This window comes from Pseudoalteromonas sp. Z9A6 (genome assembly GCF_011378805.1).
GTDB classification, from domain to species: domain Bacteria; phylum Pseudomonadota; class Gammaproteobacteria; order Enterobacterales; family Alteromonadaceae; genus Pseudoalteromonas; species Pseudoalteromonas distincta.
This window is the reverse complement of record NZ_WTKZ01000025.1, coordinates 1-57571: the sequence shown is the minus strand read 5'-3', so window position 1 is coordinate 57571 and position 57571 is coordinate 1. Positions and strand designations below refer to the sequence as shown.

At 39.5% G+C, this 57571-nt stretch carries 53 protein-coding genes; 24 read left to right on the top strand and 29 right to left on the bottom strand.

What is annotated here, in order from left to right; translation table 11 throughout:
• Positions 1-428: 428 nt before the first annotated feature.
• Both GQR53_RS11165 and GQR53_RS11160 read right to left on the bottom strand, forming a co-directional pair.
• The gene (locus GQR53_RS11165) at positions 429-2222 is read right to left on the bottom strand and encodes a choice-of-anchor I family protein (protein WP_165743953.1); all 1794 of its coding nucleotides are present in this window, start codon (positions 2220-2222) and stop codon (positions 429-431) included.
• A gap of 83 nt (positions 2223-2305) precedes the next feature.
• Complete coding sequence (locus tag GQR53_RS11160) at positions 2306-3490, bottom strand: hypothetical protein (RefSeq protein ID WP_165743952.1); 1185 nt, start codon at positions 3488-3490, stop codon at positions 2306-2308.
• A gap of 144 nt (positions 3491-3634) precedes the next feature.
• On the opposite strand from GQR53_RS11160, the gene GQR53_RS11155 reads away from it, so the two are divergent.
• Positions 3635-4477, top strand: coding sequence for a LytTR family DNA-binding domain-containing protein (locus tag GQR53_RS11155; protein WP_165743951.1), 843 nt, complete (start codon positions 3635-3637; stop codon positions 4475-4477).
• 28 nt (positions 4478-4505) lie between these two features.
• Here GQR53_RS11155 and glmU read toward each other — a convergent pair whose 3' ends face one another.
• The 20 genes from glmU to rpmH all read right to left on the bottom strand — a co-directional run bounded on the left by glmU (position 4506) and on the right by rpmH (position 23836).
• Positions 4506-5864, bottom strand: coding sequence for a bifunctional UDP-N-acetylglucosamine diphosphorylase/glucosamine-1-phosphate N-acetyltransferase GlmU (gene glmU / locus GQR53_RS11150; protein WP_165743950.1), 1359 nt, complete (start codon positions 5862-5864; stop codon positions 4506-4508).
• A 304-nt stretch (positions 5865-6168) separates the two neighbouring features.
• Complete coding sequence (locus GQR53_RS11145) at positions 6169-6591, bottom strand: F0F1 ATP synthase subunit epsilon (RefSeq protein WP_004335277.1); 423 nt, start codon at positions 6589-6591, stop codon at positions 6169-6171.
• Between the two features lie 13 nt (positions 6592-6604).
• Entirely contained in the window at positions 6605-7990 is a 1386-nt protein-coding gene (gene atpD, locus GQR53_RS11140; protein WP_004335274.1) for a F0F1 ATP synthase subunit beta, read from the bottom strand.
• A 33-nt stretch (positions 7991-8023) separates the two neighbouring features.
• Positions 8024-8884: a F0F1 ATP synthase subunit gamma gene (gene atpG / locus GQR53_RS11135; protein ID WP_024597176.1), complete on the bottom strand. Its 861-nt coding sequence runs from the start codon at positions 8882-8884 to the stop codon at positions 8024-8026.
• 60 nt (positions 8885-8944) lie between these two features.
• Entirely contained in the window at positions 8945-10486 is a 1542-nt protein-coding gene (gene atpA / locus GQR53_RS11130) for a F0F1 ATP synthase subunit alpha (RefSeq protein WP_004335270.1), read from the bottom strand.
• A gap of 14 nt (positions 10487-10500) precedes the next feature.
• Positions 10501-11034 carry a F0F1 ATP synthase subunit delta gene (gene atpH, locus GQR53_RS11125; protein ID WP_008134949.1) on the bottom strand — a complete coding sequence of 178 codons (534 nt, stop codon included), beginning with the start codon at positions 11032-11034 and terminating at the stop codon, positions 10501-10503.
• A 16-nt stretch (positions 11035-11050) separates the two neighbouring features.
• Complete coding sequence (atpF, locus tag GQR53_RS11120) at positions 11051-11521, bottom strand: F0F1 ATP synthase subunit B (RefSeq protein WP_004335264.1); 471 nt, start codon at positions 11519-11521, stop codon at positions 11051-11053.
• A gap of 41 nt (positions 11522-11562) precedes the next feature.
• On the bottom strand, positions 11563-11796 hold the full coding sequence (gene atpE / locus GQR53_RS11115) for a F0F1 ATP synthase subunit C (RefSeq protein ID WP_004335261.1): 234 nt from the start codon (positions 11794-11796) through the stop codon (positions 11563-11565).
• A 56-nt stretch (positions 11797-11852) separates the two neighbouring features.
• Complete coding sequence (gene atpB / locus GQR53_RS11110; RefSeq protein WP_024597178.1) at positions 11853-12710, bottom strand: F0F1 ATP synthase subunit A; 858 nt, start codon at positions 12708-12710, stop codon at positions 11853-11855.
• A 14-nt stretch (positions 12711-12724) separates the two neighbouring features.
• Positions 12725-13105: an ATP synthase subunit I gene (locus GQR53_RS11105; RefSeq protein WP_165743949.1), complete on the bottom strand. Its 381-nt coding sequence runs from the start codon at positions 13103-13105 to the stop codon at positions 12725-12727.
• A gap of 142 nt (positions 13106-13247) precedes the next feature.
• Positions 13248-14174 carry a ParB/RepB/Spo0J family partition protein gene (locus GQR53_RS11100; RefSeq protein ID WP_039488567.1) on the bottom strand — a complete coding sequence of 309 codons (927 nt, stop codon included), beginning with the start codon at positions 14172-14174 and terminating at the stop codon, positions 13248-13250.
• A 20-nt stretch (positions 14175-14194) separates the two neighbouring features.
• Positions 14195-14980: a ParA family protein gene (locus tag GQR53_RS11095; protein ID WP_004335235.1), complete on the bottom strand. Its 786-nt coding sequence runs from the start codon at positions 14978-14980 to the stop codon at positions 14195-14197.
• 14 nt (positions 14981-14994) lie between these two features.
• A complete protein-coding gene (gene rsmG / locus GQR53_RS11090; RefSeq protein WP_039488568.1) occupies positions 14995-15615 on the bottom strand; it encodes a 16S rRNA (guanine(527)-N(7))-methyltransferase RsmG in 621 nt (206 codons plus the stop codon).
• Positions 15616-15630: 15 nt separating this feature from the next.
• A complete protein-coding gene (mnmG, locus tag GQR53_RS11085) occupies positions 15631-17520 on the bottom strand; it encodes a tRNA uridine-5-carboxymethylaminomethyl(34) synthesis enzyme MnmG (RefSeq protein ID WP_004335230.1) in 1890 nt (629 codons plus the stop codon).
• Between the two features lie 428 nt (positions 17521-17948).
• Positions 17949-18398, bottom strand: a complete 450-nt coding sequence (mioC, locus tag GQR53_RS11080) for an FMN-binding protein MioC (RefSeq protein ID WP_024604761.1) — start codon at positions 18396-18398, stop codon at positions 17949-17951.
• 1062 nt (positions 18399-19460) lie between these two features.
• Complete coding sequence (mnmE, locus tag GQR53_RS11075; protein WP_007584209.1) at positions 19461-20825, bottom strand: tRNA uridine-5-carboxymethylaminomethyl(34) synthesis GTPase MnmE; 1365 nt, start codon at positions 20823-20825, stop codon at positions 19461-19463.
• Positions 20826-21220: 395 nt separating this feature from the next.
• Positions 21221-22858 carry a membrane protein insertase YidC gene (gene yidC, locus GQR53_RS11070; RefSeq protein WP_165743948.1) on the bottom strand — a complete coding sequence of 546 codons (1638 nt, stop codon included), beginning with the start codon at positions 22856-22858 and terminating at the stop codon, positions 21221-21223.
• A gap of 8 nt (positions 22859-22866) precedes the next feature.
• Positions 22867-23142: a membrane protein insertion efficiency factor YidD gene (yidD, locus tag GQR53_RS11065; protein ID WP_004335219.1), complete on the bottom strand. Its 276-nt coding sequence runs from the start codon at positions 23140-23142 to the stop codon at positions 22867-22869.
• Between the two features lie 129 nt (positions 23143-23271).
• Positions 23272-23694 carry a ribonuclease P protein component gene (rnpA, locus tag GQR53_RS11060; RefSeq protein WP_004335217.1) on the bottom strand — a complete coding sequence of 141 codons (423 nt, stop codon included), beginning with the start codon at positions 23692-23694 and terminating at the stop codon, positions 23272-23274.
• A 7-nt stretch (positions 23695-23701) separates the two neighbouring features.
• Entirely contained in the window at positions 23702-23836 is a 135-nt protein-coding gene (rpmH, locus tag GQR53_RS11055) for a 50S ribosomal protein L34 (RefSeq protein ID WP_004335215.1), read from the bottom strand.
• Between the two features lie 518 nt (positions 23837-24354).
• On the opposite strand from rpmH, the gene dnaA reads away from it, so the two are divergent.
• From dnaA to GQR53_RS11015, 8 genes are all read left to right on the top strand, one after another.
• On the top strand, positions 24355-25737 hold the full coding sequence (dnaA, locus tag GQR53_RS11050) for a chromosomal replication initiator protein DnaA (protein ID WP_004335207.1): 1383 nt from the start codon (positions 24355-24357) through the stop codon (positions 25735-25737).
• A 13-nt stretch (positions 25738-25750) separates the two neighbouring features.
• Positions 25751-26854: a DNA polymerase III subunit beta gene (gene dnaN / locus GQR53_RS11045; protein WP_004335206.1), complete on the top strand. Its 1104-nt coding sequence runs from the start codon at positions 25751-25753 to the stop codon at positions 26852-26854.
• Positions 26855-26869: 15 nt separating this feature from the next.
• Complete coding sequence (recF, locus tag GQR53_RS11040) at positions 26870-27964, top strand: DNA replication/repair protein RecF (protein WP_024597182.1); 1095 nt, start codon at positions 26870-26872, stop codon at positions 27962-27964.
• A 12-nt stretch (positions 27965-27976) separates the two neighbouring features.
• On the top strand, positions 27977-30403 hold the full coding sequence (gyrB, locus tag GQR53_RS11035; protein WP_024597183.1) for a DNA topoisomerase (ATP-hydrolyzing) subunit B: 2427 nt from the start codon (positions 27977-27979) through the stop codon (positions 30401-30403).
• A gap of 140 nt (positions 30404-30543) precedes the next feature.
• A complete protein-coding gene (gene glyQ, locus GQR53_RS11030; RefSeq protein ID WP_004335201.1) occupies positions 30544-31446 on the top strand; it encodes a glycine--tRNA ligase subunit alpha in 903 nt (300 codons plus the stop codon).
• A 1-nt stretch (position 31447) separates the two neighbouring features.
• Positions 31448-33517: a glycine--tRNA ligase subunit beta gene (glyS, locus tag GQR53_RS11025; protein ID WP_165743947.1), complete on the top strand. Its 2070-nt coding sequence runs from the start codon at positions 31448-31450 to the stop codon at positions 33515-33517.
• A 74-nt stretch (positions 33518-33591) separates the two neighbouring features.
• Positions 33592-34041, top strand: a complete 450-nt coding sequence (locus tag GQR53_RS11020) for a hypothetical protein (RefSeq protein ID WP_165743946.1) — start codon at positions 33592-33594, stop codon at positions 34039-34041.
• 57 nt (positions 34042-34098) lie between these two features.
• Complete coding sequence (locus GQR53_RS11015; protein ID WP_165743945.1) at positions 34099-35802, top strand: hypothetical protein; 1704 nt, start codon at positions 34099-34101, stop codon at positions 35800-35802.
• Here the strand turns inward: GQR53_RS11015 and tusA are convergent.
• From tusA to fadB, 3 genes are all read right to left on the bottom strand, one after another.
• Positions 35799-36041 carry a sulfurtransferase TusA gene (tusA, locus tag GQR53_RS11010; protein WP_165743944.1) on the bottom strand — a complete coding sequence of 81 codons (243 nt, stop codon included), beginning with the start codon at positions 36039-36041 and terminating at the stop codon, positions 35799-35801. The genes GQR53_RS11015 and tusA overlap by 4 nt on opposite strands.
• A gap of 292 nt (positions 36042-36333) precedes the next feature.
• A complete protein-coding gene (gene fadA / locus GQR53_RS11005) occupies positions 36334-37503 on the bottom strand; it encodes an acetyl-CoA C-acyltransferase FadA (protein WP_024597185.1) in 1170 nt (389 codons plus the stop codon).
• Between the two features lie 4 nt (positions 37504-37507).
• Positions 37508-39667 carry a fatty acid oxidation complex subunit alpha FadB gene (gene fadB, locus GQR53_RS11000; protein ID WP_165743943.1) on the bottom strand — a complete coding sequence of 720 codons (2160 nt, stop codon included), beginning with the start codon at positions 39665-39667 and terminating at the stop codon, positions 37508-37510.
• A gap of 192 nt (positions 39668-39859) precedes the next feature.
• Between fadB and GQR53_RS10995 the strand changes: the two genes are divergently transcribed.
• From GQR53_RS10995 to GQR53_RS10955, 9 genes are all read left to right on the top strand, one after another.
• Positions 39860-41746: a transglycosylase SLT domain-containing protein gene (locus GQR53_RS10995; protein ID WP_149601906.1), complete on the top strand. Its 1887-nt coding sequence runs from the start codon at positions 39860-39862 to the stop codon at positions 41744-41746.
• A 310-nt stretch (positions 41747-42056) separates the two neighbouring features.
• A complete protein-coding gene (gene pepQ, locus GQR53_RS10990) occupies positions 42057-43379 on the top strand; it encodes a Xaa-Pro dipeptidase (protein WP_024597188.1) in 1323 nt (440 codons plus the stop codon).
• Positions 43380-43465: 86 nt separating this feature from the next.
• On the top strand, positions 43466-44080 hold the full coding sequence (locus GQR53_RS10985; protein ID WP_165743942.1) for a YigZ family protein: 615 nt from the start codon (positions 43466-43468) through the stop codon (positions 44078-44080).
• Between the two features lie 96 nt (positions 44081-44176).
• A complete protein-coding gene (locus GQR53_RS10980) occupies positions 44177-45628 on the top strand; it encodes a TrkH family potassium uptake protein (RefSeq protein ID WP_004335179.1) in 1452 nt (483 codons plus the stop codon).
• Between the two features lie 44 nt (positions 45629-45672).
• Complete coding sequence (locus GQR53_RS10975; protein WP_024604774.1) at positions 45673-46335, top strand: flagellar brake protein; 663 nt, start codon at positions 45673-45675, stop codon at positions 46333-46335.
• A 464-nt stretch (positions 46336-46799) separates the two neighbouring features.
• Positions 46800-47012, top strand: coding sequence for an EF-hand domain-containing protein (locus GQR53_RS10970; RefSeq protein ID WP_024604775.1), 213 nt, complete (start codon positions 46800-46802; stop codon positions 47010-47012).
• A 63-nt stretch (positions 47013-47075) separates the two neighbouring features.
• Positions 47076-47288 carry an EF-hand domain-containing protein gene (locus tag GQR53_RS10965; protein ID WP_024604776.1) on the top strand — a complete coding sequence of 71 codons (213 nt, stop codon included), beginning with the start codon at positions 47076-47078 and terminating at the stop codon, positions 47286-47288.
• Between the two features lie 139 nt (positions 47289-47427).
• On the top strand, positions 47428-47640 hold the full coding sequence (locus GQR53_RS10960) for a calmodulin (RefSeq protein WP_024604777.1): 213 nt from the start codon (positions 47428-47430) through the stop codon (positions 47638-47640).
• Positions 47641-47917: 277 nt separating this feature from the next.
• Positions 47918-48133, top strand: coding sequence for an EF-hand domain-containing protein (locus GQR53_RS10955; RefSeq protein ID WP_024597191.1), 216 nt, complete (start codon positions 47918-47920; stop codon positions 48131-48133).
• A 67-nt stretch (positions 48134-48200) separates the two neighbouring features.
• Here GQR53_RS10955 and trkA read toward each other — a convergent pair whose 3' ends face one another.
• The 4 genes from trkA to def all read right to left on the bottom strand — a co-directional run bounded on the left by trkA (position 48201) and on the right by def (position 52433).
• Entirely contained in the window at positions 48201-49577 is a 1377-nt protein-coding gene (trkA, locus tag GQR53_RS10950; protein WP_004335170.1) for a Trk system potassium transporter TrkA, read from the bottom strand.
• Positions 49578-49663: 86 nt separating this feature from the next.
• Entirely contained in the window at positions 49664-50959 is a 1296-nt protein-coding gene (gene rsmB, locus GQR53_RS10945; protein ID WP_004335167.1) for a 16S rRNA (cytosine(967)-C(5))-methyltransferase RsmB, read from the bottom strand.
• Positions 50952-51905 carry a methionyl-tRNA formyltransferase gene (gene fmt / locus GQR53_RS10940; RefSeq protein ID WP_165743941.1) on the bottom strand — a complete coding sequence of 318 codons (954 nt, stop codon included), beginning with the start codon at positions 51903-51905 and terminating at the stop codon, positions 50952-50954. The genes rsmB and fmt overlap by 8 nt, the downstream gene beginning before the upstream one ends.
• A 21-nt stretch (positions 51906-51926) precedes the next feature.
• Positions 51927-52433 (bottom strand): peptide deformylase, encoded by a 507-nt coding sequence (gene def, locus GQR53_RS10935; RefSeq protein WP_004335162.1) that lies wholly within the window; start codon positions 52431-52433, stop codon positions 51927-51929.
• Positions 52434-52551: 118 nt separating this feature from the next.
• Between def and GQR53_RS10930 the strand changes: the two genes are divergently transcribed.
• From GQR53_RS10930 to hemF, 6 genes are all read left to right on the top strand, one after another.
• On the top strand, positions 52552-53670 hold the full coding sequence (locus GQR53_RS10930; RefSeq protein WP_165743940.1) for a LysM peptidoglycan-binding domain-containing protein: 1119 nt from the start codon (positions 52552-52554) through the stop codon (positions 53668-53670).
• Positions 53671-53701: 31 nt separating this feature from the next.
• Positions 53702-54793 (top strand): DNA-processing protein DprA, encoded by a 1092-nt coding sequence (gene dprA, locus GQR53_RS10925; RefSeq protein WP_165743939.1) that lies wholly within the window; start codon positions 53702-53704, stop codon positions 54791-54793.
• A 1-nt stretch (position 54794) separates the two neighbouring features.
• On the top strand, positions 54795-55268 hold the full coding sequence (locus tag GQR53_RS10920) for a DUF494 family protein (protein WP_004335158.1): 474 nt from the start codon (positions 54795-54797) through the stop codon (positions 55266-55268).
• Between the two features lie 114 nt (positions 55269-55382).
• Positions 55383-55958, top strand: coding sequence for a topoisomerase DNA-binding C4 zinc finger domain-containing protein (locus GQR53_RS10915; protein ID WP_004335155.1), 576 nt, complete (start codon positions 55383-55385; stop codon positions 55956-55958).
• A gap of 25 nt (positions 55959-55983) precedes the next feature.
• On the top strand, positions 55984-56547 hold the full coding sequence (locus tag GQR53_RS10910) for an L-threonylcarbamoyladenylate synthase (protein WP_004335153.1): 564 nt from the start codon (positions 55984-55986) through the stop codon (positions 56545-56547).
• Position 56548: 1 nt separating this feature from the next.
• Positions 56549-57499, top strand: a complete 951-nt coding sequence (hemF, locus tag GQR53_RS10905) for an oxygen-dependent coproporphyrinogen oxidase (protein ID WP_024604781.1) — start codon at positions 56549-56551, stop codon at positions 57497-57499.
• The last annotated feature ends 72 nt before the right edge of the window (positions 57500-57571 follow it).

The following is a 57571-nucleotide window of genomic DNA, read 5'->3' as shown; positions in this document are numbered from 1 at the left end:
TGTACGAGTGCCCACACAGATGATTGCTTTATATTGTTAAAGAACGTTTGAGTCGCCTTAGCGCCTCAAGGGATGCGAATAATACACCCTTTATTTTTCGAGTCAACACTTTGTTTTAAACTTTCTTTCGACAATTTAAAACCGAAGTTTTATTTAACTCTCTGAGTAGTTCGTGCCTCGCTATGCGTTGGCGTTTCCCGTCTCAGTGGGGTCGCATTATAGGGAGATTCGAGCGGGGGTCAATGTTTTATTTCAGCTTTTTGACAATTAAATGAATTTAGTATGAAAGCTATACAAATAAAGGGCTACAGGATACTTTTAGTTTAAAAAACACGCACAACATATGTATCTATTGATGATGTATAGTAAGGTTTAAACTAAGCTGTATGTTAAACAAACAACACACAGCTTTATTTTAAATTAAAGGTTTATTTAGATGCTATTTCCCATACGGCAATGGAGCCTGATATTTCATTTCCAACGATTAAGAGTGGGTTTCCTGTCGCACTCTGCTCTGCTGGAACGAATTCCATTCCTTCAGGCGCTAAATCGCCTGTAATATTAGCGTCTTTAATTAAGCCTCTATTATAGAAGTAGTCTTCAAACTGCACATTATATGGATTGGTAATATCATAAACCATAATCCCACCCATACGCTCGAGCCCTATAAAAGCAAATGTACGATCGTCAATTTTACCAATAGTCAGCGCTTCTGGCTCTGCACCTTTATCATCTGAACGTGAGTCACCTTTGTTTTCATCTTCATTGTTGTTAAACGCTTCACCATGAACCGATGCAGTAATACGACCTATATCATCGCCTGAATCAAACACCACCAGCCCATTGCTGTCCCAAATGGTAAACGAACGTGCACCATAAGCATAAAGCGATTCGTATTGGCCATCGTTATTAGTATCGCCTTTTATTGTTGTTACTTTTAAGCGACCAATATCATCATCGTCATTATTTAAGTAATCAAAATTAGCTGCAAGCGTTAAATCTTCAACGCGGCTCTCATCTATATAAGCTAAGCAGCCGTCGTCTTTATCGTAATCAAGTCCGCCCTTTGCTATACAGTCTGCTTCATCCGCTGTATCAAAAAAGTATTCTCTTGCGTCACCTTCGTTGGCAGTAACTATAAAGTTAGCGCCTTTCCAACTAAAGCTTGAGATAGTATCGGGCTGGTACATACCATAAAGCCCTGGGTATGATTTAAAATTCACGCCGCCGTCTTTATCTGAGGCATCAAGTTGTAAGCTTGACCAATCTTTAAAGCCTAAGCCTTTTAGCTCAAGGCTGTTGTCTTGTAGGTTAACTATTGCAAGTGCATTGTTTTCTTGAATAGATACATAAGCATATTTGTTATCTTTAGAAATGCTAACGTACTCGGGCTCTAAATCCATAGCTACTGTGGTATTTATCAGATTACCGTTTATAGTACGACCATTTGGGTTTGCAAAAACTACCCCTTGTGCTTCTAGTTCGGTTTGTTTGTTGTTATAGGCTTTAAAATCAATATTTATTGCTGTATCGGCTATTACATTATTTGTTATATCGATAATACTAATAGAACCTTCAGGATCTACGCTGTAGTCGCCACTTGGTTCACCTTCGTTAGCAACCACTGCCTTTGCGCCATCATGGGTGAACGTCACCATGTCTGGTAAAAATCCGACCGTTATATTTTTAATAAATACAGGTGAGTCGCCGCTTATATCGTAAAAAGCAATTTGACCTGCATCACCCGTGCTTTTAGCAGCCATTGCGACCGCTAGTAAATTATTATTTTCATCAATAGCAATGCTGTTTGCATCGCCTTGGGTATGCTCGTTTAAAGACAACGTAATAACGGACGTTAAATTTGTGGCGCTGATAACCCCTTCGTTATCTTTAACGAGTGCTGCAGTATCAAAGGTGTCGGCGGGTAAAATATTAATAACTGCGTCATCGCCTGAACTGTTAATAGCGTAAATCCATTTTTTAGATGCTTGGTAAGCAACTATTTCAGCGGCACCTTCTGGACTTTGTGCATTTAATACTCCTCTTCCTACGAGGCTAATATTTAATACTGAATTAGCATTTACACCATTTATCCCATTAGTTCCAGTTGTGCCTTGTTCTCCCTGTAATCCTTGAAAGCCGTTTTGGCCATCGTCACCATCAAGTGAGCAACCAGTAAGAACAGATATAAGTGACAGCGCAATAATTGATTTTTTAAACATGTGATTTTCCTTAGTATTGTATTTTCTAAATATCAACACACAGGCATGACAAGATTATGGCAATTTTAATACAGCCCCTTAGCCTAAGTAATTAGCTTATACGCTAGCGGAGTTATTAAAATTAAAGCGGCCGTATAGCCAAGTATTTTTACAGTCGGGGAATAATCTCGTTTAATTGCAACCCCTAGCAAAGGTCTAAGTACATCAATACGTGTAATACCCCATGTAATAACACCGCAAAAAGACCAAGTCCCTGTAATAATGATGAATGGTTCAGCAACAGGCCCTAAACTTAAAGGCTGTAGTAAAAAACACAAAATAATCAAAATGCTTTGATGCAATAAATAAAAGGGAAACACCCATACATTGAGCTGTTTTAAATAGTAAGTATTAAAATTTAAAAATCGGTGAGCGAGCGCAAGTACAAAAAATACACCTACAACACGTTGAATATTGTAGCTAGCGCTTAAAATAAAATGAGGAAGAGTAAACACCTTCTGATAACTCAATATTATAAGTACAAACAAAACCGCAAAACTCAAAGCTAGTAATACTAATTTTTTATTTAAGCAGTTCCAAAAGTAAGTGTTTTTAGCAAATATGTATCCTCCGAGTAGCAGTATTAAGCCGTTAGTCTCTCTAATTGAATCGCCAGTTAAGTAATAGCTTGTAAATAGTATGGCAATAGTGAGCAAGGTAATTAAAAACCCAAATGACACACCCCCCTTAACAAATGTTTTTAAAGGCGCAATAAAGGGCAAGCGTGCAAAAAGAGTTAAAACAATAATGATCAGCATAAATTGCCACACTCCAGACTGATAATTAATAAAAAGCGTATTGTTAGTCTCTATAAAAGCTAAATAAAATTGCCAATAGCTAATATCAATAACATCGTGCTGCGACATTTCTGCAAACAGCTGTAAAGGCACTATTAACCATAACCCCACCAGCAAGGGTAATAGTAAAAAAATAGAGCGGTATAAGGTGAAATGTAACCAAGACTTAAAGCTGCGTACTTTATCAATCATAAAACGCAGTGCTACGCCCGATATAAACCAAATGAGCAACATGCGCCAAGGTGAAAACACCAACATTAAATATTCAACATACTGTGATGTATAATTACTTTTAAAATGAAATCCCCAGTTTTCACTATACAACATGCCAATGTGATAAAAAATTAGCGACGCAAATGCGATTATCCTAAGCCAATCAAGGTAATATTTACGCGAATTAACTAATGAAGGTTGTTGTACTTGAGTGCTCATGCTTTTACTACTTTATGTATGTTATGCGTTATTCATACCTAAAGCTCTCGCTAAAACTATCTATAAGTGCTTATATTACAAGCAATAGTGATAAAAGGTGGTATACAGGGATAAGCGTGCCACGTCAGCAATAAGCATATATTTATGAACCTACAGCACTTTCAACGTTTTCAAAGCATTTACGCATCAGTATTACTGTGTGCTTACGTATTAATTAATAATACAGTAAACGCTACAACCCAAATAATCGAAGCCCAAAGAGAAGGAGCTTTAACTTTTTTAATGTGGGAGCCATTTGTTTGGGAGTATTCAAGTGCCTTGAGTACTTTGCTTATATTCCCTATTTTAATTTGGTTTTTAAGACACTTATCTTTTAATTGGCAAAATATTACGGCCTCATTAGGTATGTACTTTGCTGCCTCTATTATATTTAGCGTGTTACACGTTGGTATTATGGTAGGGGTTCGTAAATTCATATATTTGTTGAATGATGGGTCTTACAACTTTGGACTTAGCTGGTTTGAGCTTATTTATGAATACCAGAAAGACGCTATAAGCTTTGTGTTTTTCATCGTACTTATCAAAGTATATCAATATGTGGTGCAGCAGTTACTAGGTGAAGCCTCTTCAATTGAAGAAAGTGAGCAGCAAACAACATCGACCATAAACCGCCTATTAGTTAAAAAGCTCGGAAAAGAATTCATTATAAAAATAGAGGATGTTGATTGGCTTGAATCGTCGGGTAATTATGTAAACCTACATATAGGCTCACGTATATATCAGTTAAGGGCAACGCTTACAGCATTAAGTAAACAACTTGAAGTGCAGGGGTTTTGTAGAATTCACCGCAGCCATGGCGTAAAACTCGATAAAGTGGAGTCTATTACACCACTATCCAGTGGCGACAGTGAAATAAAATTAACTACAGGTAAAGTACTAAACCTATCTAGACGCTATAAAGAGCAATTTAAACTTCAACTAAAATAAAAAAGGCTACCTAAGTAGCCTCTAATTGTTATTTTTTAACTGGGCGTTTCCAACCCGTTAAATTACGCTGTTTAGAGCGTGCTATTGCTAATTGGTCATCTTCAACGGTACTGGTGATCACAGAGCCTGCACCAATTGTTGCAGTTGCGCCTATATTTACTGGGGCAACGAGTGATGAATTAGAGCCAATAAAAGCATTATCGCCAATAATAGTTTTTGATTTATTAACACCATCGTAGTTGCAGGTAATAGTGCCAGCGCCAATATTCACTTTTTCGCCAATTTCAGCATCACCTAAATAACTTAAGTGGTTGGCTTTTGAGCCTTTGCCTAAACGGGTTTTTTTCATCTCAACAAAGTTACCAATGTGCGAGTCTTCTTCCATAACAGCGCCAGGGCGAAGGCGAGCATAAGGGCCCAGCGTACATTTAGCAGCTACGCTTGCATCTTCAATTAAGGTATTAGCTTTTATTACCACGTTATCGCCTATGGTACAGTTTTTAAGTACACAGTTAGGGCCAATTTGTACATTGTTACCAAGGGTTACATCACCTTCAAAGATAACGTTTATATCAACTAATACGTCTTCGCCTGTTTTAACATTTCCGCGAACATCAATACGAGCAGGGTCGGCAAGTGTTGCGCCATTTAACATTAACTCTTCTGCTTGCCATGCTTGGTAAGCGCGCTCTAATCCTGCAAGTTGTACACGGTTATTTGCGCCTTCAACTTCCATTGCATGATCTGGTTGCGCTGAAGTGATCTCTACGCCTTCACTGTGCGCCATTGCAACGATATCTGTTAAGTAGTACTCGCCTTGTGCATTATTGTTAGATAAGTTACCTAACCATGTTTTTAATAGCTTACCGTTAACAGCCATAATGCCTGTATTTACTTCGTTAATAAGTAACTGCTCTGAGCTTGCATCTTTTTGCTCAACAATACCGACCAACTTACCACCAACACGAAGCATTCGACCGTAGCCATTTGGGTTTACCAAATTTACCGTTAATACCGCTAAACCATTTTTAGGTGTTGCAGCTAATAAACGCTCTAGAGTTGATTGTTTTGTTAGCGGTACATCGCCGTATAAAATCAATACTGTGTCTTCATCGTTAATATGAGAGTTGGCTTGCGCTACTGCGTGGCCAGTACCGAGTTGTTCTGCTTGAAGTACCCAATTTACATCGTTATCGGCAAGTTGTTGTTGTAATAGATCGCCGCCGTGTCCGTAAACTAAGTTTGTAGTCGTTGCACCTATTGCCATCGCATTATCAATAACGTGCTGTACCATTGGTTTACCTGCAACATTGTGCAAAACTTTAGGTAGAGCAGAGCGCATACGAGTACCTTTACCCGCAGCAAGAATAACAGTTGTTAGAGCCATTAAAACAATTTCCTTTTTCCGTTGTTTTAGCTAAATAAGTATTATGTTTGTGCAGAAGATTACGTAAATCACTTTTTATGCAGATACTCAGTAGGTTAGTTTATTCGTACTGAATCTTGACTGAAAAACACACTTAATTGGATGACGTTATTGTAGCGAGGATTGGTGAAGGATATAAGTGATAAAGCACAGATAATAGTCTGATAGACCTGTTATTTAACAATTATAAATAAGCGATACACCATGTTTAAATTACAGACACAAAAAAGCCCACATAAAGTGGGCTTTTCAAAACCGGATAGGCTTACTTGTGACGTAATTGCTGAATTACGCGTAACTGAGCAACTGCTTCTGCCAGTCGCGTAGCCGCTTGTTGATAATCAAACTCAACAGCTGACGAATTCGCCATATGTTCTTCAGCTTCACGTTTAGCTTTTTGTACAGAATCTTCATCTAAATCTTCACCACGAACCGCAGTATCTGCAAGAATCGTGATGTGATTTGGTTGAACTTCTAATGTACCGCCAGCAACATATAACACATCTTCGTGACCATATTGCTTAACTAAACGTACCATACCAGGTTTAAGGGCAGTTAGTAGTGGAGCATGACCTAGGTTTACACCCAGCTCGCCTTCACTACCAGATACTTGAATCGATTCAACAAGACCAGAGAACAAGCTCTGCTCTGCGCTTACTACGTCAAGATGTACAGTCATAGCTGTCATACTACCCTCCTAGTTACATGCCTTTGGCTTTTTCTTGAGCTTCTTCGATAGAGCCAACCATGTAAAACGCTTGCTCTGGAAGCTCATCAAACTCGCCGTTTAAAATGCCTTTGAAGCCAGCAATTGTATCTTTCAGTGATACGTATTTACCAGACGCGCCTGTAAACACCTCTGCCACGAAGAATGGCTGAGATAGGAAACGTTGGATTTTACGTGCACGAGATACAAGTTGCTTATCTTCGTCAGAAAGCTCGTCCATACCTAGGATTGCAATGATGTCTTTAAGTTCTTTGTAACGCTGAAGAACTGTTTGAACGCCACGTGCTGTATCGTAGTGCTCTTGACCAATTACTTGTGGGTCAAGTTGACGTGAAGATGAATCAAGTGGGTCTACCGCTGGGTAGATACCAAGTGATGCGATATCACGTGAAAGTACTACTGTTGCGTCTAAGTGAGCAAAGGTAGTTGCTGGAGATGGATCTGTTAAATCATCCGCAGGTACGTATACCGCTTGGATTGATGTAATTGAACCAGTCTTAGTTGAAGCGATACGCTCTTGAAGCACACCCATTTCTTCAGCAAGTGTAGGCTGGTAACCTACCGCTGATGGCATACGACCAAGAAGTGCAGATACTTCAGTACCAGCAAGTGTATAACGGTAGATATTATCTACGAAGAAAAGTACATCGCGACCTTCATCACGGAACTTTTCAGCCATAGTAAGACCTGTTAACGCTACGCGTAAACGGTTACCTGGAGGCTCGTTCATCTGACCGTATACAAGCGATACTTTATCAAGTACGTTTGAATCGTTCATCTCATGGTAGAAATCGTTACCCTCACGCGTACGCTCACCAACACCTGCGAATACTGAGTAGCCGCTGTGCTCGATTGCGATGTTACGGATAAGTTCCATCATGTTTACAGTTTTACCAACACCGGCACCACCGAATAAACCAACTTTACCACCTTTAGCAAACGGACATACAAGGTCGATAACCTTGATACCAGTTTCTAAAAGCTCAACTGAACTTGATTGCTCTTCGTATGAAGGCGCTGCACGGTGAATAGACATACGGTCTTCTTCGCCGATTGGACCCGCTTCATCGATTGGCTCACCAAGTACGTTCATGATACGACCAAGTGTTGCTTTACCAACTGGAACTTGAATCGATTCACCTGTATTCATAACTAAAGCACTACGGCGTAAACCATCAGTAGTACCCATAGCGATAGTACGCACTACACCGCCACCTAGCTGTTGTTGAACTTCTAAAGTCAAACCAGCTAAATCGCCATCTGTTACTCTTAGTGCGTGGTATACCGCTGGCACGCTATCTTGTGGAAATTCAATATCCACAACGGCGCCGATAATTTGGACGACCTTACCTAAACTCATGTCTATTCCTCTCGTTAATCTTTACCCGAAGCATTAAACTGCTGCTGAGCCAGAACAAATCTCACTAATTTCTTGTGTGATTGCTGCTTGGCGAGCCTTGTTATAAACAAGCTGTAGCTCGTCCATAAGGTCACCTGCGTTATCAGTTGCAGCTTTCATTGCAACCATACGAGCAGCCTGTTCTGAGGCAGCATTTTCTACCACACCTTGGTATGCTTGAGACTCAATAAAGCGTACTAACAAAGACTCTAAAATAGCCTCTGGGTTTGGCTCGTATAAGTAATCCCATGTGTGAGCAGATACTTCTTCTTCAGCTTTTGGCAAAGGGAGTAACTGATCTATAATTGGCTCTTGCTTCATGGTATTAACGAATTTGTTATATACCAAGAATAAACGGTCTATTTTGCCTTCAGAAAATGCATCAAGCATAATTTTTACAGGACCAATAACGTCTTGTACTGAAGGTTTATCTCCTAGGCCCGCTTTTTTAGCGAGTAGTTGACCACCAAAACGTTGAAAGAAGCCTGCTGCCTTACTACCTAAAGTAGCAAATTCAGCATCAACACCTTTCTCTTTCCACGCTTTAACATCAAGTGCAACTTTCTTAAACTCGTTTGAGTTTAAACCGCCACACAGACCACGGTCTGTAGAGATAACAATATAACCAACTCGTTTCACTTCACGTTCTTTTAAGAACGGGTGAGTAAAATCAAGATTTGCTTGAGCAACACGACCAATTACTTCACGTAATTTATTAGCGTATGGACGGCTTGAAGCAACGCGTTCTTGCGCCCTTTTCATTTTAGACGCAGCAACCATTTCCATTGCGCTAGTGATCTTTTGAGTATTTTTAATACTCCCGATCTTGCTTTTAATCTCTTTTCCGCTGGCCATGACTCTCTCTCCGAATCAAGGTGTGCTTTAGTTTCCTAAAGCGCACCATTAATAACTAAATTACCAAGTTTGCGTAGACTTGAACTTCGTAAGAAGTTCTTTAAGCTGCGCTTCGATCTCGGCATTCAAGTTACCAGTTTCATTGATTTGAGCCACAAGCTCTGCGTATGTGCTAGTTGCATAAGAAAGTAAAGCTGCTTCAAAGTCACCGATTTTCGCGATTTCGATGTCTTGAAGGAAGCCTTTTTCAGCAGCAAATAACGACAAAGACATTTCAGCAACAGACATTGGCGCGTACTGTTTCTGCTTCATTAGCTCTGTTACACGCTCACCATGCTCAAGTTGAGCACGAGTAGCATCATCAAGGTCAGACGCGAACTGCGAGAACGCAGCTAATTCACGGTACTGAGCTAGGGCTAGACGAATACCGCCACCTAGTTTCTTAACGATTTTAGTTTGTGCAGCACCACCAACACGCGATACCGAGATACCAGCATTTACTGCCGGACGGATACCTGAGTTGAATAAGTCAGTTTCTAAGAAGATCTGACCATCGGTGATAGAGATAACGTTAGTCGGTACGAACGCAGAAACGTCGCCGCCTTGAGTTTCAATGATTGGCAATGCCGTCAATGAACCAGTTTTACCTTTCACTTCACCATTAGTGAACTTTTCAACGTAATCTGCGTTTACACGCGATGCACGCTCTAAAAGACGAGAGTGAAGGTAGAATACGTCACCTGGGTATGCTTCACGGCCTGGTGGACGCTTAAGTAGTAATGAAATTTGACGGTAAGCTACTGCTTGCTTAGACAAATCATCATATACGATTAATGCGTTTTCACCACGGTCACGGAAGTATTCACCCATAGTACAGCCCGCGAACGGTGCTAAGTACTGAAGTGCCGCAGATTCAGAAGCAGATGCAACAACTACGATAGTATTTGCTAATGCACCATGCTCTTCTAATTTACGAACTACGTTTGCAATAGTAGATGCTTTTTGACCAATCGCAACGTACACACACTTAACGCCTGTGTCTTTTTGATTGATGATTGCATCGATTGCTAGTGCAGTTTTACCTGTTTGACGGTCACCGATGATAAGTTCACGTTGACCACGACCAACTGGAATCATCGCATCGATAGATTTATAACCAGTTTGAACTGGCTCATCTACTGATTTACGCTCGATTACACCTGGTGCAATTTTTTCTACAGGTTCAAACCCGTCGTTATCTAAAGCGCCTTTACCATCGATTGGAGCACCTAGTGTGTTTACAACACGACCAAGTAGACCAGGACCAACAGGAACTTCTAAAATACGACCAGTTGTATATACTTTTACGCCTTCAGTAAGGTCAGCGTACGGACCCATTACTACTGCACCAATTGAGTCGCGCTCAAGGTTTAGTGCGATAGCATAACGGCTGCCAGGAAGCTCAATCATTTCACCTTGCATACAGTCAGCAAGACCGTGGATGCGGATGATACCGTCAGTAACAGATACAATAGTACCTTCGTTACGAGCTTCACTTACAACTTCGAACTTCTCAATACGTTGTTTGATCAGATCTGAAATTTCAGTGGAATTAAGTTGCATGCTCTTTTTCCCAATTACGATTGTAGTGTTGTAGCTAAGCGGCTTAATTTACCGCGAATAGTACCGTCGATTACAGTGTCGCCAGACCTAATAATAAGTCCACCAACCACTGACGCGTCTTCACTACAATTCAGCTTAACTTTGCGTGCGAAACGTTTTTCAAGTGCCGCTACCAATGACTCTTGTTGCGCAGCAACAAGAGGAGTTGCAGAAATCACATCTACTTCGATTTCTTTATCGTATTGTGCTTTAAATTCAGCAAATAACTCAGCAACGTCAGGTAGAGCTGTCAAACGTCCATTTTCAGCCATCACCTTAACTAGGTTCTGACCTTGTTCGTTGAGCTGCTCAGCACAAAGTTGAATAAATAATTCAGCTTGTGCAGTAGCTGTAGGCATACCTGCTAAAGCAGATGATGCTTGTTCATTGCTGGCTACGTGGCCTGCAAAGAACAACATATCATTCCAGCTTTCTAGGGTGCCTTTCTCAACGGCAAGTTCAAAAGCCGCTTTAGCGTATGGGCGAGCGATAGTAGTCAAATTAGACATGCTCATACCCTCCTAATTACAGCTCAGCGACAAGTTTTTCAACGATGTCACTATGTGCGGCTTGATTAATTTCACGCTCTAAAATACGTTCTGCACCAATCACTGCCAGAGTTGCTACTTGCTTACGTAGCTCTTCTGTTATGCGATTACGTTCAGACTCAACTTCAGAGTGCCCTTGAGCAATGATACTTTCACGCTCTTGCTGACCACGAAGTGTTTCTTCGTCAACAATTAGCACTGCACGCTTTTTAGCTTGATCAATGATATCAGCCGCTTGAGCTTTTGCATCTTTAAGCTGTTCAGCAGCTTTCTTTTGCGCAAGTTCTAAGTCTTTTTCGGCTCTATCAGAGGCAGCTAAACCATCTTCGATTTTTTTCTGGCGAGCTTCAATTGCACCGTTTAGTGGTGGCCATACGTATTTCATACAAAATAATACGAACACCGTAAACGCAATCAATTCACCGATAAGAGTGGCGTTTAAGTTCACAACCGCTCCTCCTTAAATAGTAAGCTGTTCAAAAAATAAAATTAAAGTACGAACAACAATACCATAGCGATACCAACACCAATCATTGCTACAGCATCGATTAGACCAGCAAGAATAAACATCTTAACTTGTAGCGAAGGTGCAAGCTCAGGTTGACGCGCACATGCTTCAAGGAATTTACCGCCCATGTTACCAAAACCGATTGCTGTGCCGATTGCACCAAAGCCGATTAGTAAAGCTACTGCGATATACTTAAGACCTAATACTAGTTCCATTTTTTTCTCCAAAGTTTCAATTGTAAATTAAAGTTAAATATTAAAGGTTGTAAAAATTAGTGATTATCTGAGCTTGCCATACTTAGGTATACGATTGTTAGCATCATAAATACGAATGCTTGCAATACAATTACTAAGATGTGGAATACAGCCCAAACAAAATGCAATGGTAATTGCATAAATCCGATAGCGCCGATCAAGATGAAAATCAATTCACCTGCATATAAGTTACCAAACAAACGTAGCGCTAATGAAAACGGTTTAGAAACCAGCGCAATCAGTTCAAGTAATAAGTTAAACGGGATTAAAAGGATTTGTAGTGCAGTATTATTTGAACTAAACGGGTGAAGTGTTAGCTCTTTAATAAAACCACCGATGCCTTTTATTTTAATTGAGTAGCCTATCATTAAAATAAATACACCCAGTGCTAGCGCTGCAGTCATATTAATGTCAGTCGTTGGTACAATTTTCATGTACACATCGTGTGAATCCATACCAAACGCAGTTTCACCAACAAAACCAGCTAATGCAGGTAAAAAGTCAACCGGTATTAAATCCATTAAGTTCATTAAAAATATCCAAACGAATATTGTTAATGCTAATGGTGCAATAAGCTTGCTTTTACCATGGAAAGTATCACGTACGTTGTCACCAACAAACTCTACTACCATTTCAATGAAACATTGAAATTTTCCAGGTACACCTAGTGTTGATTTTTTAGCGGCACTACGAAAGATCCATAAAAATATAAGACCTAAACCGATAGACCATGCGAGGGTATCTATATGCCATGTCCAGAAACCACTATCCGTACATGCTTTATTGAAGGCGAGACCTGTATCGGTCGAACACATCTTAGCATTGGTCAAATGGTGCTGGATATGGCCAGATAGAGTAACTTCTTCTGCTGCCATGTTATATCCCAAAGTTAATGTTTAAAAAAAACGGGTGCGAACAATCCAGTAAAGAGCGCCAGTATATAAGTACTAAAAAAGGGTAATAAAATTACCGGAAAATGCTTCAGTACTAGCGCAAACAATACAATTGTTAGCATAAATTTTAATCCGTTGCCGCGTTTCAACGAGGCATACGCTTGATTTGCTCGACTTGCACCCATATGTCGGAATGCATAAAGACCAAATACAAAGTGCGGAAGTACTGCGACAACTCCACCAGCGAGTGATGAAAGCGCGGCATTGACTCCCGAACTAAAACAAATAATTACAGCAGTAACTAATGCTACAACACCCTGAAGGCAAATTAACTTTAATACGGCAAGTCGATATGGACTCGCTAACTTATCAGTCACGTTTAGTTAACCTTTATTGCGTTCTAATTGTTAGGGTGTGAAAACTGGCGAAATTATACTTAATCCTGCCAGTTTTGCAACTTGAGTAGACGCTTTGTAACACGAAATAGCTACAAATGTCCCTTTTTAGACATGTAGAAAACTAATGGTGGGTATTGTCTTGATTAATGCGATTTAAAATGCCGTCAAGTTCGTCCAAATTAGTATAAGAAATAACAAGCTTACCTTTGCCTTTTTTGTTGTAATTTATTTCTACTTTGGCACCTAGGTTTTCAGCGAGTTGCTGCTCTAACTGTTTAACATCTGGATCTTTTTCAGCTATTTCTTTAGCTGGCACTGGTTCTAAAATTGAACGAACTAACTTCTCGGTTTCACGAACGGTTAGTGCTTTAGCGACAGCTAAACGAGCAGCATCTGATTGTGCTTCTCCCTCAAGGGCTAATAAACAACGAGCGTGCCCCATTTCAATGTCGCCATGTTCTAACAGAATTTTTACATCACTGTTTAAATTATTTAAACGAAGTAAGTTAGTTACTGTAGTGCGTGATTTGCCAACCGCATCTGCTACTTGTTGATGTGTTAGTTCAAATTCATTAAGTAAGCGATTTAACGCAACCGCTTCTTCCATAGCATTTAAATCTTCACGTTGAATATTTTCTATTAGCGCAATAGCAACTGCAGCTTCATCTGGTACGTCTTTAATAATACAAGGTACTGTTTCAAGCTTAGCTATTTGCGCTGCACGCCAACGACGCTCACCGGCGATAATTTCAAAACTATTTTGTGCAATAGGGCGCACGACTATAGGTTGAATAATACCTTGTGAGCGAATAGAACTAGCAAGCTCTTCTAGTGCCTCTTCGGACATGTCTTTACGAGGTTGATATTTACCAGAGTGTAAAAACTCGATTGGGAGTTTTTGTAATTCACTGTTATTTGGCCCAGCCGCATTTTTTACAGCTTCAGTCACGTTTGATGTGTCTTGTTCCTTGCTTGCGCTCGGTGTAGGCTTTGACGAACTTAAAAGTGCATCGAGTCCTCGGCCTAAACCTCGTTTTTTAGCAGACATGTTATTTTTTTACCTCAAAGTTAGGCGACAACGGACGCTGTTTTTTCTTTTCTACGTAACATTTCACCAGCGAGTGCTAAATATGCTTTAGCGCCACTTGATGCCCGGTCATAATACATAGCAGGTGTACCAAAACTAGGTGCCTCTGCTAAACGAACATTACGCGGGATCACCGTACGGTATACTTTGTCGCCAAAATGTTGTTTTAATTGTTCTGATACGTCATTCGCTAAACGGTTACGCGGATCGTACATAGTACGAAGTATGCCTTCAATTTGTAAGCTAGGGTTTACTAACTTAGCAAGCTGCGTAATCGTATCCATTAATGCGGTTAAACCTTCAAGTGCATAATACTCACACTGCATTGGCACTAAAATAGAATCAGCTGCGGCCATTGCGTTAACAGTTAACATATTTAAAGAGGGTGGACAGTCGATAAAAATAAATTCGTACTGATCCTGAATTTTTTCAAGTGCGTTACGTAAACGCACTTCACGGGCAAATAATTCCATCAATTTAACTTCTGCAGCGGTTACATCACCGTTTGCAGCAATCATATGGTATTCGCCAGACGTTTCTTTGATAATAACGTCTTCTATAGGTTTATCTTCAATGAGTAAGTCGTAAATAGTTGGTACGTCGCCGTACTTATCTACGCCACTTCCCATAGTCGCATTGCCTTGCGGATCGAGATCAATTAACAGCACTTTACGTTTCGTTGCAGCCATAGACGCAGCGAGGTTTACAGCGGTTGTAGTTTTACCCACTCCACCTTTTTGATTTGCTAATGCGATGACTTTTGCCACGGTGTCTCTGATCCCTAGTCTTTAGAAAGAATAATTAAATGTCGTTGTGCATCTAACTTAGGTACTTCTAATGCAATTTTTTGCTCAAACTTAACGCCAGTAGGTAATGACTCTAGCTCTTCACTAGGGAACACACCTTTAAGCGCTATAAATTTACCCGAATGATCAATTAAGTGCGAACACCAGTCAACCATATCTTGTAATGAAGCAAATGCACGACTGAGTACGCCATCTAATTTAACACTTGGCTGATATTCTTCAACTCTTGACTGAACAGGTGTTACGTTATCAAGGCCAAGCTCATGTTTAACATGCATTAAAAAGCGAACGCGTTTACCTAGACTATCTAGTAACACAAATTGTGTGTTAGGTAATGCAATCGCTAATACAATGCCCGGAAGGCCAGGCCCTGTGCCAACATCAATATAATGATGACCGGGTAAGTGAGGTGCAACAACTAAACTATCCATAATATGCTTAATCATCATTTCTTCAGGTAAGCGTACCGAAGTTAAATTATAAGCTTTATTCCACTTATCTAATAACTCGACGTAACGAACTAGCTGTTGCTGTTGTTTTTGTGTTAGCGCAATATCAGTTTGCGCTAACAATGTAGTTAATTGTTGCTGTAACACTATGTACCCTTATCGTTACGCAGATTTGCGTAATAAGCCTTGCTTCTTCAGATACACTAATAATAGCGAAATCGCCGCTGGGGTGATACCAGAAATACGCGATGCTTGGCCAATAGTGTCTGGACGTGACTCAATAAGCTTAGCAACAACCTCATTTGATAAACCTGATACAGTTTTGTAATCAAACTCTTTTGGTAAAATTGTTTGCTCATGACGAAGCTGCTTATTGATCTCATCCTGTTGACGCGCAATATAGCCTGCGTACTTAGTATGGATCTCAACTTGTTCAAGTGCTGCTACGTTTGTAAATTCAGATCCTAAACCGTCAATAGCCATAAGATCGTTATAACGAATCTCTGGACGACGAAGTAATTCTTCTAAACTTGCTTCACGAGTTAATGGTGTTTTTAGTAATGCATTTACTTGATCAACAACGACGTGATCTTTATGAATCCACGTATCTTTAATGCGTTGTTTTTCTTTCTCAATTACTTCCATTTTTTCGTTAAATGCCTGCCAACGTTCGTCATTAACTAAACCCAGCTCACGGCCTTTTTCAGTTAAGCGAATATCTGCATTATCTTCACGAAGTAGTAAACGGTATTCGGCACGGCTAGTAAACATGCGGTACGGTTCTTTCGTACCCAGTGTTGCTAAGTCGTCGATTAATACACCCACGTAAGCTTCATCGCGACGTGGCGTCCAAGAATCTTTACCTTGCACTTTTAACGCAGCATTCATACCTGCAATTAAGCCTTGTGCACCCGCTTCTTCATAACCGGTAGTGCCGTTAATTTGACCCGCGAAAAATAAGCCTTCGATAAATTTTGTTTCTAAAGACTGTTTTAAATCACGTGGATCAAAGTAGTCATATTCTATTGCATAGCCTGGTCGACAAATATGTGCATTTTCAAAACCAGAAATAGATTGCACAATCTCAAGTTGTACATCAAACGGTAAACTAGTAGAAATACCATTTGGATATAATTCGTATGATGTTAAGCCTTCAGGTTCAACAAATATTTGGTGCTTATCTTTATCCGCAAAACGTACAATTTTATCTTCAATTGATGGGCAGTAGCGTGGACCAATACCTTCAATAACACCTGAGTACATAGGTGAGCGATGTAGGTTTTTACGAATAACATCATGTGTTTTTTCGTTGGTGTAAGTGATGTAACACGGTATTTGTTGTGGGTGATCTGATTGTTTACCCATAAATGAAAATACAGGTGTTGGCATATCACCAGGCTGTGCTTCCATTTTTGTAAAATCAACAGTACGTGCATCAATACGTGGCGGAGTACCTGTTTTTAAGCGATCCACTCTAAAAGGGTGTTCGCGTAAACGTTCAGCCAATGCAATTGATGGTGGATCACCAGCACGACCGCCTTTGTAATTTTCTAAACCAATGTGTATTTGGCCACCTAAAAAAGTACCCACGGTTAAAACAACACTTGGAGCACTAAAACGTAAACCCATTTGAGTTACTACGCCAGTAACACGATCGTTTTCAACAATAAGATCATCACATGATTGTTGAAAAATCTTAAGGTTATCTTGATTTTGTAATGTTGTTTGAATAGCTGCTTTGTACAAAGCGCGATCTGCTTGTGCTCGAGTTGCACGAACAGCAGGTCCTTTTGAAGAGTTTAGTGTGCGAAATTGGATCCCGCCTTTGTCAATGGCCTGTGCCATTGCACCGCCAAGCGCATCAATTTCTTTTACCAAATGACCTTTGCCAATCCCACCAATCGCTGGGTTACAAGACATTTGACCAAGGGTATCCATATTGTGAGTCAGTAGCAGGGTATTCATCCCCATACGGGCAGCTGCTAATGCGGCTTCAGTGCCAGCATGTCCACCACCTACTACGATAACGTCAAAATTTTCGTGAAAAATCATTAATGGGATCCTACTTAAATCAAACCGGTAAACTTCAAAAGGGAGCGTATTCTACCTAGAAATTGGCAGAAGATAAATGATTAAACAAAGAGCAAGATCTAAGTATGTGATCTCTAATAATATAAAGGATCTTTTAAAGAGATCTTTTATTACTATTACTACTACTGATCAGCTTTTCTGTTGATAAGGTTTAGATCTTCATTTAAAACATGAAATTAGATCAGATCTAAAAGTGTTAATATGATCGGATCATCCAGCAAATAAGCTCTGATCAAAAAGGCACCTTATGCACAGGGCTGAATCAGTTGGATCTTATCCCATGGATAAGCATGCTTTAAAAAGCAGTTTATTCAATCTTTATCCACAAAATCTATTAAATTATTAGTAAATTGTGGGTAACTTTATATATAACTTTTTACTTGATCTATCTATTTTAAGCCTGTTTTGGTTATCCAAGAGTCTAACCATGCTAATGCTGTGTCTTCTGGTAGTGCTTCATCGAGAATATTAAGCTCTAAGCGTTCTGCTACTTTTATAGCGCCTTTTTGAGATAATAAGGCATCTATATTACGTCCAGCTTGGTTGTAAGTGTCATAACTGGTATCACCTAAAGCTATTACTGAGTATTTTAATTCTGATAAATCATTAGCTTGAGTCACATCTTCAACAAAGCTAATAAAGTTTTCAGGATAATCACCTGCACCATAAGTAGATGTGCAAATTAACCAAATGGTATTTTGCTGATCAATATCGCTAAATTCAGGTTGATCATGTAGTTGTGTAGTAATACCAAGGTTATTAAGCGCGTCGCTTAGTTGCTCTGCAACATACTCGGCTGATCCCATTTGGCTGCCAACAATAAGATTTACTGAACTCATGAATATTAGTGATCACATTGGTTTTAATTGCTGCCTATGATAACTGAGTGTGAGTAACAGTAAAGTTAAGAGTGCTTTTTTGTATAACTATTTTTGTGCTAATTTTACTCTTATTTTAAAGCGCCTCCTTAAGTTGTTGATATTATAAGGCTTAACAAAATATCTTTAAATGTAATCTTCTGATCAAGTTGTTGATAACAGTGGGGAAAGCTCTGTTTAAACACACCTTTTAGGTTGTTTAATAATCGCTAAGTTATTGATATTACTATTTAGTGAGAGACTTAATTGTAAATCTAGGCATAAAAAGCACAAGGTGATCATAATGTGGATATAAAGGTTGTTGATAACCTTAAATTTAGATCGAAAATAATTTTATTAAATGATCTAATTGGGCTGATCTAACGAAATTAATTAAAAATAAGCTTATAAACAGATAATTTTTAATAGATCATTAGGTTTTTTCGAGTGTGGTAGCTCAATTTACTATTTATTTGAGCTAAAAATTAGGTTTTGTGGATAAGTGATCTCAATATATTTAATTTAATGCGTATTTATAGCTGCTTTTTTTATGTATTTTGCTGGTGGATTAGTAGATCAAAAGTTTGACGCACTCAAATCTCGAGTCATTTTTATTAAAAATCCGCAGTGATCGTCTGTCCATATGTTGTATAAAGTTGGTTTTTTAGAGTGTTGATCTTCACGTTTTAGCTCTTAAATTGAGCAAATAACATTAGTTTTTATGAGCTAGGTAATTATAAAAAAGCTATTTATAACTAACTTTTGTGTGGAGGATAACGATTTTAAAACGTATTTTTGTTTGAAATATGTATCGGTTTTGACCTTAAAATGGGTGTTACTTGCGCTATTAATACCTTACTTAAAGGCTCTTTTCACTGTCTAATCTACATAATCTAGCTGGTAATAATTATCGCTTTGGGTATGATTTTATTGGCAGAACTGGCTGGGATTGACGGTATAAATACATATTTTATAGTGAATATTTTACATAAAAAAAGAGCACCTAAGTGCTCTTATAATAAACATATATCTGTAATAAGGTGCTTATTTACCAATACAAAATGAGCTAAATATTTTGCCAAGTAAGTCGTCTGAGGTAAATTCACCGGTTATTTCGTTTAAATACTGCTGTGTTAAACGCAATTCTTCAGCCAATATTTCACCAGCAATGTGCATTTCTAATTGTGTTTTACCTGTTTCTAAATGATACGCAGCACTCTCTAGTGCATCCAAATGACGACGGCGCGCCATAAAGCCACCCTCTGTTGCGCCTTGAAAGCCTATACAGGCTTTTAAATGCTCGCGAACAAGTTCAATACCGTCAGCATTTTTAGCACTTAAGCTGATGACCGGGTATTGTTGCTCTTGCTCCATTCCGACTATATCACCCGATAAATCAGCTTTATTTCTGATGACCGTAACCCCCATACCTTCTGGTAATTTGGCCATAAATTCAGGCCAAATTTTATGCGGGTCAGTATCAATAGTGTCAGTGCCATCAAGCATAAATAAAACGCGATCGGCTTGGTTTATTTCATCCCACGCCCGCTCAATACCTATTTGTTCTACGCGGTCAGGGCTCTCTCGTAGGCCTGCGGTATCTATAATATGCAGTGGCATACCATCTATATGTATATGCTCTCGTAGTACGTCGCGAGTGGTACCGGCTATTTCTGTTACGATTGCAGCTTCACGACCGGCTAGGGCGTTTAGTAGGCTTGATTTACCGGCATTTGGGCGACCAGCAATAACAACACGCATACCTTCGCGCATGATGCTACCTTGTTTTGCTTGATTGGTTACGGTATTAAGCTGGGTAATAATGGCGTCTAAGTCGCCTGATACCTTACCGTCTGATAAAAAATCAATTTCTTCATCAGGAAAATCTATTGCCGCTTCTACATACATACGTAAGTGAATTACTTTTTCTACAAGCGTTTCTATGTGTTTAGAAAATTCACCTTGGAGAGACTGTAGGGCGCTTTTGGCAGCTTGTTCGCTTGTAGCATTAATTAAGTCGGCGATGGCCTCTGCTTGTGTTAAATCAAGCTTGTCATTCATAAATGCGCGTTCAGAAAACTCACCAGGCTTTGCTAAACGAACGCCCTCTATTTTACTAATTTCTTTAAGTAGCATATCAAGTACTACAGGACCGCCGTGGCCTTGTAATTCAAGTACGTCTTCACCAGTAAATGAGTTAGGACCTGCAAAGTAAATGGCAATACCTTGGTCAAGTTGCTCGCCAGCTAGGCTTTTAAATGGCACGTAATCGGCGTAGCGAACTTTAGGAATTTTACCTACTACTTTTTCGGCGACACTTTTAGCAAGGCTACCTGAAACGCGAATAATACCAACACCACCACGTCCGGGGGCAGTTGCTTGTGCTGCAATTGTATCTTGATTGATCATGCTATTAATTTGCCAACGATGAGTAACTTTATGGCGGTATTGTAACCTATGAAATAAACACTCGCGAATACTCTGGTGAAAAACAGGCAATAAAAAAGGCGACCGAAGTCGCCTTTATATAAGTAATATACCCAAGCCATCTCAAGATGCGAGTTTCAGTTGGAGTTAAAAGCTATTTAGGCAAGGCATTGATTGAGAATAATAGTGGTTCTATTGTTAAAATCAATAACGCAGTATAAATAGCTTTTAAACCAACCCTTTGGGCGTTTCACAGGTACTTAATTTCATCGTTGTTACTTTTTAAAAGGGACTGCCATTCTTGCAAAGTAACGCCTTGATCTTAAGCCCCTGTGAAACGCTGAATTTTGCATCTTGATGTGGCTTGGGTATAGGCGCTAGCCTCTTACTTTAATTCCTTTCTTTTCCATGCCACGGTAGATGATTAACATCTGGACAATAGAAATAAGGTTAGACACTAACCAGTAAAGAACTAAACCCGATGGGAACCATAAGAAGAATACAGAGAAGATAACCGGCATAAAGGTCATCATTTTTTGCTGCATTGGATCAGTTACCGTCATAGGCTGAAGTTTTTGCGTCACAAACATACTCGCACCAAATAAGATTGGTAATACGTAGTACGGGTCTTGTGCAGAAAGGTCTGTTAACCAAAAAATAAATTCAGCATGGCGAAGTTCAGTTGACTCTAAGAATACGTAGAACAAGGCTAAGAAAATTGGCATTTGTAGTAAAATAGGGAAACAGCCACCCATTGGGTTAACTTTTTCTTTTTTGTACATTTCCATAGTTGCTTGGCCGAACTTTTGACGGTCGTCACCAAACTTTTCTTTAAGAGCTGCCATTTTAGGCTGTAGGGCACGCATTTTTGCCATTGAAGTGTATTGCGCTTTAGTAAGTGGGTACATTAACGATTTAACGATAATAGTGATGGCAATAATTGCTACACCCCAGTTACCTAAAATGCTATGTAGCCATTTTAGCAATACAAATAAAGGTTGCGAAATAAACCATAACCAACCGTAATCTACAGTTAAGTCTAAGTCTGGGTGAATCGCTTCAAGAATATCTGACTCTTTCGGACCCATATAATAAGTAGCAGTTAGTGTTTGCTCACTACCAGCTTGAATATTTACAGCGGGATCTTTAGCACCAATAATAGCGGCATTACTTTTTGTAATTAAGCTATAAATTGTATTTGTTTGATCCTGCATTGGAACCCAAGCACTTACAAAGTAATGTTGTATAAATGCAACATAACCACCTTGCGTGTTTTTGTTTAGGTTTTTATCAGCCATATCTGAAAAACTATACTTTTCGTATGGTTCTTCGTCAGTACCGTATGCAGCACCTAAATAGTTTTGATCAACCATGCTACCTTTTTCTTGTACGGTACGCTTAATTTGCGTGTATAGCTGTACTTGAAGAGGTGCGCTGGTAGTGTTGTTGATTTTGTATTCTAAGCCTACGTCATACTGACCTTTTTTGAATACATACGTTTTAGTAAAACTAACACCATTACTATCAGTAAACTGAAGTGGAACGCGAAGCTCATCACCCGTTAAGGTATATGATTTTTGTTCGGTACTATAATTAGGGCGACCGTTAGCTGATGCGTCAGGGCCATTTAAGCCAATTAAGCCACTTTGTGAAAAGTATTGTTTGCCACTATCAAGCTGACCAAGAAGCATATAAGGTGTTTCACTTCCTTTAGTTTCTTCGTATTGAAGAAGGTCTGTTTCAACAATGTCACCGCCTTTGGTGTCAATTTTAACTTTAAAAACGTCAGTTGTGATTTCAATAACTGAACGTTTAGCTAAAGTTGCTGAAGCGGGTAAACCTGAATCTGACGATGAAGGAATATAATCATCCGACTCTGGTGAATTTGCTTGTAGTGTTTGTGTTGTGGCACTTGGATCGGCTTTAGGCTTGTTGTAATCATTATCCCATTCTTGGAACAATAAAAACGACACTAGCATTAGGCCAATTAATAAAAACGTGCGTTGCGATTCCATAACAGCTCTTATTTCTCGTGTTGGTGGTTAATATGGGTTAATTTTTCAGGTACGGGGTCGTCTCCACCTGAATGTAAAGGATGGCATTTTAATATGCGTTTTAAAGCTAACCAACTACCTTTTATAAATCCATGCAAATTAATTGCTTGAATTGCATAATGTGAGCAGCTTGGATTAAAACGACAATGCGGACCTAACAGCGGGCTAATCCACTTTTGATAACCGCGGATAAATAACACTAAACAAATCTTAGGAAAAGCAACAAGTGGTTTAATTAACCTCATGATGTTTATGCCCCTACTTAAGTTTAGTGAGATAGATATCATGTATTTAAAGACTCAATTAGAAATTTTAAATGCATGATTAAAAGGTGAGCTAAAGATACATTAATTAACCCTGCAATTCTATTGCAATTAGGTTTGTTTATTAGATTTAGCTGATTTGTTTGGGCGTTTCTTAAAAGGTGGCGGTTTAGGTGCACCTGGTTTACAGCGTTCGTTAATTTTTCGCCATAATTTAGTAAGTTGTTTGGTTAATTCTTCATTAGACTGTTCATCAATACCACTTTTCACCATAAGCACAATATCAATATTATCGATGCTGTGTTGATTTAAACGAAAACTTTCGCGAGCGAGACGTTTAATACGGTTTCGTTGGCATGCCTTTTTTACGCGTTTTTTAGCAACAGTAAGACCTAACCGAGGTTTTTCTTGGTCATTTGGTTTAGCTAATAGAGTAAAGAAAGGAGTTGCAGCCCGAGCGGGTTCATTAAATATGCGAGAGTAATGCGAGGGAGTTAACAGACGTAACTCCCTGCCAAAGCTAAAGTCTTCCACTTATAAATTAAGCAGAAAGAACTTTGCGGCCTTTAGCGCGGCGACGTGCTAATACTTTACGGCCATTTACAGTTGCCATGCGAGCACGGAAGCCGTGTGCACGTTTGCGTTTTAAAACGCTAGGTTGAAAAGTTCTTTTCATAACAATCTCATCCGATCGGTTAAAGTTAAAACATCCTATACAGGTCGCGATCCTGGCATAGGTGCCATTGCGAGCGCGAGATATTATAGAGTAAGTAACGTAAAGTCAATCATAATTACGTTCGCAGTATATAGCCTACTTATGGTCCATAAAGAGATCATGTAGGGCGATCTGATAGGATCATCATAAATAAGAAGTTTTCCACAGCCCCTGTATAAAAAGTGAATAAAAGCGGGGGAAAAGAAAATTGGATCGTAAATTTGGTTCGCGATCTTGGTGTTATTTTGTTATGATCTCCTCTTCGGATCTAAAATAAAAACTGTTTTAAATCAGGTTGTTAATGATTTTATACATCGATATCAACAATTTTATAAAAATCAATCTTTTACTTGTGGATAAAGTGCCTTCATAATACGCGGTCTTGGGTCGCTTATTGGACCATTTGAACGCAATAAATGTATGATTTATAATCATTAATGATGTGCGGGAATAAAAATTATATCTCTGGGAGTTTAACTGTGTATCTGTCGGTTTGGCAAAGTTGTTTATATGTATTGCAAGATGAGCTGCCTTCGCAGCAATTCAGTATGTGGGTAAGACCACTACAAGCAGAAAGTACCGAAGATACCTTGACGATTTATGCACCTAATCGCTTTGTGCTTGATTGGGTAAGAGAAAAGTACCTAAATAGAATTAACGAATTATTAGTAGAAATTTGTGGTGTTGAAGCACCAAAACTACGTTTTGATGTAGGTAGTAAGCCTTTATTAAATGCGCAAGCTGCACCGGTTATAGAAACGCAATCAGCACCACAAGCTTCTACAAAACAACAGCCTCGTGAGCAAAAGCCTGTTGTTGAACCTGCGCCTAAATCAGGTTACAAATCTAACATTAAAGAAAATTATACCTTTGACAGCTTTGTTGAGGGTAAATCAAACCAATTAGCAAAAGCAGCGGCTACTCAAGTTGCCGATAATCCTGGCTCTGCTTTTAATCCTGTATTTATTTACGGTGGTACTGGTTTAGGTAAAACTCACTTATTACATGCAGTAGGTAACGGCATTATGGCAAACAAGCCAGATGCTAAAATTGTTTACATGCATTCAGAACGCTTTGTTCAAGATATGGTAAAGGCACTGCAAAATAATGCGATAGAAGAATTTAAGCGTTATTACCGCAGTGTTGACGCATTAATGATTGATGATATTCAATTTTTTGCTAATAAAGAGCGTTCACAAGAAGAGTTTTTTCATACCTTTAATGCATTGCTTGAAGGCAACCAACAAATTATTTTAACCTCTGACCGTTATCCAAAAGAGATTGAAGGGGTCGAAGACCGTCTTAAGTCACGTTTTGGTTGGGGATTAACAATCGCGATTGAGCCACCAGAGCTTGAAACTCGCGTTGCTATTTTGATGAAAAAAGCACAGCAAAGTAAGATTAACTTACCACATGAAGTTGCCTTTTTTATCGCCAAAAAATTACGTTCAAATGTACGTGAACTAGAAGGCGCACTTAATCGTGTAATCGCTAATGCTAATTTTACAGGTCGTCCAATTTCGATTGATTTTGTAAAAGAAGCACTACGCGATTTACTTGCCTTGCAAGATAAGCTGGTTACGATAGATAATATTCAGCGCACCGTTGCTGAGTACTACCGAATTCGAGTGTCAGATCTATTGTCTAAGCGCCGCAGCCGCTCTATAGCAAGGCCACGCCAAGTTGCCATGGCATTATCTAAAGAATTAACTAATCACAGCTTACCTGAGATTGGTGACGCATTTGGTGGACGCGATCATACGACCGTATTACACGCATGTCGTAAGATAAAATCACTACGTGACGAAAGCCACGAAATTAAAGAAGATTACCAAAACTTAATAAGAACATTGTCATCTTAGGGCTGACTTTATTATGCAAATAACAATATCAAGACAACAATTTTTAAAGCCATTGGTGCAAGTGTCGGGTGCAATAGAGCGCAAACACACGCTACCAATCTTATCTAACGTTTTGTTAGTGGTAGAAAACGGACAACTTTCAATGACGGGTACTGACCTTGAAATTGAATTAGTTTCTGGCGTATTTGTAGGTGATGATATTGCCGATACAAAACTAACGTTACCCGCTAAAAAGTTACTCGATATTTGTAAAAGTCTACCAGATGGTTCAGACATTACTTTAAGCTTGCAAGAGCACCAATTACTTTTAACCAGTGGTAAAAGCCGTTTTTCATTAACGACTTTATCTGCTGATGATTTTCCTAATTTAGAGCAGTGGGATGGTGAGGTTGAATTTCAACTAACTCGTTTAGAGCTTCGTAAGTTACTTGAAAGCACGCATTTTTCGATGGCAAATCAAGACGTACGTTATTACTTAAACGGTATGTCGTTTGAAGTAGATAATACAGACATAAAAACAGTAGCGACAGATGGTCACCGTTTAGCTATTGCACAAAAGCAATTAACGCAATCGCTTAATACTCAACGTCAATTAATTATACCTCGCAAAGGTGTGCAAGAAATTATGCGCCTTATGGTAGCTGACGACGAATTGGTTACAATTCAGTTTGGTGCTAACCATATTCGTATCATTGATATTGAGTTTACATTTACAAGTAAGCTAGTTGATGGACGCTTTCCTGATTACCGTCGTGTATTACCACGTGGTGGTGACAAAGTAATTACAGCTAACCGAGAATGGTTACGAAATGCGTTTCAACGAGTGTCTATTTTATCGAATGAAAAATTTCGTGGTGTACGCTTAAACCTATCAAACGGTTTATTAAAAATTACTGCCAATAACCCAGAGCAAGAACAAGCTGAAGAAGTTGTTGAAGTAAGTTACGAAGGCGCGGACCTAGAAATAGGATTCAACGTGTCTTACGTATTAGATGTACTAAACACATTAAAAACAGAAGACGTACTATTTACATTAGCCGACTCAAACAGCAGTGCATTAATTGAAGGTGCAGGCGATGAAGAAGCAATGTACGTTGTTATGCCTATGCGTTTATAAGACTATAAATACATAATGAGCTTAAGTCATTTGAGCCTCAAATATTTTCGTAATATTGAGGCGCTGACGCTAGAACCAGTCAACGGCGTTAATATAATTTATGGTGAAAATGGCAGCGGAAAAACCAGCCTTTTAGAGGCTATATATTACCTTTCTCATGGCAAATCTTTTCGTACTCCAAAACACAAAAGTATTATTGCGCACCAGCAAGAGCAATTTGTAATTCACGGGCGTAAAACAATACACGATTTATCAATTCCAATTGGTATTAGTAAAACGCAAACGGGTGAGACCAATTTAAAAATTCAAGGTAAGGCGAGCCGTAAGATATCAGAACTCGCTCAACTTATGCCTGTACAAATTATTACACCAGAGAGTTATTCTTTGTTTTTTGGTGGACCTAAAGAGCGCAGAAAGTTTTTAGATTTAGGTTTGTTCCACGTGGAACATGAGTTCTTTTTTTTGTGGCAATCATTTAATAAAGTACTTAAACAACGTAATGCATTATTAAAAACTAAGCCCAAGAATTATTTTGACCAAATTAAGTTTTGGGACAAAGAATTTGTTAGACTGGCTGAAGAAATAAATAAATTAAGATTGGCGTATATAAGTAGGTTTAAGCAGCAATTTTTTGATAAAATGTGTGCAGAATTAACGCTTGTACGTGATTTAGAAATGACCTTTAGCGCAGGCTGGAAAGAGACTGAATCTCTTGCAGATGCGTTAGAGCAAAACTTTGAGCGAGATGCTCGCCAAGGGTTTACAAGTAAAGGCCCTCATAAGGCCGATTTTAGTTTTAGTGTCGCTGGCAACAGTGTGGAGAATACATTCTCACGCGGTCAATTGAAGCTATTATTGTATGCGTTGAAAGTTACGCAAAATAGCTTAATTGAGTCAGAGACAGATAAGCAATCTATATTGCTAATAGATGATCTACCTTCAGAATTAGGCGAAGATACAAAAGAGAAAGTGGGACAATTACTTGCTCACTGCAGTTCTCAAATTTTTATCTCTTCAATTTTATCTGAAAGTATTTCTGCTGTGGTGGAACCCATGCAACGAGAACTACAAATGTTCCACGTGAAACATGGCAACCTAATAACAAGATAAGTGGGATTAACCATGTCTGAGAATTATGACTCGTCGAGTATTAAAGTACTTAAAGGATTAGACGCAGTAAGAAAGCGTCCTGGAATGTATATTGGGGACACCGATGATGGCACAGGCTTACACCACATGGTGTTTGAGGTCGTTGATAACTCGATCGATGAAGCCTTAGCAGGTCATTGTGATGATATTTATGTAACGATTCACTTAGACGGTTCTGTCTCAGTTCGAGATAACGGTCGTGGTATCCCAACTTCTATCCATGAAGAAGAAGGCGTATCTGCAGCCGAAGTTATTATGACGGTACTTCATGCCGGTGGTAAGTTTGATGATAACTCTTATAAAGTATCGGGTGGCTTACATGGTGTTGGTGTTTCTGTTGTAAATGCACTTTCAGAAAAACTAAAACTGACTGTTCGTCGTGAAGGTAAGCTTCATGAGCAGTTTTATACTATGGGTGTTCCAGATGCACCTTTAGCTGTAATTGGTGACTCAGAAACAACTGGTACAGAATTACGTTTTTGGCCAAGCGCTGAAACATTCACAAATTTAGATTTTCATTACGACATTTTAGCTAAGCGTTTACGCGAGCTTTCATTCCTAAACTCAGGTGTGAGCATCATCTTAAATGATGAGCGTGAAGAAAATAAATCTGACCACTTTAAATATGAAGGCGGTATTCAAGCTTTCGTAGAATACTTAAACCGTAATAAAACACCTATACATAAAGGTGTGTTCCATTTTACTCACGAACGTGAAGAAGATGGTATTAGTGTTGAAGTATCAATGCAGTGGAATGATGCATACCAAGAAAACATTTACTGTTTCACAAATAATATTCCACAACGTGATGGTGGTACTCACTTAGCCGGTTTTAGATCAGCGCTAACACGTACACTTAATAACTACATGGAAAAAGAAGGCTTTAACAAAAAAGCTAAAACAACCAGCAATGCTACCGGTGATGATGCCCGCGAAGGCTTAACGGCTGTTGTTAGTGTTAAAGTTCCTGATCCTAAGTTCTCATCGCAAACTAAAGACAAGCTAGTATCAAGTGAAGTTAAATCTGCGGTTGAACAAGCAATGGCTGAAAAATTCACTGAGTTTTTATTAGAAAACCCAACTGATGCCAAAATTGTTGTAGGTAAGATTATTGATGCCTCACGTGCACGTGAAGCGGCGCGTAAAGCCCGTGAAATGACACGACGTAAAGGTGCAATGGACTTAGCAGGCTTACCAGGTAAGCTAGCTGATTGCCAAGAAAAAGACCCAGCCCAATCTGAACTATATATAGTGGAAGGGGACTCTGCTGGCGGATCAGCCAAGCAGGGACGTAACCGTAAAAACCAAGCTATTCTTCCGCTTAAAGGTAAAATATTAAACGTAGAAAAAGCACGTTTTGATAAAATGTTATCTTCGCAAGAAGTCGCAACACTAATTACTGCATTAGGGTGTGGTATTGGTCGTGACGAATATAACCCTGAGAAATTACGTTATCACCGTATCATCATCATGACCGATGCGGACGTGGATGGTTCTCACATTCGTACGTTACTACTAACATTCTTCTATCGTCAAATGCCTGAAATTGTAGAACGCGGTTATATTTATATTGCTCAACCACCACTTTATAAAGTGAAAAAAGGTAAGCAAGAGCGTTATATTAAAGATGATCCAGCATTAGTAGAGTACTTAACGTCGCTTGCGCTTAATAATGCTGCTTTATATCCAAGTGCAGATGCTTCTGCGCTAGAAGGTGAAGCGCTAGAGAAAGTCGTTCACGATTACCAAAATACAGTTAAGGTTATTGAGCGTTTAAAGCGTAAATATCCTAACACGGTAATGGAACGCTTAATCTACCAAACAGAGTTGAAAACTGATGACCTTTCTGACGAAGCTAAAGTAATTGCTTGGACAAAAGAGTTAGTTGATGACCTGATTGCACGTGATGAAGATGCAACTATTTTCCATGCAGGCACAGAGTTTGACGCTGAGCGTAATATGTATTACCCGGTTGTGAATATTCGTCAGCACGGTGTTGATAAAGCACATGTACTTCATTATGACTTTATTGCATCACGTGACTACCAACGCATTGCTGTGACTGGTACTAACATTGCAAACATCCTAAAAGAAGGTGCTTATATTCAACGTGGTGAGAAAACAAAACCTGTTGATAACTTTGTGGATGCTTTGGAATGGTTGATCACAGAATCTAAGCGCGGGATCTACATTCAACGCTATAAAGGACTGGGTGAAATGAACCCAAGCCAGCTTTGGGAAACGACAATGGATCCTAGTGCTCGTCGTATGTTACAAGTAACGATTGAAGATGCTGTTGGCGCGGATCAATTATTTGCCACCTTAATGGGTGATCAAGTAGAGCCTCGTAGAGAGTTTATCGAAACTAACGCTCTACGCGTAGTTAATCTAGACGTGTAAAAATATTACTTACACCGAAAAAGGAGCCTAATGGCTCCTTTTTTATTTTTTCAATTACACAAACTGCTTAAAACCTGAGTGTACACACGGTATACTAAGGGTAATTTTCACGCTACTTCTTAGATAGTAAAAAGCCAAATATGCAAAAATATGACGTAAAAACCTTTCAAGGTTTGATCCTGGCTTTACAGGATTATTGGGCGCAGCAAGGCTGTGTCATTATTCAACCACTTGATATGGAAGTGGGCGCCGGGACATTTCACCCGCAAACATTTTTAAAGTCTATTGGTCCAGAGCCAATGTCGAGCGCGTACGTTCAGCCGTGTCGTCGTCCTACGGATGGCCGCTATGGTGAAAACCCAAATCGCCTACAACATTACTACCAATTCCAAGTAGTTTTAAAGCCATCGCCAGATAACATCCAAGAGCTTTACTTAGGCTCATTAGCGGCAATGGGTATTGATACCCTTACTCACGAAGTTCGCTTTGTAGAAGATAACTGGGAATCACCTACGCTAGGCGCATGGGGCTTGGGATGGGAAATTTGGTTAAACGGCATGGAAGTAACGCAGTTTACCTACTTTCAACAAGTGGGTGGCTTAGAGTGCTCACCAGTAACAGGCGAAATTACTTACGGCCTAGAGCGTTTAGCAATGTACATTCAAGGCGTAGATAGCATTTACGACCTAGTATGGGCAGACGGTCCACTAGGGCGCGTAACATACGGCGACGTGTTCCATCAAAATGAAGTAGAGCAATCTACTTATAATTTTGAACATGCAAACGTAGAAGACTTATTTGCACAGTTTGATAAGTGTGAAGCAGAAAGCCAAAAGTTAATTGAAGCTAACTTACCACTACCTGCATACGAGCAAGTAATGAAAGCATCGCACGCATTTAACTTACTAGACGCACGCCACGCAATTTCGGTAACCGAACGTCAGCGTTATATTTTACGCGTTCGTGCGTTATCAAAAGCGTGTGCACAAAGTTACTATGACAAACGTGAAGCGCTTGGTTTCCCGCTGTGTAAGGATAAGTAAAATGTCAGCACAAAATTTATTAGTAGAAATTGGCACTGAAGAGTTACCACCAAAAGCACTGCGTAAATTAGCAGAAGCCTTTGCTGCAAACTTAACTCAAGAGCTAGAAACATTAGAATTAGCACACCAAGGCGTAAGCTGGTATGCATCGCCTCGTCGTTTAGGTTTACAAGTAAAAGCGCTTGAAGCTAAACAACAAGACAAAGAAGTTGAAAAGCGTGGCCCAGCAACAAAGGCAGCGTTTGACAGCGAAGGTAACCCAACAAAAGCAGCAATGGGTTGGGCACGTGGTTGTGGTATTGAAGTAAAAGACGCACAAACACTTGAAACCGATAAAGGCGCTTGGTTATTGCACATTGCTAAAGTAGCAGGGCAAGAAACTAAAACCCTAATGACAGATGCAATCACAAAAGCATTAAGTAAATTACCAATCCCTAAACCAATGCGTTGGGGCGCGAATAAAACACAATTTATTCGTCCTGTGCATACAGTAACTATTTTATTTGGTGATGAGCTACTTGAAGGCGAAATTCTTGGTAAGCAAATAACTAACCAGCTTCAGGGTCATCGTTTTCATCACCCAGAAAAAATTAGCATTAACCATGCAGATGACGTTTTTGACGTACTTAAATCTGCTTACGTTATTGCTGATTACGAGCAACGTAAAGCGCAAATTCGAGCACAAATAGAAGAGGCTGCAAGCGCAGTTAACGCTGTTGTTGCAATGGATGAAGATTTACTAGAAGAAGTAACATCACTTGTAGAGTGGCCAGTTACTTTAACGGCAACATTTGAAGAAGCATTTTTAGATGTACCAGCCGAAGCGTTAATTTACACCATGAAAGACGATCAAAAATATTTCCCGTTATTAGATCAAAACGGCAAACTTTTAAATAAGTTTTTGTTTGTATCTAACATCGAAAGTAAAGATCCAAGTGTGGTTATTTCTGGTAACGAAAAAGTAGTGCGCCCGCGTTTAGCCGATGCACAGTTCTTCTTTGAAACAGATAAAAAGAAAACCCTAGAAAGCCGATTAGAGTCGCTTGATAGCGTATTGTTCCAAAAGCAACTTGGTACGCTTAAAGATAAGTCTCAGCGCATTAGTGAACTTGCAGGTTATATTGCTGAGCAATTAGGTGCTGATAAAGACTTAGCACAGCGTGCAGGCTTATTAAGTAAAACTGACCTAATGACTGAAATGGTTATGGAATTTACCGACGTGCAAGGTGTAATGGGAATGCATTACGCTCGCCACGATGGTGAAGCCGAAGATGTAGCCGTAGCGCAAAACGAGCAGTACATGCCACGCTTTGCAGGGGATAACTTACCAACAAACTTAATTAGCTGCGCAGTAGCGATTGCTGATAAGTTTGACACGCTGGTGGGTATTTTTGGTATAGGCCAAGCACCTAAAGGTGACAAAGACCCATTTGCTCTTCGTCGTGCTGCTATTGGTGCACTGCGCATCATGGTAGAAAAAGAACTTCCACTTGATATTTTAGACCTAGTAGCTAAATCGCAAACATTGTTTGGCGACAAGTTAACTAACTTAAATGTATCAACTGACGTATTTGAATTTATGCTAGGGCGCTTCCGTGCTTGGTATCAAGACGAAGGTATTGAAGTAGACGTAATTCAAGCAGTGCTTGCACGTCGTCCGACTAAACCTGTTGATTTTGACCGCCGTGTTAAAGCCGTAAGCCACTTCCGTACATTAGACGCAGCAGAAGCGCTTGCAGCAGCTAATAAGCGTGTAGGTAACATTCTGGCTAAAAACGATATTACCAGCCAAGGTAGTGTTGATGAGAGCTTATTAAGCGACGACGCCGAAAAAGTATTGGCATCACAAGTAGCAAAATTTGCCACTGACCTTGCGCCACTTTACGCAGATGGAAACTACCAAGAAGCATTAAGCCAATTGGCGGGTATTCGTGAAAGTGTTGATAACTTTTTTGACAACGTAATGGTTATGGCCGACGATGAAGCTGTTAAGCAAAATCGTCTTGCGCTATTAAGCCAGTTAAGCGGATTGTTTTTAGGTATTGCAGATATTTCTGTTTTACAAAAATAACACCGATTAGCAATTTTAAAAGCCAGCGTTTTGCTGGCTTTTTAGTTTTCACTGTATGCAAAGGATACCCATTGATGATTTCTATGAAACGAATTTTAACCTTAGCAATTGCTGGTTTACTTACTGCCTGTACAAGCCAAATTTCGATTAACGATGTTTTACCACAGCAAGAGCTTGACCGCACAATTTACTTACGTGGCGACTTTACACTGTGGGATGCAGAACCCCAGTATCAGTTTGCGCCAGTTGGCCCTGCGCTTTATCAAGCGCAAGTTAAATTTTCGACCCCAGGTAAAGTGTACGAATTTAAAATAGCCGATGCCGATTTTAGTGAAGGTTATAACTGTGGTTACAGCGATGAACAACCAGCAGGGCAAAAACTAACACTCGGCCAGCCAGCTATCGCAGACTGTAATACTATTTATAACTACTTTAGTTTCACACCAGCAATAAAAGGCACGTACATAGTAAGTATTGATTACAGTAACTACGACAAGCCACAAGTTACAATAACGAAGAAGTGATAGCTGTAATTTTAAAGCTGCCCGAGTGAATTAATGGATTTGTAACAAGGACGTTGTATGAAAGATAAAATAGAGTACTTATTGAAAGATGATTCGATGCCTAAAATGGTATTACTAAATGGTGCATGGGGATCAGGTAAGACATTCTGGATAGAGAATAATTTATTAACCGATGACGAATACCTTTATTTATCTTTAAATGGCTTAGGCTCGATAGATGATTTTTATTCTAATTTAATTTCGAAATTCTTTTTTAATAAGAATATTAAGGCAGAGGATTCAAGTTCTTTTCTAGATGGATTACAAAATATACTAGGGAGCTTTAATCAGGAAAACAAAGGTTTAATCTCAGGTTTAGTTTCTGGCTTTAAGGGTGCTGCAGTTGCAAAGGCTATTTCATCTATTAAGAATAGAATAATTGTACTTGATGATGTTGAAAGGATTGTTAAACCCAACCTAGCAAAGGAAATAATGGGGGTCTGTCAAAGTCTTTCTCAAAAGAATGATAAGTTAAAATTTATTTTCGCAACAAACGTAAATGAGCTGAAGTTTGAAAATACACATACTTTAATTGAAAAAAACTTTTCTGGTACAGTTGAGTTTGAAATTAATGAAGATGATTTTTTTCAGATCGTGAAAGAAAATATAGCGGATATTGCAACTTACGTGGTTGAGGTACTTAATAAATTAGAGCTAAGAAATATAAGAATATTAAAACGAGCAAAAAGTAAATATTTGTCTTTAATTGAGGAGGTAGAGAAAGATAACTCAATCAATAATCTTGATGTTATAAAAGGCCGAAAGTCTTTGTTTAAGGATGTGGTAAGTATTTACTATATGCAAATGGGTATAGGTTTTGATATTGATAAAATAAAGTCCCAAGCTAGGGATATGGTAACTGAGAGCCAGCCCAATCTACCTGAAATCGAATCTACAATTTTGGTTGACCATATAGTTTCAAGTAAGTCACTTGAGTTTGAAGACGTTTTAAAAAGTTATTATCCAGTAAAAGTACTAACTTTCGATTTACTTTTATCTAGAGGGGCAAAAGTTTTAACCGAAATAGATGAAGCTCAAATATATGAATACCTGCAGTCATTAGAAAGTATTATCACTAATGAAGAAAACCCAGAATTATTACGTTGGTTTTATGCTGTAGACGTTATATGTGAGCTCGATAAATATAAGTTTATAGAAGAGCTCGCATGGATACCTACAACTGAAAGCTCCCTAGTAGAAAGTATTTTGAAAAACTATCTGCCAAATGTTTTTGATACTTCGGCACCAATGAGTGGAAGAAGAGGTTATAGAACAGGACAGTTTTATAGCGAGGAATTAAATCAAAAATTTGAAAGTGTTCTGGATGAATTAAAAGAACTTAAGCAAGGAGAAAAAATAAAATATCTAGAGGGTGAAATTCTTAAAGGTTGGACAAGTGATTTAGATTCAAGGGTTTACAAGGAATATCGAGCAGTGAGTCTTTTCTCTTTATTTCAGAATTCGAATAAGTTTGTCCAAGCATTAACAGATCACTGGTCAATACAACAAGTAAACTTATTTAGAAATTTTGTAGAGGATAGATATAAAGTAAACTTTAACAATAGTAGTCTTATTGAAGAGCTAAGTTTTCTAGTAAATATACAAAAAGGGCTTTTTGAATACACGCAACAGAAATGTGGTTTAAAAATTGGTTTTTTAAACCAATTAATCGAAAGTTTAAATTTAATTATAAATACAATGGAAAATTCTCAAAAAGATTAATCCAAACCTTTCTTCACCACATATCTATACGGTGCTTCTTCTGCATCTTTAGCTACCAGCGTGTGATCCATAAACGTACAAAAGCTCGGAATATCGCGAGTGGTTGATGGGTCATCAGCAGTTATTAATAACGTTTCACCGTCATTCATTTTACGAATAGCAGCACGTACCATCATTACTGGCTCTGGGCAGCGAAGGCCTATGGCATCTAATTGGTGATCGGGATTATCAAAGCTCATAATAAATTGGCCTGTTTAATTAAAGTGTTTGCTGTGTACGCGAGTGCTTAGGTATAGCAATTAATAAGTTTGGCAGTTTAACGCAATTTTATGTGTAATTTAACTATTTTACTTAATGCTTTTAGCAGTTTCAAAATGCTTTATTTAATAATACGCCCGATCACATAATTACGCTGTTACATACTTGTTTGATAAAGGGACGTTTTTATAAATGAAGCTAATAAAAAAGGCGAACTGAATAAAATCAGTTCGCCTTTTTAATCACCAAGATGGTTTTACATGCTTAAACTAATTAGTCTTGAACACGTTCAAATACAGTTGCAATGCCTTGGCCTAAACCAATACACATAGTTGCTAAACCATATCGTACATTTTTGTCTTCCATTAAGTGAATAAGCGATGTGCTAATACGCGAACCCGAACAACCCAGTGGGTGACCAAGTGCGATTGCGCCGCCATTTAAATTCACTTTTTCGTCAACTACATCCATTAACCCTAAATCTTTCATTACAGGTAATGATTGTGCTGCAAAGGCTTCGTTAAGTTCTACTACACCTAAGTCATCAATTGTAATACCGGCTTGTGCAAGTGCTTTTTTACTTGCTGGTACTGGGCCGTAACCCATAATTGATGGATCGCAACCAGCGACTGCCATTGCTTTAATACGTGCACGAATTGGTAAACCAAGTTCTTTTGCTTTTTCTTCGCTCATTACTAACATTGCAGATGCGCCGTCAGAAAGTGCAGAAGAAGTACCGGCTGTTACCGTACCCGATGCAGGATTAAATACAGGGCGAAGCTTTGATAAGCCTTCTACTGTTGTTTCTGGGCGAATTACTTCGTCGTCTTCAACTAAGATAAGCGAACCATCTGCATCGTGACCTTCCATTGCTAAAATTTCGCGACGGAAACGGCCCTCAACAGTTGCAGCTTGTGCACGTTGATGTGAGCGATAAGCAAATTCATCTTGTTGCTCACGGCTAATGCCATGAAGCGTTGCAAGGTATTCTGCTGTTAAGCCCATAGAGCCAGACGCTTGTGCAATTGATGTTGCTAAGCCTGGGTGAAAGTCGTTGCCGTGAGTCATAGGTACGTGACCCATGTGCTCAACACCACCAATTAGGTAAGTGTCGCCAGCGCCTGTCATTATTGCGCGTGCTGCGTCATGCAATGCTTGCATAGAAGAGCCACATAAACGGTTAACCGTAACAGCAGGAACGCTGTGAGGAATACCGGCAAGCAATGATGCGTTACGTGCTACGTTAAAGCCTTGCTCTAATGTTTGCTGTACACAACCCCAATAAATATCGTCAATTGATGCTGGATCAACTGCAGGGTTGCGATCTAGTAAGCCTTTCATTAAATGTGCGCTTAAGTCTTCTGCACGTTTATGTTTGAATACACCACTTTTAGAGCGACCCATTGGTGTGCGGATACAATCTACAATTACTGGATTATTCATGATATTAACCTTCCACCTTATAGAAAACACGACCTTCTTCGGCCCACTTGCGAGTTTGTTCAGATACTTGGTAAATCGCACCTAGGTGAGCGTATTTGTCTGCTGCTGCAACAAAGTTAGCTAAACCAGTTTGATCTAAGTAACGGAACGCGCCGCCTCTAAATGGAGGGAAACCAACACCGTAAACTAATGCCATATCTGCTTCTTGCGGCGAGGCAACAATGCCTTCTTGCAAACACAGTAGCACTTCGTTAATCATTGGAATCATACAACGGTCGATGATTTCTTGTTTATCAAATTCTTTTGGTGCGTCTGTGATTGGGCTTAGTAGCTCAATTGCTGTCTCGTCATGAGACTTTTTAAGACGACCGCGACGATCTGTTTCGTATTTGTAAAAACCGGCTTTGTTCTTTTGTCCAAAACGTTTTTCGTTGGCAAAAATAGTCACAGGGTCTTTATCAGCACGAGCCATACGCTCAGGGAAACCGTCAGCCATTACGCCAGTACAATGGAACGCTGTATCAATACCTACAACATCAAGTAGGTAAGCCGGACCCATAGGCCAGCCAAATACGTTTTCCATTACTTTATCTACTTTTGCAAAGTTAGCGCCTTCAACCACTAATTTGCTAAAACCTGCAAAGTAAGGGAATAAAACACGGTTTACAAAAAAGCCTGGGCAATCGTTAACAACAATTGGCGATTTACCTAATTTAAGCGCGTAATCAACTACTGCATTAATTGTTTTATCTGAGGTTTTTGCACCACGAATAATTTCTACTAATGGCATTTTTGGCACTGGATTGAAAAAGTGCATACCACAGAAATTTTCTGGCTTATCTAGCGCTTCTGCAAGCAAGTCGATACAAATAGTCGATGTATTTGAAGTAAGTACAGTGCCTTCTGGCATGTTCTTTTCAAGATCAGCGAGTACTGCTTGCTTAACTTTAGGGTTTTCTACAACAGCTTCAACAATAATGTTGGCACTTTGTAGGTCTGACTCGTTAAGTGTTGGCTTAATTTTGCTAAGTGTTGCCAACATTTTTTCCATTGGCATGTGACCACGCTTAACTTTTGCACCTAATAACTTAGATGCTTCACCCATACCTAAATCAAGCGCATCTTGTTGGATGTCTTTCATTATAATAGGTGTGCCTTTATAAGCAGACTGGTATGCAATACCGCCACCCATAATACCAGCACCTAATACAGCGGCTTGTTTAATTTCTACATCGCTGTGCTTAGCAAATTTACGTGCTTTACCTTTAATGTATTGATCAGCTAGGAATATACCAGTTTGTGCTGCTGCTTCTGGTGTACGTGCTAATTTAGCAAAGTTAGCGTTTTCGATTGCCATTGCTTCATCGCGAGTACAGTTTGCCGCTGCTTTAATAGTACGTACAGCCATAACCGGTGCAGGATAGTGGCCTTTGGTTTTACCCATTACCATACCTTCTGCCATAGCAAAGCTCATGCCTTGCTCAACACGGTTTAATTTAAGTGGCTGTAGTTTTACGTTGCGCTTTGCTTGCCAATCTAGCTTGCCAGCAATCGCCAGTTCAAGTGTTGATACACTTGACTCTAGAAGTTTGTCAGCACTAACTACCGCGTCAAACGCACCTACTTTAAGGGCATCTGCTGCGCGGTTTTCTGCGCCTGAGGTAATCCACATCATCGCGTTATCGGCGCCAATGATACGCGGTAAGCGCACTGTGCCACCAAACCCTGGCATTATGCCAAGTTTAACTTCTGGTAGGCCCATTTTAGCTGTTTCGCTTGCCACACGATAATCGGTAGCAAGTGCCCACTCACAACCACCGCCAAGTGCCATACCGTTTATAGCGCTTAGAGTTGGGAATGGTAAATCTTCAATTGCATCAAAAACGTCGGTTGCGTTTTTGATCCACACTACTAATTCTTCTTCAGGTTTAGTAAATGTAGGTAAAAATTCGAAGATATCGGCACCAATAATAAAGTGGTCTTTATCACTGGTAAAAATCATGCCTTTGATATCAGTATTGGCGGCTAATTCTTTTAATGCTGCTGCGCAATCTGAAAGAGTTTTTTGAGATAGTGTGTTTACAGAACCTGCAACACAAAACTTAAACTCGGCGATGTTTTCCTTCAGGAAGCTAACTTCAAAGGAATCGCTTTTATATAACATTATTATTCTCCCTAGTTGACGAACTAAGACTGGTACGATGAGTTTGCATTTCAATCAGTGTGCTTGCTTTAAATTAAAAATGCAACGAAAAATTTAACTCGGTTACAATCGACTGGTTAAAATATAGCTGGTTTGGTGCTAAGGTGGTTGAAAAGTTTTTATTCACAACTTTAATTTTTATTAAAGGACATTATGAAAAAATATTTACTAAGTGTTGCGGCAGCTGCATTCATTTTTCCTCTTCATTCTGCCGAGGCAAGTAACGATAACGATGCATTTTTAGATGCCGAAAAAAAAGTAAGGTACGGCAGTTACCAAGACTTTAAACAAGCGGTTAGTAACCTAAATCATCCGTTAAAACCTTATGTTGAAAAAACGTATTGGCAACGCCATCCGAGCATTAAACATCAGGCAGAAATAGAAGAATATTTAAATATATACCAGCATACGCCGCTTGAGTGGCCGGTCCGTAAAGCGTGGTTAGAATATTTAAAAGATAACAACGAAAAGGCGGCGTATATCCGCAACTATCGTGAAACGTCTAATACGGAGCTTACTTGTACTTATTTAGATTTTCAGCTTGATTTAGGTGCGCCCGAAAAGGCAATTCTAAATCAGGTGACCGACTTATGGGCTGTAGGTAAATCGCAACCTAATGGTTGTGATAGTTTATTTTCTACGTGGCGTAAAAAAGGCTACATGAAAGAAGAAACGGTTTGGAAGCGTGTAACACTTGCTGCACAAGGCGGAACGCAAAGCTTATTACCTTACTTAAAAACTTTATTACCAAGTAAGGAGCGTTACTTAGCTGACTTATATTTAAAAGTGCGAAAAGATCCAAGCGCAGCCGCTGGATTATATAGATATAAAAACAAGTCGGCTAAAGAAGGGCAAATAGCTATTTATGGTGTTAAACGTTTGGTTTGGCGCGATAAAGAGCTAGCTTTAAAAGCATGGGAAAAGCTAGAAAAAATATTTAAGTACAGCGATGAAGAAAAAGCGGATGTGTATTACACCTTTGCATTGTCACTTGCCTCTAGCGGGCATAAACAAGCGAGCTTTTGGCTAAATAAAGTGCCAAAAGAGCGACTAGACAGCAAGCTTATTCAGTGGCAACTGGGCAATATGCTCAAAACCCAAGATTGGGAAGGGATTGCTGCATTTTTTACAGGTAAAGAAAATTTAAGTCTTGGTCAGCAATATTGGTTAGCTTATAGCTATGCACAACGTGGCGAGCAACAAAAAGCAGACGACATTTGGAAGAAAGTAGCGGCTAATCGTGATTATTACGGCTTTTTAGCCGCAGCACGTTTGGGGTTGCCCGTTGATTTAAATAATCAGCCTTTAGCAGTCGATAAGGTACTTGTAGATAAAGTGAGTAATGCACCAGGCTTTAAGCGTGCAAAAGCACTTTATGATATTGAGCGCTTTACGTCGGCGCGCCGTGAATGGAATTACTTAACGGATACCTCTAGCGATGAAGAAAAGCTGGCAGCATCACAGTTATCTACCGATTTAGGTTGGCACGACAGTACTATTTTTACTTTAGCAAAAATTAAAGCGTGGGATAATGTAGAGCAACGTTTTCCGTTTGCGTTTCAAGATGTTTTTGAGCGCTACAGTAAACGTAGCAAGATAGATGTTGCTTGGAGTATTGCTATTGCAAGGCGCGAAAGCTCTTTTGCGCCAGATGCACGCTCGCATGCTAATGCGCGTGGTTTAATGCAGTTATTACCAAGTACTGCTGAGTATGTAAATAAAGGCAGTGTGACAAGTAGTCGTTTATATCAACCTAAAACAAATATTAGATTAGGTACTAGTTACTTACAGTACTTAAAAAAGAAAAACCATGGCAATGAAGTGCTGGCAACAGCTTCTTATAATGCGGGTTATCACCGTATAAAGCGTTGGTTACCTGATGACGCTATTCCGGCTGAGTTATGGGTAGAGCTTATTCCGTATCGCGAAACCCGTGATTACGTAAAAAATGTATTTGCGTACAGACAGGTTTACCATACAAGAATGGGCCGAGAAGGTAATGTATTAGCGCCGCTACTCGAAATGAAAATGGGCGGTTGAATATATGATACCAATCGACCAATAACTTAACACGATAGGTATAGGTATTAATAAGGGGGATGTTTACATGTTAAATATCCCCCTTTTTTGAGCGCTTAGGGTAATACCAATTTTATTAAAAACATGATCATTCTAGCGTATTAAATAACTCAATAACTGCGTTAAAAATTATTTATATAGAACAACTATGTATCATAATTTTAGCCTTGTTATTAAGCTATTTTCTTATCGCTATAATAGATCATTAATTTAATGCAATTGGTATAAGTGATAGACTCATAGCAAGTTAAATTTAACAGATGGATTAACAATGGATAAATTAGCCGTTTTATACGCCGAACATATTGCAACACTGCAACAGCGTACTCGTACAATTTGTAATAGCGAAGGGTTAGAAGGATTAGTAATTCATTCAGGCCAAGCTAAGCGCCAGTTTTTAGATGATATGTATTATCCATTTAAAGTTAATCCACAGTTTAAAGCGTGGTTACCGGTTATTGATAATCCTCATTGCTGGATTGTGGTAAATGGCAGCGACAAACCAAAACTAATATTTTATCGTCCAGTAGATTTTTGGCATAAAGTACCAGACGAGCCTCGTGACTTTTGGGCTGAGTACTTTGATATAGAGCTACTACTTCAGCCTGATCAAGTAGAAAAGTTATTACCATACGATAAAGCTAAATATGCTTACATGGGTGAATACATTGAAGTAGCGCAAGCACTTGGTTTTAGTATTATGAACCCTGAGCCTGTACTTAACTATTTTCATTACCACCGCGCTTACAAAACGCAGTACGAACTTGAATGTTTACGCAACGCTAACCGCATTGCAGTAGATGGGCATAAAGCTGCACGCGATACATTCTTTAATGGTGGTAGCGAGTTCGACATTCAGCAAGCGTACTTAATGGCGACACGTCAAAGCGAAAATGAAATGCCGTACGGCAACATTGTTGCGCTTAACGAAAACTGCGCTATTTTGCACTACACGCACTTTGATCCAAAAGTGCCACACACCCACAACTCATTTTTAATTGATGCCGGTGCAAACTTTAATGGTTACGCTGCTGATATTACTCGTACGTATGATTTTAAAAAGCAGGGTGAGTTTGCTGAGCTTGTACAAGCGATGACTGTTCAACAAATCGAGTTAGGTAAAGGTTTAAAGCCGGGTATGCTTTATGGTGATTTACACGTTGAATGTCATAATCGTATCGCACAAATACTTAGTGACTTTAAAATTGTTAACCTACCCGCGGAGGAAATTGTTGAGCGTAAAATTACATCTACTTTCTTCCCGCATGGACTAGGACATCACCTAGGTTTACAAGTGCATGATATGGGTGGTTTTATGAGTGACGAAAAGGGCACACATCAACCATCGCCTGAAGGGCATCCGTTCTTGCGTTGTACTCGCCTGATCGAAAAAAACCAAGTGTTTACTATTGAGCCAGGTTTATACTTTATTGATTCACTGCTTGGTGATTTAGCGCAAACCGATAATAAGCAGTTTATTAACTGGGAAAAGGTAGAGTCATTTAAACCATTTGGCGGCATTCGTATTGAAGATAACATTATTGTTCATGAAGATAGCCTAGAGAATATGACGCGTAATTTAGAACTCGATTAATTTCTATAAAGACGAGTTAGCGAATAAACGTTAAAATATGCATATGAACGGGGCCTTTAGGCCCCATTTTTAATTGAGCTTTTAATATGTCTGAATATAACTATCCCGCTGCTGACGTTTTTCATCAAGAAGAAATTAAAAAAAGTACGTTTATAGTCCACATTGCACACACCCCCGATTTAAATTCAGCAAAAACATTTATTAAAAGCATTGAAGAAAAGTATAGCGATGCACGTCATAACTGCTGGGCACATGTGGCAGGCAACCCTGGTGGCAGCCATGTTTATGGTTTTTCGGATGATGGTGAACCTAATGGCACTGCGGGGAAACCTATGTTAAATGTGCTGGTGGGTTCGGGCCTTGGCGAAATCACTGCCGTGGTGACACGTTATTTTGGCGGCATAAAATTAGGCACCGGCGGGCTAGTACGTGCTTATGGTGGCTCATTAAATAATGCACTAGTAAAATTGCAAACGGTGCTTAAAGTTCCCAGCGTTGAAATTACTGGGAGTAGTGAGTACAGCATGCAAGGCGCGATTGAGCAGTTATTAAAAACAAAGTATCAAGTGCTTAATATTGATAAGCAATTTACTGCTAATATTGAGTGGGTGATTACAATCGATAGCCGCGAAGCCAAGCAAGCAATCAAAGATATTTTTGATTTAAGTCACGGCGCAGTTGAGTTAACTATTAAAGAGTAATAACCTACACAAATTGCATATAATGCATACTGACCCTATTTAATTTGGTTGATACTACTCAGCCTGAATTTACTAATAATAAAAGCGACAAGCTAAATGCAATTTCGTACCATCATAAAAATTCTTGGCCAACTTGTTGCGCTGTTTAGTATTACCATGGTGCCTCCGGCACTGGTGTCTTTAATATACAAAGACGGTGGTGGTGTTCCCTTTGTTTTAGCATTTATCTTTAGTGTTGTTATTGGCATGATGGCTTATTACCCAAACCGCCATGAAAACGGTGATTTAAAAGCACGTGAAGGCTTTTTAATTGTTGTTTTGTTTTGGCTGGTACTTGGGGCGTTTGCGTCCTTGCCGCTTATCTTTTTACAAGAACCTAACTTATCGCTCGCCGATGCGGTATTTGAAGCATTTTCTGGCTTAACAACCACCGGCGCTACAGTGCTTACCGGTATTGAGTATTTACCCAAGTCGGTATTGTTTTATCGCCAGCAACTCCAGTGGTTTGGCGGTATGGGTATAATCGTACTCGCTGTTGCTATACTCCCAATGCTAGGTGTTGGTGGTATGCAGTTGTACCGCGCTGAAATACCAGGGCCTGTAAAAGATTCTAAAATGACCCCGCGAATTGCCGATACTGCAAAGCACCTTTGGTATATTTATGTGTCGTTGACTATTACTTGTATGCTGGCTTATTGGGCTGCAGGAATGGAGTGGTTTGATGCTATATGTCATGCATTCTCAACGGTGGCGATAGGTGGTTTTTCTACTTACGACGCCTCCATGGGGCACTTCGACAGCCCTGTAATTAACTTTATTTGTGTGTTCTTTTTAATTATTGCCGCTGTTAACTTCTCCCTGCATTACGCCGCAGTGGCCAGTCGTAACATACAAGTTTATATTCGAGATCCTGAGTTTAAGGTGTTTTTGTGTATTCAATTAGCGCTGGTGGTTATTTGTTTTACCGTACTTTCCTCTAACGAAATATTTGCTAATGGCGATGAAACCCTCGATCAGGCGTTATTTCAAGCTGTTTCAATGAGTACAACAGCAGGCTTTGCTACGGATAACTTTTCAACATGGCCATTGTTTTTACCTATTTTACTTATATTTTCGAGCTTTATTGGTGGCTGTGCAGGCTCTACCGGTGGTGGCATGAAAGTAGTGCGCGTGTTCTTACTTTATTTACAGGGTGTGCGTGAGCTCAATCGTTTAGTGCATCCTCGTGCTATATATTCAATCAAGCTGGGTCGTAAGGCGTTGCCAGATAAAGTAGTAGAAGCTGTGTGGGGTTTTTTCTCTGCTTATGCGCTGGTATTTATTATTATTATGTTAGCGCTTATGGGCACGGGTATGGATAACATAACTGCGTTCTCAGCCACTGCGGCTTGTTTAAATAACTTAGGGCCTGGTTTAGGAGATGTAGCGTCGCATTATGGTGCTATAACCGATGGTGCTAAATGGTTGCTTACTATTGCAATGGTGTTTGGTCGTTTAGAAATATTTACTTTATTAGTGTTATTTACGCCTACTTTTTGGCGTGGATAAACGAGTCGTTTAAATTTTAATATACAAGTTAGTGGGAAAGGGATATGCCAACTTCAAATCTAGACAAATTACATCAACTAACTACAAGTGGTTTGGTCGATTTAGAAATATTAACCCCAACCGACAGTAAACGTGTAAAAACCGAGTTTGTTGGTTTGCTTGAAAATAAATTTATTATTTTAAATTACCCAAACTCTAGACGTTTACCTGCTAGTAGTGACTATTTACGTGATGGTGTAATGGTTGTTGTTAGAGCATTAATTGAAGGTAGTGGTGGGCAAGTTATAGCGTTTCGCCAACAAATAATGTCGGTTGCGTCTCACCCGGCTAAGCTTATATTTATTAACTATCCTAAGCAGGTGCAGTTATTTGCACTGCGCTCGCAAACGCGTATACCTACCTTATTACCTGCAAAGCTAAAGCTAAGTGACGACAGAATACTTGAAGGCCTCATTAAAGACATTTCGCTAACAGGAGTAATGTTTGATATTAGAGGTGATCAGCAAGATGAAAATATTAAAGATATGCAATGCACAGTAATACTCAATAGCAGCGATAAAAGTTTTGAAGGCGAAATTTGCAGTGCTAAGGAACATGTCGCAGGCGTGCGTTGTGGAATTAAGCTACTAGCAAGCGAGGATGAAATGAAAACCTTTATGAAAGAGCATTTTATAGACCCATCTGCGCTTGAGCCCACCGTTGAATAAATCGTTTTTCGCTTATTTGCAACAAAATGGCGTTTTACGTGAGTATTTATAAAGTATTTTTTGTTTTTATATAATTAAATATATTATTTAAATAAAACAATGTTTTACGTGTTTTTTGTTATGGCTTTTTTTTTGTTGTTATAGCTACTTCGTTAAAATTAACCTTAATTATTTTTTAAAATCCCTCCTTTTATAGCTCTACATTTTAAAATGTATCTTTTTATATAAACATAACTATTTGTTTTTAATGACTTTAGTTTTTCACCTTTAAAGCGTGTTGCGAAAAGGCAACAGTAATGACTCTGAAAATTCCTCCTTATTGTACGTTTTATTTTTAACTTATTGAAAGTTAATGGCTTTTCAATGTTGGCATTTAAGTTGTAATAGTCAGGGTGTACTGAACGAAATCGTGATTCAAAGTGAAATACTTAATCGCACACACATAAATTTGAAGGATACATATTATGAAAAGCATTAATAAAACTTTAGCACTTATCGCTATTGCATCTTCTTCAGCCGCTTTTGCAGCAACAGATTTTGACACACTTGATGTAGACGGCAGTGGCACAATTAGCCAAGCAGAAGCATCAGTAGACGCAAAATTAATGAGCATGTTCTCTGAACTTGATACAGACCAAGACGGCGAACTATCTAAAGAAGAGTTTTCACAAGTATAAGCTTAAAACTCTGGGGCGCTACTAAGAGCCCCACATTACTCATAAAATTGAAGGATACACGTTATGAAAACATTAAATAAAGCATTAGCACTTGTGGCACTAGCATCTTCTTCAGCCGCGTTTGCAGCAACAGATTTCGATACATTAGATGTAGATGGCAGTGGCACAATTAGCCAAGCAGAAGCATCAGTAGATGCAAAGCTAATGAGTATGTTCTCAGAACTTGATACTGACCAAAATGGTGAGTTATCAAAAGAAGAATTTTCAGAAGCTTAATTTAAAGTATTTATCCTGAGTTGCCAAAGACAACCTAAGTAGGCAAGGGAGCTTACGAAAGAGGATAACAAGGAAGTGAAAAATTACGTTTTAAGTTAAACGAAGCAATTTTTTTGATAGAACATTGAAGGATTAAGTTATGAAAAATTTAAATAAAGCATTAGCACTTATAGCACTAGCGTCTTCTTCTGCTGCATTTGCAGCATCAGGTTTTGACAGCCTTGATATTGATGGTAGCGGCACAATTAGCCCAAGCGAAGCGGCAGTTGATACAGATTTAATGGCCGAGTTTATTGAGCTAGATACCGACGGTAGCGGCGAGCTTTCTAAAGAAGAGTTTGCTAATTACTAATTAACCTGAACTCTGGATAATAAATCTATCTCTAGCAGCTATTTTCAGCGCTAACTGCGTTGAATTTACTTGCAATAGGCCAGCTATTGACGCGTAAATTCGCCTTGTTTTCACTGAAAATCTCTGGCTAGAGAAAATAAATTTAAATATCACCATGATTCAATACGTTAGTAAATCTCTTAACCAGAGTACAGGTTAACTAACCTTTTTCAGATTAAACATTTTTCACAGTCAGGGATCTTTGAAAAGGACTTCCCATATTACTAGGAATATTATTATGAAAACATTCAATACAACACTTGCAGTTATCGTTTTAGCATCTTCATCAGCAGCATATGCAGCAGTGGACTTTGCCTCTTTTGATGCAGATGGCGACGGTGCGATTACAATGGAAGAAGCAAAGGTTAACCCTCAGCTTGTAAAGATTTTTGATGATTTAGATACTGATGGAAATGGTGAAATCTCTAAAGAAGAGTTTTCAAAGGTACAGTAATCAATATTCGAAGATACTCCACTAAAGCCGCCTTAGTCAGCGGCTTTTTTGCGTTTATGCCAAATAATTATAAGAATATAGCACTTACCTGGAATAGCTTTTCTACAACGGTAATGTGTTTCTTGTCGATTAGAAACATAATGACATGATCGCCCGACATAATAATTGTATCATCGTGGGCTATCAGTACATCGTCGTTACGTACTATTGCGCCAATAGTAGTACCAGCAGGGAGTTTAATGTCGGCAATAGCACGGCCAACCACTTTTGAAGTGTTTTCATCGCCATGAGCAACGGCTTCAATTGCTTCTGCTGCACCTTTGCGTAATGAGTACACATTAACAATATCACCACGGCGTACATGAGTAAGCAATGCCGATATAGTGGCTTGCTGCGGCGATATGGCAATATCTATTTCGCCGCCTTGTACCAAATCAACGTAAGCACCACGCTGGATAAGCACCATGGTTTTTTGTGCGCCCATACGTTTTGCAAGCATGGCTGACATAATGTTTGCTTCATCGTCGTTGGTTACGGCAATAAACACATCTACTTGTTCAATATGCTCTTCTGAGAGCAGTTCTTGATCAGATGCGTCACCACAAAAAACGACCGTGTTATCGAGCATTTCCGAGAGTTGCTCGGCACGCTCTTTACTGCGTTCAATTAATTTAACCGTGTGGTTTTTTTCAAGTGAGCGGGCAAGGCCTGCCCCAATGTTACCGCCACCAGCTATCATAATTTTTTTGTAAGAACGCTCTAGTTTTTGTAGCTCGTTCATTACTGCGCGTATATGTTTTGTAGCGGCAATAAAAAACACTTCGTCATCGGCTTCAATAACGGTGGTACCCAATGGTTTTATTGCTTTACCTTGACGATAAATAGCTGCAACACGGGTTTCTACATTAGGAATATGCTCTTTAAGTGCAGATAACGCATAACCTACAAGTAAACCGCCATAGTAAGCTTTTACGGCTACTAACGAGAGCATGCCATCAGCAAACTGCAATACTTGCAGAGCACCAGGGTAGTCAATTAAACGGCGAATATACTTAGTGACCAGTGCTTCGGGAGCAATGTAATGATCGATTGGTAAATCATCGTTTTGAAATAGTTTTTCGCGGTACTTTAAATATTGCTCTGAGCGAATGCGGGCAATTTTAGTGGGCGTTTTAAAAATACTGTACGCCACTTGGCATGCAACCATGTTCACTTCATCTGAACTGGTTACCGCAATAATCATATCGGCATCTTCAGCACCTGCACGGCGTAATACATCAGGATGCGCGCTGTGGCCCATAACCCCTTGTAAGTCGTACTTATCTTGAAGTTCACGTAATCGGTTACCGTCTATATCAACAACGGTAATTTCGTTTTGTTCGCCAACTAAGTTTTCAGCAAGCGTAGCACCAACTTGCCCGGCACCGAGTATAATTATTTTCATTATTTACCCGTGGTATTGATCATAATTTAATTAAAAAAATAGCCATTTAATGTTTCATAAATGGCTAACTATTTAGTGTACGGCTATTAGGCTTTTTTAACTAGCTTAGCGTAATAAAATCCATCACTTTCACCGGGCAGTAACTGCAAACCTGGCGTTGTTACGGTATCGTTTTCGTGTAGAGGTATATGTTCTACATCATCATTATTAGCTAAAAACTTAGCAACTTGCTGTTGGTTTTCTTGTGGAAGAACCGAACACGTAGCATATACCAATGTGCCACCTGGTTTTAACAGTGGCCAAATGCTATCAAGAATATCGCTTTGTAACTTAGCTAAGTCTTCGATGTCTGATGCGCGACGTAACCATTTTATGTCAGGGTGACGGCGAATTACACCAGTGGCCGAACAAGGCACATCAAGTAAAATACGATCAAATAATTTTTCATCCCACCATGTATGTGGTTGTGATGCGTCGCCACATTGTAGGTCTGCACCTAAGCCAATGCGAGTTAAGTTTTGCTTAACACGTTCAAGGCGAGTTGAGTCGCTATCAAGTGCAAGTACATCTGCATCAGCAAGCTCTAAAATATGACATGTTTTACCGCCAGGTGCTGCGCAGGCATCCAAAATATAGTCATCTGCTTTAGGTTCTAAAAAGCGGGCTGCCAACTGTGCAGCAGCATCTTGTACTGAACATGCACCTGTATCAAACTCAGGCAACGAAAATACATCACGTGGTTTGGCAAGTTTAATCCCATCAATAAAATCAGGGTTTAAGGTGTGTTCAATATCGTTAGCGCTAAGCATGTCGCTGTATTCTTGCGTGCTAAATTGGGCTTGATTGACACGAAGCCACATTGGCGCTTGTTGCTGGTTTTCTTCAAGTAGTGCTTCCCAGCTATCTGGGTAGGCTGTTTGCACCTGTTTAATAAACCAATTTGGATGGTTGTATAAACATACCGGAATAAGCTTCGCTTTTTCTTCAAGCTCAGCTTGTTGACGCTGAAAGCTACGTAAAATGGCGTTTATCAGCCCTTTTAATCCTAAAGCGCGTAGTTGAGCCAGTGCGTTAACCGTTTCTGAAATGGCAGCATGAGGTGGTACGCGCATATGCTGCAGTTGATAAATACCTACGTATAATAAAAACTGAAATATTCTACGTTTACCTTTTAATGGCTGCTCTACTAAGTGTTGGCAGTAATTTTCAAGGCTCGGTAAGTAGCGTAAAACGCCATAACAAATTTGCTGTAGCAACGCTTTATCTTTAGGCGGCAAGCCTTGGCTTGCAAATGGAAGTTCTTGATTAAGCGATGCGCCTTTATCAACTACGTTATATAAAGTTTCAGCGGCAAGCGCTCGTACGTTTGGAACATTACTCATTGTTTTCGCCTAATATTGTGCCAGGAGTAACCCAGTCACTACGACCATTTAAAAAGTCGTTAATTGCCATTGGTTTTTTACCTTGCGGCTGTAATTGCGTAATACATAAAGCGTGTTCGCCACACGCCACTACTACGCCATTTTTGTCGCTTGATAAAATTTGCCCAGGATCACCTGATTGCAGCATAACCTGCGCTTGATGAATCTTTACTGTTTGCCCACCCATTTGGGTAAAGCACATTGGCCACGGGTTAAAAGAGCGAATGTTTCGCTCGATTTGAAGCGCACTCATGGACCAGTCGATATCAGCTTCTTCTTTAGAAAGCTTTTTAGCGTAGTTAGCAAGTTCATCGTTTTGAGGTTCAGGGGTGATCTCACCATTAGCTAATTTATTAATGGTTTCAATTAACGCATCTGGACCTAGCTCAGCAAGCTTTGTATATAAGCTTGCGCTAGTTTCTGTTGTGCTAATAGGGCAGCGGCTTATATGTAGCATATCGCCGGTATCTAGCCCTTCATCCATTTGCATTATTGTTACGCCGGTTTGTTCATCACCTGCCCAAATTGCGCGTTGAATAGGTGCAGCACCGCGCCAGCGCGGTAATATAGAGCCATGCACATTTAAACAACCTAAACGTGGCGCTTCTAAAATAGCTTTAGGTAAAATTAAGCCATATGCTACAACAATTATAATGTCGGCATTTAAGCTTGTTAGCTCAGCTAGTGCTTCATCATTTTTTAATGACTGTGGCTGAAAAACCGGTAAATTGTGCTCAAGCGCTAGCTCTTTCACTTCACTGGCTTTTAATTTTTTACCACGACCTGCAGGGCGATCTGGCTGGCTATATACACCCACTATTTTGTGTTCGCTTTGTATCAGCGCTTGTAAATGACGTGCGGCAAAGTCTGGCGTACCGGCAAATATAATGCGTAATGGTTGAGTCACTGAGTTTTCCTAAGGTGCTTATTACTGTTCTGCAAACTTGGCTTCTTTTTCAAGCTTTTTACGAATACGTTGGCGCTTTAATGGAGATAAGTAATCAATGAATAGCTTACCTTGAAGGTGATCTAGTTCATGTTGAATACAAATAGCCAATAATTCATCTGCATCTAGTACAAATTCTTCACCGTTTTCGTTAAGTGCAGCGACTGTTACTGTTTCAGCGCGGTCTACTTTTGCATACGAGTTAGGTACTGATAAACAGCCTTCTTCGCTAACGGTAGAGCCGTCTTTTTTAATGATTTGTGGATTAATTAATACCAGTGGCTCATTGCGCTCTTCTGATACATCAATAACAACGATTCGTTGATGAATATCTACTTGCGTGGCCGCAAGACCAATGCCATTTTCATCGTACATTGTCTCTAGCATGTCTTTTACAATTTGGCGTACTGTGTCGTCAACTTGTACAACATCTTTTGCTACAGTACGTAAACGTTCATCTGGAAATCTTAAAACTTCTAACCTAGCCATAGTTACCTTTTTCACTTGTGCTTAATTTAGGGTATTGTATGCTCTTATTTTAGCCATTCGCGTTCACCTTTAACAGGTTTTGGGCAATAATAATGAAAAAACAATACAAGGAAGCTCGATGAAATCTCCATTACTTGCAATCATGCTTACGTTAAGCGCTGCGTTTCCCGCAGTTGCTGATGTACTTAAAATAAAAAAAGACGCACCAAAACAGTATGTTGTAAAAAAAGGCGATACACTTTGGGATATTTCTGGCATCTATTTAGATGAGCCTTGGCTATGGCCTGAACTTTGGCAAATGAATCCACAAATTGACAACCCACACCTAATTTACCCCGGTGATGCATTAGCGTTGATATACGATGCTGATGGAAACCCACGTTTAGTGATCAATAAAGGATATAGAAAGCTATCTCCTCAGGGTCGTATTACACCAAAAGGGCGTAATGCTATTACTACTTTGCCGCTTGAAATGATCAAACCTTATATCAGTTACGAGCAAGCAATGAACAGTGATGATATTAAAGGTAAGCCTTATATTTTAGGTGCTAACGAAAATACTAAAACACAAACGTTAGGCCACATTTTATATGCTAAAGGCGACTTACAAGTACATAAAGCATATGCCATTTACCATAAAGGTGACCCTTACACAGACTTAACTGGTGAAGTGTTAGCAACGCGTGCATCTTATGTGGGTATAGCACGTGCCTTTAGAACGGGTGATGAGAAAAATGGCGTGCCTTCGTCATTACGTGTTGAGTCTGTTAAACGAGAAATTCAGCAGGGTGATTTTTTAATGCCGGCAATGGAAGGCCAAATGCTCCCTGCGTACTTTGATATACACCGTCCCTCTGAGCCTGTAACAGGTAATATTATTGCTTCACCACGTGAAGTTAGAGAATTCAGCACAATGGATGTTGTGGTGCTAAACTTAGGCAGTGAACAAAATATAGAAGCGGGTCATGTATTAGATCTAGAGCGTCAATCACCAACGGTTATCGATGGTCCTCGTGGCCCTCGTTACCCAGAAGATTCTAGTAAATACGAGAAGCTTTTATCTGATGTGAGCCAATTATTTGGTGATGAGTCTGACGAAGAGAGCACAACGTGGACCATGCCTAAAGAAAAAGTTGGCGAGCTAATTGTCTTTAAAGTGTATGACAAAGTAAGTTATGCATTAATAACTAAAAACCAGCACCCAATTCGCATTGGAGATATTGCAGTTATTCATTAAGAAGTAGCGAGTCGGTGCTCTAGGAGAGAGCATGGATCAGTCATCTGGCAAGCTAGCCCACTGGCTTGCCTTTTATATGTGTAAAGGGTTGGGTATAAAGACCCTTTTAGCACTATCTACAAACTATCCCCTTGGGTCGTTATTCGACTTATCTCATGACAAGCTTTTACAGCTTGGGTTAACCGCTAATCAAGCGAGTAATTTACTCAACACCAATTGGCAACAAGTCAGTCATTATGAGCAATTAATAGCGCTGAACAACATTACTGTTGTTTGTATTTTTGATGCGCTTTACCCAGAAGATCTCCGGCAGATTGCCAGTGCGCCTTTATTACTCTTTTGCAGGGGAGATGTCTCGTTATTATCAACTCCACAGATTGCAATTGTTGGCAGCCGTAATGCTACACCTACCGGGCTTGAAATAGCCTCAGAATTTGCATACGAGTTAACTTTGGCGGGTATTACAGTTACTTCAGGCATGGCGCGGGGAATAGATGGTGCAGCACACAAAGGTTCTCTTGCTGGTACAGGTAAAACCATAGCTGTGCTTGGTACTGGGGTTGATATTTACTACCCCAAACGCCATAAACTATTAACAGACCAAGTTTTAGAAAACGGCCTGCTGGTGAGTGAGTTTTTACCAGGCACAGCTGCTCATGCGCACAACTTTCCGCGCCGTAATCGTATTATTTCTGGGTTATCGTTAGGAGTACTTATTGTTGAGGCTGAAATTAAAAGTGGTTCGTTAATTACAGTACGCTATGCGCTTGAACAAAATAAAGAGGTATTTGCAGTACCGGGTTCTATTAAAAACCCGTTAGCGCAGGCAAGTCACTTTTTAATAAAGCAAGGTGCTAAGCTGGTAGAAAACGTGGCTGACATTCTTGATGAGGTGAGTTTTACTTACGACAATAATGTATGTAATAAAGAGCAGCCGATTCAAGCCAATTCTCAATGTGAGGTTTTAAATAGTATTGGCTTTGAAGTAACCAGTGTAGATGACATTGTGCGTCGTGCGCAGTGGCCAATAGATAAAGTACTCAGTAGGTTGCTCGATTTAGAATTAGACGATCAGATTGAGCGAGTGTTAGATGGTTACATCAAGTTAAGCGCAGGAAGGTAATATGTTTGATATTCTTTTGTATCTTTTTGAAAATTACATTCATAGCGAAGCGGATATATTTGCAGAGCAAAATGAGTTAACCGATGAGCTACTGCGTGCGGGCTTTAATAAGCCTGAGATATTTAAAGCTCTTGATTGGTTAGAGCAACTAGCCGATTTACAACACAGCGATGAGTCTCCTTATCTTATTGCTAACCCTAAAGATGCTGTGCGTATATTTACCGATAGTGAATGCCAAAGGCTCAGCGCTGAGTGTCGTGGCTTTTTAATGTTTATTGAACAAATAGGCGTAATTAACAATGTAACACGTGAAATGGTAATGGACTGTTTAGCCTCTCTTGATAAACCAACTATAAGCCTAGAAGACTTAAAGTGGATTGTACTTATGATCTTGTTTAACGTTCCTGGCTCTGAAGAGGCATATGAGCAAATGGAAGATTTGATTTTTGATGAACCCAGCGAACTTCTTCATTAGAGATAATTATCTTAATTGTACTCAAATTACTTAAAAGGATAAGCACGGCATTGCTTGTATCTTTAAGTGGTTTGGGTATATTAGGCGAAAATTCACCAACCTATTAGGATCACCATGAGTAAAATCGACCATTCGCTTTTCTCGGCGAACAAGCACGCCCTCGAAAAAGAATACGAGATATGCCCACAGTGTGGTTCAGAGTTAGTGATCCGCAATAGTAAATCAGGCCCTTTTCTAGGATGCGCAAGTTATCCCAAATGCGACTTTATTAGGCCGCTGGCACATCACGACAGTAACGAAATCAAAATATTAGAAGATTCAGCATGTCCTGAGTGTAGCAAACCGCTGGTGGTTAAAAATGGCCGCTATGGTATGTTTATTGGGTGTACGGGTTATCCAGAGTGTCATTACATTGCTAACGAAAATGAAGAAAAGCAAAGCGAAGATACTTTGCCTAGTTGCCCTAAATGCAAAAAAGGTCATTTAGTCGCGCGCAGTAATAAGTTTGGTAAAGTATTTTATTCTTGTGATTGTTATCCAAGCTGTAAATACACGCTTAATAATAAACCGGTTGAACATCCGTGTCCTGAATGTGACTGGCCTATCGTCATAGAAAGAAATATGGCAAACGGCATATTATTGCAATGCCCACAAAAAAGCTGCATGCATAAGCTCACCCCAACTGAATAACGTTTAATTATATCTGGAGACTACTTTGTCAGACCTTTCAAATACGCCCACTGCAATAACATGCTTAACGCAAGGCGAAGTTATTTTATACCCAACAGAAGCTGTATATGGTTTAGGTTGTGATCCAGATAATCAACAAGCCGTTGAAGCACTATTAGCTATTAAGCAGCGCCCGGTTGAAAAAGGGCTTATTTTAATCGCTGATAACTACGGACAATTATTAAAATACGTAGATGATGCAAAAATACCAATGGATAAACGCGCTGATATTTTTTCGAGTTGGCCTGCTGCAATTACATGGGTGATGCCTGCATCTAAAAATACGCCTAAATGGCTCACAGGGCAGTTTGATACCATTGCAGTAAGAGTAACAAACCATCCAACAGTAAAGCGTTTATGCCAAGAGTTTGGTAAGCCATTAGTATCAACCAGTGCAAACTTAACCGGCCAAGAAACGGTAATTAGTATTGAGCAAGCCAAAGCGCAATTTGCAGAACAAGTTGGCTTTTACGTTGACGAGCCGTTAGGTGGTAATACTCAACCAAGCACAATAAAAGACGCCATGACTGGCAAAATATTTAGAGGTTAATATGCAAAGCGAATTATTAGATCAAGTAAAAGCCTACTTTATGGCTTTGCAAGACACTATTTGCCAAGGTTTGGAGGCTGCAGATGGCAGTGCTAAATTTATAGAAGATAACTGGCAGCGAGCAGAAGGTGGTGGTGGTCGTACACGTGTAACCACAAATGGCACTGTAATAGAGCAAGGCGGAGTTAATTACTCACACGTATTTGGCGCTTCAATGCCAGGCTCTGCAACAGCACATAGACCAGAGCTTGCAGGACGCAGCTTTCATGCATGTGGTGTGTCGTTAGTTATTCATCCTAAAAACCCTCATGTACCAACAAGTCATGCCAATGTGCGCTTTTTTATAGCCGAAAAAGAAGGCGAAGAGCCAATATGGTGGTTTGGTGGCGGGTTTGATCTCACTCCTTTTTATCCAGTATTAGAAGACGTACAACATTGGCATCAAGTTGCTCACGACATTTGTGCGCCTTTTGGCAGCGACATTTATCCAAAATACAAAACCTGGTGCGATGAATATTTTTATCTTAAACACCGCGATGAAACACGTGGCGTGGGTGGACTATTTTTTGATGATTTGAATGAGCTAGGTTTTGAGCAAAGCTTTGCGTTTATGCAATCGGTGGGTAATGGATTTTTAGATGCCTATTTACCTATTATTGAACGTCGCAAAAATGACGAATACACAGAGCAACAACGTGATTTTCAGCTTTATCGTCGCGGGCGCTACGTTGAGTTTAATTTAGTATGGGATAGGGGCACTTTATTTGGATTACAAAGTGGCGGGCGCACTGAGTCTATATTAATGTCTATGCCACCACTTGCACGCTGGGAATATAACTATAAACCAGAGCCAAGTAGCCCAGAAGCTAACCTATATCAGTATTACTTACGCCCGCAAGAGTGGTTAACGAGTCAACCAAGTGAGCTGATAGCCAGAGAGTGGCAATTATAAAAATTAAACAATAATCAAAAAGGCACTAATTAGCTGTCTCTTGATCACAAGTCTGACTCAAGAGATTTTGCT

What these genes read in the sequence shown, in the direction of transcription:
- GQR53_RS11165 (WP_165743953.1), bottom strand. Translation starts at nt 2,222, where the DNA reads ATGTTTAAAAAATCAATTATTGCGCTGTCACTTATATCTGTTCTTACT.
- GQR53_RS11160 (WP_165743952.1), bottom strand. Translation starts at nt 3,490, where the DNA reads ATGAGCACTCAAGTACAACAACCTTCATTAGTTAATTCGCGTAAATAT.
- GQR53_RS11155 (WP_165743951.1), top strand. Translation starts at nt 3,635, where the DNA reads ATGAACCTACAGCACTTTCAACGTTTTCAAAGCATTTACGCATCAGTA.
- glmU (WP_165743950.1), bottom strand. Translation starts at nt 5,864, where the DNA reads ATGGCTCTAACAACTGTTATTCTTGCTGCGGGTAAAGGTACTCGTATG.
- GQR53_RS11145 (WP_004335277.1), bottom strand. Translation starts at nt 6,591, where the DNA reads ATGACAGCTATGACTGTACATCTTGACGTAGTAAGCGCAGAGCAGAGC.
- atpD (WP_004335274.1), bottom strand. Translation starts at nt 7,990, where the DNA reads ATGAGTTTAGGTAAGGTCGTCCAAATTATCGGCGCCGTTGTGGATATT.
- atpG (WP_024597176.1), bottom strand. Translation starts at nt 8,884, where the DNA reads ATGGCCAGCGGAAAAGAGATTAAAAGCAAGATCGGGAGTATTAAAAAT.
- atpA (WP_004335270.1), bottom strand. Translation starts at nt 10,486, where the DNA reads ATGCAACTTAATTCCACTGAAATTTCAGATCTGATCAAACAACGTATT.
- atpH (WP_008134949.1), bottom strand. Translation starts at nt 11,034, where the DNA reads ATGTCTAATTTGACTACTATCGCTCGCCCATACGCTAAAGCGGCTTTT.
- atpE (WP_004335261.1), bottom strand. Translation starts at nt 11,796, where the DNA reads ATGGAACTAGTATTAGGTCTTAAGTATATCGCAGTAGCTTTACTAATC.
- atpB (WP_024597178.1), bottom strand. Translation starts at nt 12,710, where the DNA reads ATGGCAGCAGAAGAAGTTACTCTATCTGGCCATATCCAGCACCATTTG.
- GQR53_RS11100 (WP_039488567.1), bottom strand. Translation starts at nt 14,174, where the DNA reads ATGTCTGCTAAAAAACGAGGTTTAGGCCGAGGACTCGATGCACTTTTA.
- mnmG (WP_004335230.1), bottom strand. Translation starts at nt 17,520, where the DNA reads ATGATTTTTCACGAAAATTTTGACGTTATCGTAGTAGGTGGTGGACAT.
- mioC (WP_024604761.1), bottom strand. Translation starts at nt 18,398, where the DNA reads ATGAGTTCAGTAAATCTTATTGTTGGCAGCCAAATGGGATCAGCCGAG.
- mnmE (WP_007584209.1), bottom strand. Translation starts at nt 20,825, where the DNA reads ATGATCAATCAAGATACAATTGCAGCACAAGCAACTGCCCCCGGACGT.
- yidC (WP_165743948.1), bottom strand. Translation starts at nt 22,858, where the DNA reads ATGGAATCGCAACGCACGTTTTTATTAATTGGCCTAATGCTAGTGTCG.
- yidD (WP_004335219.1), bottom strand. Translation starts at nt 23,142, where the DNA reads ATGAGGTTAATTAAACCACTTGTTGCTTTTCCTAAGATTTGTTTAGTG.
- rpmH (WP_004335215.1), bottom strand. Translation starts at nt 23,836, where the DNA reads ATGAAAAGAACTTTTCAACCTAGCGTTTTAAAACGCAAACGTGCACAC.
- dnaN (WP_004335206.1), top strand. Translation starts at nt 25,751, where the DNA reads ATGCAAATAACAATATCAAGACAACAATTTTTAAAGCCATTGGTGCAA.
- recF (WP_024597182.1), top strand. Translation starts at nt 26,870, where the DNA reads ATGAGCTTAAGTCATTTGAGCCTCAAATATTTTCGTAATATTGAGGCG.
- gyrB (WP_024597183.1), top strand. Translation starts at nt 27,977, where the DNA reads ATGTCTGAGAATTATGACTCGTCGAGTATTAAAGTACTTAAAGGATTA.
- glyQ (WP_004335201.1), top strand. Translation starts at nt 30,544, where the DNA reads ATGCAAAAATATGACGTAAAAACCTTTCAAGGTTTGATCCTGGCTTTA.
- glyS (WP_165743947.1), top strand. Translation starts at nt 31,448, where the DNA reads ATGTCAGCACAAAATTTATTAGTAGAAATTGGCACTGAAGAGTTACCA.
- GQR53_RS11020 (WP_165743946.1), top strand. Translation starts at nt 33,592, where the DNA reads ATGATTTCTATGAAACGAATTTTAACCTTAGCAATTGCTGGTTTACTT.
- GQR53_RS11015 (WP_165743945.1), top strand. Translation starts at nt 34,099, where the DNA reads ATGAAAGATAAAATAGAGTACTTATTGAAAGATGATTCGATGCCTAAA.
- tusA (WP_165743944.1), bottom strand. Translation starts at nt 36,041, where the DNA reads ATGAGCTTTGATAATCCCGATCACCAATTAGATGCCATAGGCCTTCGC.
- fadA (WP_024597185.1), bottom strand. Translation starts at nt 37,503, where the DNA reads ATGAATAATCCAGTAATTGTAGATTGTATCCGCACACCAATGGGTCGC.
- fadB (WP_165743943.1), bottom strand. Translation starts at nt 39,667, where the DNA reads ATGTTATATAAAAGCGATTCCTTTGAAGTTAGCTTCCTGAAGGAAAAC.
- GQR53_RS10995 (WP_149601906.1), top strand. Translation starts at nt 39,860, where the DNA reads ATGAAAAAATATTTACTAAGTGTTGCGGCAGCTGCATTCATTTTTCCT.
- pepQ (WP_024597188.1), top strand. Translation starts at nt 42,057, where the DNA reads ATGGATAAATTAGCCGTTTTATACGCCGAACATATTGCAACACTGCAA.
- GQR53_RS10985 (WP_165743942.1), top strand. Translation starts at nt 43,466, where the DNA reads ATGTCTGAATATAACTATCCCGCTGCTGACGTTTTTCATCAAGAAGAA.
- GQR53_RS10980 (WP_004335179.1), top strand. Translation starts at nt 44,177, where the DNA reads ATGCAATTTCGTACCATCATAAAAATTCTTGGCCAACTTGTTGCGCTG.
- GQR53_RS10975 (WP_024604774.1), top strand. Translation starts at nt 45,673, where the DNA reads ATGCCAACTTCAAATCTAGACAAATTACATCAACTAACTACAAGTGGT.
- GQR53_RS10970 (WP_024604775.1), top strand. Translation starts at nt 46,800, where the DNA reads ATGAAAAGCATTAATAAAACTTTAGCACTTATCGCTATTGCATCTTCT.
- GQR53_RS10965 (WP_024604776.1), top strand. Translation starts at nt 47,076, where the DNA reads ATGAAAACATTAAATAAAGCATTAGCACTTGTGGCACTAGCATCTTCT.
- GQR53_RS10960 (WP_024604777.1), top strand. Translation starts at nt 47,428, where the DNA reads ATGAAAAATTTAAATAAAGCATTAGCACTTATAGCACTAGCGTCTTCT.
- GQR53_RS10955 (WP_024597191.1), top strand. Translation starts at nt 47,918, where the DNA reads ATGAAAACATTCAATACAACACTTGCAGTTATCGTTTTAGCATCTTCA.
- trkA (WP_004335170.1), bottom strand. Translation starts at nt 49,577, where the DNA reads ATGAAAATAATTATACTCGGTGCCGGGCAAGTTGGTGCTACGCTTGCT.
- rsmB (WP_004335167.1), bottom strand. Translation starts at nt 50,959, where the DNA reads ATGAGTAATGTTCCAAACGTACGAGCGCTTGCCGCTGAAACTTTATAT.
- def (WP_004335162.1), bottom strand. Translation starts at nt 52,433, where the DNA reads ATGGCTAGGTTAGAAGTTTTAAGATTTCCAGATGAACGTTTACGTACT.
- GQR53_RS10930 (WP_165743940.1), top strand. Translation starts at nt 52,552, where the DNA reads ATGAAATCTCCATTACTTGCAATCATGCTTACGTTAAGCGCTGCGTTT.
- dprA (WP_165743939.1), top strand. Translation starts at nt 53,702, where the DNA reads ATGGATCAGTCATCTGGCAAGCTAGCCCACTGGCTTGCCTTTTATATG.
- GQR53_RS10920 (WP_004335158.1), top strand. Translation starts at nt 54,795, where the DNA reads ATGTTTGATATTCTTTTGTATCTTTTTGAAAATTACATTCATAGCGAA.
- GQR53_RS10915 (WP_004335155.1), top strand. Translation starts at nt 55,383, where the DNA reads ATGAGTAAAATCGACCATTCGCTTTTCTCGGCGAACAAGCACGCCCTC.
- hemF (WP_024604781.1), top strand. Translation starts at nt 56,549, where the DNA reads ATGCAAAGCGAATTATTAGATCAAGTAAAAGCCTACTTTATGGCTTTG.